Genomic DNA, 43,216 nt, shown 5'->3' with positions numbered 1-43,216 from the left:
GGGTAGGACTGAACTTGTGGTGGGATTATATAAGGGACAAACACAAGAAAAAGTAATATTCAATGAATATCCGCATATTCTGCCACCGCATTGAAACAAGGGCAGGGTTTCTGCGGATTTAAATCATGGTGTCCCACGACCAAAACTGTGGGAAACAGGAGTTTCAGTTCGCGGATAAGCGCCAGCAGACTGCCTCGTTGCAGTAAGGTACGGGTATCTTTGGGATATCCGCAAGCATCAAGACCTCCTTCATAACAGATACCTACACTATGCGAGTTATGATTGCGGCAATGCGCCCCCGGTTTTTCCAACGGACGTCCTCTGTGGATGTCACCATCCCGGGTAATATAGAAATGATAACCTATATCTTGAAATCTACGGTGGTTGATATGGTCGCAACGGCATTGTTCAAAATCAAAGCTCTGCCCCTCACGGGTAGCAGAGCAATGAATAATGATAAGGGTAATGGTTCTCATCGGCTTATGCAAGAACTGATTCCGAACACTCCGGCCAGGGTAGTAGCCACGGCCACGATAACTTTGAGCACAATGCTCCATACTGATTTTTTTTCTGTTGACATAAATTGATTTTTTTAGATGAAAAAATATATTTTATCCCAGCGGATTTTCATTCTGGTCTTCACCGTTGCCCGATGAGCTGCCGCCACTGTTTCCGTCAGCCTCTATGGCATATTGGGAAGCCTCTTTCAGTGCAGCCTCCAGGTTGATTTGGGCGTTACTCAGTTCTCCGGTGGCACGGGCGCGCAGTTTCACGCCTTTTACATTATCCGTTACAGTGAATTCCTTGGCGGACGTAGCGCCTTTCTTGCTCACGATGCCTACGGAGAATATAGCGAGATCATCCAATTTCACGTTCTTGCCGTCCAATATCAACTCCTTGATACAGGAGATCATATCGGCAAGCACACCCTTGATAACGCCGGGCGAAAAAGGAGTGTTATGCTTCGACATGTGTTTCGACAACATTTCCGTGTCGAATGTCTCGTTAATCACCGGACGGGCATACCAAAGGCCGTTGCATTGGTTTTTCTCGCCTACAATCTGAACTTTTTTGTAAGTAATCATACATCTAAAGTTTTAAGTTAATAATTAGTTTTACTTTGGCCAGAGAGTTTATTCCTCTCTTGACCGAAACAAAGATACGATGCGTAAAAAAGAGAAAATAGGTAAAAGTGGATAAGGCTTGATTTCGGTAGGTTATAGTTGATTAAAGCCGATACTCTGTATGGATGTTTCGCTGATTTTCAGTAACTTTACATCCGATAAAGAAACAAGATAAGTGAAGTTATGGAGAATTTTGTCATTCGTGCTTATGGGCGTACGGAACTTGCCCAATGTTACTTTCCTGCACTTAATTCGCAGGTAGCTTACCGGAAATTACAGAGTTGGATTGATTATTGCCCCCATCTGCGCGATCGGCTCAATGCTTTGTGCTGCAATCCGCAGAGCCGCATGTTCCTGCCTGTCCAGGTAAGGATGATAGTAGAAGCGTTGGGAGAACCCTGAAATACCGACGGACGAAAGAGGATGATCAACGAGTGTCACCATGCTGTTTAGACAACTCGTTATCATCTTTAGACGGCTCATCATCATCTTTCGGTTGCCAATCTTCTTCTTTCCGCGGCCAGCCGTTATGTTCCGGCTACCGGCGGTTTTGCCGTAAACCGTGCCGTGGCACACTGGTTGCGATAGATTTCATCACCTTTCAACTCTACGACCCGATATCCCCGCTGATTGGCGGTTCTCACCAGCTCGAACCCCGCCTGCTTCATGGCGATTCCGATTTTGGTAGGACTAAGCAACTGCTTGATGCCTCCGCTGATTTGATTCAGGATATAAGCCGTGGTAACAAAGATACATTCTTCGCCCGGCATGGGGCGGCGGAAACGTGTAAGAACAAGTTCACGCTCCAGGTTAGGGACTTCAAAGTTCACATTGTGGGCATTGACAGCGTTTACCTCCCCGGTATCGAACCAATAGTGAAAACCCTCTTTCCAAAGGGTATAAGCCTGCGCGTAGACCCCGTCATAATTTACGGGGTACGTATAGGGGTCGTCGATACTCTCCACCTCGAAAGGCAACCAGCGACGATTACCGGTGGGATCTGAGAGAAAATGGATATTATTACTGGTACCGCAGAAACTCGCAATATGGGGACGGTGCTCTTTATAGTGCCCATAAGCCTCCCGTTCGTTCACGTTTTTCATGGTTACCATGGCTTTGAGTTGGTTCAACTCTGCCGGACGCATCTCGTCTATCTCCTCCAGGCAGATGAGGGCGAACTCGGTGAGGGTAAACATATCATCTTTGGTGATACGGTTATTATTCGATTTCACATAAAAATATTGTTGCAACTCTTTAGGCAGCAGGTTATTGAACCAAGTGGTTTTATAACTTCCCTGCGGCCCGATGAGAACCAGAATTTCATGATTTACCACTTGCGTGTCAAACAAGGATGCGGTGATACCTACAAACCATTTCTTGAAGTATTCCGCAAACACGGACGGGTCACCCTTGACGTGCACGGTAGATGCCAGCTGCCCGATATAGTCGATGTCGCGGTTCCAAGGCTTCAACTTACTGAAATGTTCGACGAAAGGATTGAAAAGCTTCACATACTCGGAACTCAGCACGTTGCGGATATCACCGATGCGTGCCGCCTTCGCATCCTTGCTCATCCGGCACCACAGGGAGTTGACGAAACGGTCGTCTATTTCCACATACCTGCCGTCGTCTTTGCCGGCATCGGATTTCATAGCTTCACATTTTCCGGTGATAGTATTATGTCTGAATTTCGCTTGGGTATCAAGAAACGTCTCTATTTCCTCTACGGTGGCAAACTTATCGTTTCCGGTAGTGTCCTTACCCTTCCGGCAAGACAGTTTCCGGGTGCCGTGTTCATCTGTATTGAGATAACACGAACGGAAAATGGAAACAATATCCCCGTCGTAATCAGTAAACCGGCCGATGGCCCATTCCGTCGCTTCATCTTGAGATACCCCAAACGCGTTGAGCAGATAGCCCATTCGCATGATATATTCGTTACGGGAATGTTCGGTATAAACAATGTTTTCCCGGTTCAGTTCTTCGGCGGCTTTTTCTACAGCTCTTTGCAACCGCTTATGCGGGGTTCTTTTTGGGGAAGTCCCACACGATACGGTTGTCCGGGATTGTATCCGGAAAGGAAGCGCCTCAGGATTGAAAAACACATCAGGATCATGGGCAAGTCCGCACAAACGGGTAACATTCTTGCATTTCAGGTCGCATTCGTAATCCAGCAGGCGGGAATAGTAGAGATTGGTTTCTTCAAAAACACGGGCATAAAGTTTCAAGTTTCCTTTGGAATGGTCGCCGATACAATCCGTAAGGAAAATCACCCGGACACCGTTACCGCTAATGGTACGGTAGGAGAGAAGAGTATGAGGATCCTCACGAATACTTTGCAACATCGTTTCCATCCGGTCGGTGGGCACATGATCCAAGTCGGCCATGGAAAGTCCGGTCCATCCGGAGATATTCTCCCGTCGTTTTCCACCCTCGAAACGTACGGCTATGGCGAAACAGGGGCACGCAGCCTTTTCACGGTTAGCAGCATCAGTGAGTCCTTGTTTTGCATAATGACGATGTTTTTCGGTATGTTCACTTATCAACGCATCGTTCTTGATGAGGTCGACCACTTGACGAATAGTAGTCTTTGCGGGATGCATGTCTGAATAGCCTTTAAAAAGGCTGATTAAAATTTCTTTCATTGAATGTTTTTATTGTTGTAAAAAAAATGATGCCGCGAAGTTGAGGAATAGATGGCGTACCGCCAAAAAGAGATAACTGACATGTGAGTTACGCATGGATGATTTATTAACATTATTCACGTATGTTAACGTTTTACATGCCTATTTTTTAGTATCAACTTAAATTTATTCAAAAAAAACGATGAGTAAAAAGAAGAGAATCATCCTCTACTTTGAGCTGGGTGATTTCCTGGAATCGCTACGGTGTAGCATTCCGGTAGATGGTAAATACCTTCCCATTCAGGAAGTATGCCATCGCACGTCTATGAGCGTCTCCACTTATGAATGCATAAAAAGGGGACTTGGTCTGATTTGAATCAGTGCTATGCTGTTTTCCACCTCTATGCGGGTGTGTACGCGCTACACTCCGAAGAGTACAACAGCTTGGTTCACAGGTTTGTGCAGTGTATGGAAAAAGATTGGGAAACGCATTGACGCTGTAGCCGATGACACCTTTGGCACGCGTTTTTCCAACTTTCTATAGTATATATGTATTTAATGAATCAATACTTAATAGTACGTTTTACGTATACGTATAAAAAGTTATAAAAGAGGGTGACAAAGGTGTCACTACTATCCTTATATTGTAAATAATATTTTAAATAAAAAAACAACTGACAGAGGACTGTATATTTTTTATAAATATTGTAGTCATCCATGATATATTATAACATTATGCAAGCAATTATATTAGCAGCCGGCATGGGAAAACGTTTAGGCGAATTGACCAAAGGTAATACCAAGTGCATGGTAAAAGTGAACGGGATCCCTCTTATAGATCGAACCCTTACGCAATTGTCAATATTACCATTATCCAAAGTGATAATTGTGATAGGCTATCAAGGGGAAAAGCTAAAAAAACACATCGGACATGAATACAAAGGTTTGAAAATAGAATATATAAATAATCCTATATTTGACAAAACCAACAATATATATTCCCTTTCCTTAGCAAAAGAAGAATTACAAAAAGATGATACATTACTTATAGAGTCTGATCTAATATTTGATGATACCCTTTTTTCAATGATTGTAAATAATTCACATCCTAATTTGGCTTTAGTGGCAAAATATGAAACCTGGATGGATGGTACCATGGTCCGTATAGATGATGATAACAATATTGTAAATTTCGTACCTAAAAAAGCTTTTAAATATAGTGATGTGGATTTCTATTATAAAACAGTAAATATCTATAAGTTCAGTAGAGAATTCTCTCAGACTCACTATATTCCTTTCTTGGAAGCCTATACTAAAGCATTGGGCAATAATGAATACTATGAACAGGTTCTTCGTGTAATTACTTTACTGGATAATTGTGAATTAAAAGCATTGCCATTGACCGGACAGAAATGGTACGAGATAGATGATGTACAAGATTTGGATATTGCGGAGACAATATTTGCTTCGGAAGAAAACCAGCTTTCATTATACCAGAAACGATATGGAGGGTATTGGCGTTTTCCTAATTTATTAGATTTTTGTTATTTGGTGAATCCCTATTTCCCTCCTCAAAAATTAAAAGATGAGTTGAAAGCTAATTTTGATATTCTATTGAATGAATATCCATCAGGTATGCGTATCAATTCATTACTTATTTCAAAATACTTCCATATCAATAGAGATTATGCAGTAGTCGGTAATGGAGCTGCCGAATTGATTAAATCTTTGATGGGATATTTAAATGGAAAAACAGGAGTGGTTTATCCCACATTTGAAGAATATCCAAATCGATATGAAAAGGACAATTTGATAATTTATATTCCTGGTAATGTTGATTTTTCATATACGGCAGATGACCTGATGGCTTATTATGCCAATAAGAATATACAATCATTATTACTTATCAATCCTGATAATCCTTCAGGAAACTTCATTTCTCGTGAAGATATATTCCGATTGGCTGAGTGGAGCGGACAACATTCCGTCCGTTTAATTGTGGATGAGTCTTTTGTGGACTTTGCAGAAGACGGGCTAAACAATTCATTACTGTCAAATGATATCCTTGAGAAATACCCTCATTTGGTTGTAATGAAAAGTATCTCAAAATCTTACGGTGTTCCCGGTTTACGTTTGGGTATATTGGCAAGCAGTGACAAGAGACTGATTGAGAAGATTAAAAAAGATGTTTCCATTTGGAATATAAATTCTTTTGCAGAGTTCTATATGCAGATATTCGGTAAATATGAAAACGATTATAAAAAGGCATGTAGAAAGTTTATCCAGGAACGAGAACGTTTTTATGATGCTTTATTACAAATAGAATATTTGCGTATAATTCCTTCTCAAGCAAATTATTTTTTGTGTGAGGTACTTCCTCCCTATACATCTTCAGAGTTGAGTAAAGTCCTTCTAAAGAAAAATATATTGATAAAGGATTGTAGTACGAAAGATGCGTTTGCAGGAAGGAATTATATTCGTCTTGCAGTAAGAGATAAAATGGATAATGACAGGTTAATAAATGGGCTGAAAGAAATAAATGTGTGTTTATGATAGAACGGAGAAGTTTACGAGAACAATATAATCCTGATGGCTCCATTTTGAGATTACAGCAACTCAGAATGTTAGATATATTGAAAATAATTGCGGATATTTGTGATAAGTATGAAATACCATATTGGTTATCTTCCGGTACACTTTTAGGCGCAGTCAGACATAAAGGATTTATACCATGGGATGATGACTTGGACATTGAAATATTGGAGAAAGACCGTAAGAAGTTAATGCGTATTTTACGCAGAGAACTACCGCCTTTTTTGAAGATACAGACCAATCGGACAGACTGGAACTATCCGGGCGCATATATGAAAATTCGAGATACTTATAGTACCATTTACGAAAATAACTTCATAGATAACCAATATAAGTATAGAGGTATTTATATTGATATTTTCACAGTGGCTCCAATTAGTGGGTTTTCTCACATAATTTCAGCATCGTTACATCGCTATCTTCTTTATGGTTGGAGGGCTTTAACTAAAAAAGGACATTCTTTTTTTTATAAGGGGTTTATAATGCGTTTACTGATGTTGTTTGTGAAATGTATATATAAGCTATTATGGTTGGTGGATTGTTTCATTCCTAATAAGAGATATTATTATGAATATGGCGTTACAAATCCGGAAAATCATTCCCCTGCTATTTTTTTCCCTTTGAAAGAGGTGGAATTTGAAGGAGTCTATTTCAAAGCTCCACATGATACACATCAGTATCTTGTGGATTTATATGGAAATGATTATATGTCTTTACCATCTGAAGATAGTAGAAGGGTACATACTCAAAGAGTAGTCATAGATAAATTCGATTACTATAATCATCATGGCTGATATATCATCAAATAATAAACGTATTGTTAAAAACACGGCATTCCTCTATGTGCGCATGATATTTATAATGGCTGTGTCGCTTTATACTTCCCGAATAATACTTGAAGCATTAGGGGTAGAAGATTATGGCATATATAATATAGTTGGAGGAATTGTTTCAATGTTCGGTTTTATCAATGCCTCATTGAGCGGTGCTTCTTCACGTTTTATAATTTACTCTTTGGGGGAAGGAGATAAAATAAAGAGCCAAGAAATATTTAATAGCATAATGACAACTCATTATATTATAGCAGCTGTTGTGGTGATATTAGCTGAAACGGCTGGTTTATGGTTTGTAATGAATAAATTAGTCATTCCGGACGAACGTTTAACTGCTGCTTTTTGGGTATATCAAAGTACTGTTCTTTCCTCAATCATCATGTTGGTTAGTTCTCCTTTCAATGCCCTTATCATAGCTCACGAAAAGATGAATGCCTTTGCTCTTATATCTGTAATCGAAGCTGTTTTAAAGTTATTCAGTGTGTTCGTACTGTTTGTATTGCCAATTGACAGATTGGTTATATATGCGATATTGACTGTAACCGTCCAGGTTTTTATTCGCATACTTTATACCATTTATTGCAAGAAGCATTTTAGCGAAAGTCATTACCACTTAAGATTTAAAGTAGACGGTATGAAGTCGATTTTAATGTATTCAGCTTGGACAATGAATGGTAATTTGGCGATTGTCGGCTCTACACAAGGTATAAATATTCTTTTTAATCTGTTTTTCGGACCGATAGTTAATGCGGCTTATGGCATAGCTTTGCAGGTGCAGAGCGCTTGTAATCAATTTTGCTCTAATTTTTTAATGGCGGTAAGACCGCAAATCATCAAGTCTTATGCACAGGATGATTTAAGCCATATGCATCAACTGATATTATTTTCAACTCGATATTCATTCTATTTGACGCTTCTTATCGCAGTGCCTATAATTTCACAAGCTGATTATATTTTAAAAATTTGGTTGGTAGATGTACCTCCGTATACAGTGGAATTTGTGCAGTTTATGCTTGTAGTTGCATTGAATACATCATTGAATGGTTCCGTATTAATAGGTATTCACGCAACGGGTGATTTGAAAAAATTCCAAATGATAGAGGGCACTATTTTATTGTCTGTAGTACCGGTATCATATGTTCTATTAAAATATTTCAATGTCGGTGCCATCGCTGTCTTTTTCACTTATCTGATTATAGAAGTTATCACTCAACTGATACGTATATGGATTGTTTTTCCTAAAATAAGATTGGCTATACGATATTATTATACCCAAATCATGTGGCCGATTTTTAAAGTTAGTGCAGTGGTATGGATAATTCCTTATTTTTTGAAAAGAAATTTATCCGAAGGAACTTTCAGCTCGTTCATTGTCATAGTATCAGCCGCCGCTTTTTCTGTTCTTTTGAGTGTAGTACTTTTAGGTATTTCAAAAAATGAGCTGTCGTTTGTTGTGGAAAAATTAAAATATGTATTAAGAAAAAAGTAATGAAATGAATACTCCGGTTATATCTATCATAATTCCTGTCTATAAGGTGGAAAAGTATATTTGCCGCTGTGTGGATAGTCTCCTTGTACAGACATTCGAGGATTTTGAAATCATACTTATTGATGATGGCAGCCCGGATGGTAGTGCCCGGATTTGTGATGAATATGCTTCAAAAGATTTGCGTGTGAAAGTAATTCATCAACCCAATGGAGGTGTCAGCTCAGCACGAAATGCAGGATTGGACTTAGCAAAAGGAAAGTGGGTTTGCTTTGTTGATCCGGATGATAGCGTAGAAAAGGATTATTTAGCTTCTTTCTTTAGCTTAGGTAATCCGGATTCTTCTTGTCTTGTGATGCAAGGTTTGAACTATGTGAACAGTACGGGTGAGAAATTGATTAGGCGAGTGGAATTTCCACTGATAAAGATGGATATGATTAGCTTGTCACAATATGACAATTTTCATAATTTCGCTTTCTTGCATGAAGGAGGCCCATGTAATAAACTTTATTGTAAGGAAATAATACAAAATGAAGGGATCAGATTCGATACGGGAATGTCATATCATGAGGATCATATTTTTTATTTCACATATTTGTTGCAGATAAACAACATTTGGTCAATATCAGGAGCACGATATAATTATTACAGTAATCCAGGGAGTTTAGTACATAGAATACATCCTTATGATAAGTTACAGAATGCCTATTTTCAATTGCGCAGTTTGCTGGAAAAAGTATTGCTACATTTCTCTATACACGATAATTCTTATCTTGCATCTATTCGAACATTCATCTGTTATATTCATTTCAAGGCTGTATGTACCACTTATTTGATGCATATTTCAAAGAATGACAGGATATCCGTCTTAAAAGGAAGTAATCTTGATGAATATTTTAAAAGAAATTTTCAACCGAAGTCTCTTAAGGATAAACTAATAAAATGCATATTTTGCCTGCCTTTAAGTTTACAGGACACACTGTTGTATTTATTAAGCAGTAACAAGCGCAAATGATTATGCATTTAATGAAAAAGGTATACTAATTAGTTATAAATCAAACGAATTTTGAAACTACTAATTACAATACCTGATTTCTTAAAAGTAACATCTATATAAAAATGGGTAAAGTTTTGTTTCTACGTAAAAAGATGCAGGGAGAAAACAGCATAGAAGAGATTGCCTTTAATCTTGTTGCCGCAATTCCGGATTTAAAATTGCTGGAACTTCCAGAATATGGAACTTCTTTGAAAGGAATTTTAAAAAACATCTTGTTTGTCAGAAGAAATTCATCTGACATTAATCACTTTTTTTCTTCTTCAGATACATATCTGATACCATTTTGTACAGGTAAGAAAATTGTGACCTGGCATGATGTAGGTACTGATTTTTATACGAGGTCAAAGACGAAAAGATGGATTAAAAAGTATCTGTTGAGATATCTGCCTATGCTTTTCTGCGATGTTATAACTTGTATATCAAGTAGCACATATAATGAAGTATTATCTGAATTTCCAAAAGTCAAAAAAAAGCTGACGATAATTCCTAATCCATATAATCCTGTTTTTAAAAGAACGGAACAAAGCATCACTGAAATACCGCTGATATTACATATCGGCACAGGAAGCCACAAGAATTTGGAACGGGTAATTGAAGCATTGAGTGACATTAAGTGCCAACTGTTCATAGTCGGAAGATTGTCATCTGTACAGTTGACTTTATTACGTAAATACAAAATTGACTATTACAACGAGTTTGACGTTCCTTTCAGTAGAATTGTTGAATTATATAAACAATGTACTATTGTAAGTTTCCCTTCTCTTTATGAGGGATTCGGTATGCCTGTCATAGAAGCTAATGCTGTAGGAAGGCCTATTCTGACAAGTAAAGTTGGAGCTATTCCCGAAGTTGCACAAGAGGCTGCTTATTATGTAGATCCTCATAGTGTCGTGGAGATTAAAGCGGCTTTCAATTTTTTGTTAAGTCATAAAGAAGTATGTGATGACTTAATACAAAAAGGTCTCTGTAATGCGGAAAAATATTCAATAGAAAAAATAGCTTGGCAATATCAAAAAATATATACTCAATTGTTATAGTTTATGAATTTTATTTTTGAACAATATGGTGAAGCGTGCCATTTGCGACAAGATAGAGATACTTATTTAATTAAGTATTTACAAGTTTTCTATGTAATTACTTTTATCATTGTATTTCTTGTAACTTTCTTTTCGAACGGTACTTATGATTGGGGAGTAATATTCTGGCAGCTTTTTTCTATCGTATTTTGGAGTATCTCGCTCAAAATAGGGCTGATGCTGAAGAAAAATCAAATGTTACTGTGGGTTTTCCTTTTTCAGCTTATATTATCGTTTTCCCTTCATTTTTTCTTTCTTTATTATACAAATGATTTATTGGGGTACAATGCAGTTGACAGCGTTTTATATTCGGATTTAGCCAATAAAACTAAAAATCTTGATTTTGAAGGGGCATTAGTGGAAATAGGAAATACATTTTCTGATTTATCCGATTATGGTTGGCCTGTATTCTTAAAATATATTTATTGGATAGGCGGAGATACGCTGACTTCCATGCGGATTTTGATTTTAGTAAATTGCATAATCCAGTGGTTTACTACTTTGTTGGTATACAATTTGTCGGTAAATATAGTGAACGATACTTATAAAGCACATTTAATTTCATTGTTATGGGGATTAAATCTTTGTTCGACATATTTAAATGTTTCAGGCCTGAAAGAAACACTTTTTACACTTTTGTGCACATTGTCATTGTTTTATATATATAAATGTAAGCGTAAGCCATATAATCACATTTTGTTTTGGGTATCAATTGCTTCGACTTATTTTTTCAGACCATATATGACATTCTTTTTTGTCATAATATACTTAGGATATTGTATTTTCCCATACATATATAACCGTCTATTTGCGTGGATGTGTGTGGCTGCAATAGTCCTATGCCTTTTCTTTACGAGTTTGTTGGTTTATCAGTTCCCCGAAATATATTATGCCATATTAAATACCTCAGAGAATGCACCGTCAGGATTGGGAATGTATATTTATTGGCTGCTTGCATTTTTAGGTCCTTTACCCAAATTTTTTAATATGGAAACGCCCCAAGTATTGATTATGATAACATATACAATCCTAAAGTTTTCGTTGTCTATATTTGGGCTGTTGAGTTGTATTTGTTTTATCAAAAATAAGCAGACGAAATATTATCCTTTGATTAGTATCTATTTGTTTACGGTACTTTTATTAATTGTTTCCGGACATTATGTGAATTACAGATATAGCTATATCATTATGCCAGCATTCTTTATATTAATGGTGGAAGGTATACAGTTTCGTAAAAAATGGATTGTGGAAGTATACTGTATTTGTACTTCAATGATAATGTTGATTTTTAACCTGAAGCTTTATTAGAGGGGTTAAGGACTTTGAAATTAATTAACTATGATTCAAGAAAAAATCTCAAATAAAATTTTAACTATTGGTCCTGATTATCGTTATCCGAGCGGAGGAATTGCCAAATTATTAAATACTTATTCTCAGTTTTTTAATCCGTTCAATTTTATTTCAACAGTACGTATCCCGTTGAATGGAAAGGAGTCTGTGCTACGTAAAATCGGAATATTGATAACGGGGCTTTTTCGTATGATTAGATTTTGTTGTTTATCAGGGATACATATAGTTCATGTACATACAGCCTCCGGTTTTACATTTTATCGTGAAAGTCTTTTTGTAATGCTGGCATATCTGTTTCATAAAAAGATAGTTTTACATATACACTCCGGGAGTTTGGCGGAGTTCTATCGAGCCAATCCACGTATGCTTTCTTTTATTTTTCATCGGGTAGATCGTGTTATAACGATAGCTAAAGTGTGGGAATCGTTCCTGAGGGAAGAAGGTTTTACTAATGTAACTACAATTGGGAACCCAATAGACCTTCCGATAAGCTATACTCCTCGTAAGAAGTCTAACCTGAATTTGTTGTTTTTTGGGAAACTGTGCGATAATAAAGGTATTTATGACATTTTAGAAATGCTATATGAGTATAAAGCATCACTTCCAGATAATCTACAATTAATTGTGGGAGGGAATGGGGAAGTGGATAAATTCCTGTTAATGGTAAACGATTTAGGTCTTGGAAGCAAGGTCGACTTCTGTGGATGGATTGTTGGAGAAGAAAAAGAACGCTTGTTGTTAGATACTGATATCTATTTGCAACCTTCTTATACTGAGGCATTGGGTATTGCCATTTTGGAAGCCATGTCTTATAGAATTCCTGTAATAGCATCACATGTAGGAGGTATTCCTGAAATAGTACATAATGGTAGAAACGGGATATTGATTGCCCCAGGAAACAAGAAACAACTTTATCAGGCAATAATGCAACTGGCAGACAATCCCGAAGAACGAATGAGGCTTGGTAATAACGGATACGAAGTAAGCAAATCGTATTATCCAGATTATATAGAAAAACAAATAGAGAAACTTTATATTTCTCTTCTTTCATAAATATTATAGTTTATAATAATGGAAATCCAATTTTGTAATTTGAAATTCAAAGGCTTAGTACGTCAACAGATATTTGAAATGTCTAAAAAACAGATGATACAAATAATAACTGTTGGTGCGGAATTCATTATAGAAGCCCAAAAGAATGAGCGCTTACATCGAATAATTGATGATAATATTGCGACTTTTGACGGGCAACTACCATATCTGATAGCTTGCAGGCAAAACAAAAAAAAATCATTTGAGAAGATTTCCGGAGCTGATTTTATTTATGATGTATGTGCCTATGCCAAAGAGCATAATAAACGTATATTTTTATTAGGTGGCTATCCAGATTCAAATGCAGGTTCTGTTAAGAAAATGCAGGATATGGGAATTGAGGCTGCTGGTTTTGTCACGGGATTTATACCATATCCTTTTCCGAAAGAACGAAACAAGCAAATATTGATGTATATATCGAATTTCAAGCCTCATTATTTATTCGTTGGTTTAGGGATGCCGAAACAAGAATATTGGATTGACGAAAATCGCAAAGATTTGGAACGATTGGGGATTGAAATTGCAGTGGGATGTGGCGGTACAATGGAAGTCTTCTCTAACAAAATTCAACGGGCACCTAAATGGATACAAAAAATGTGTCTTGAAGGATTTTACAGATTCTTAAAAGAACCGAGCATAGCCCGTTTGAAACGTTTCGCCAACACTTTTAGATTTCTGAAATATATATAAAAACATCTTTAATGTTTGCTTGTCTGAATAAATTTATTAGGGGGGGGGTATTTGCTCTTCTATTACCTGATCGCCTATCATCTTCCGTCATCAAGTTTACCTGTTGTTGGGAAATTTTCCAAGTGGATCAGGGAAATTTCATGTAAATTTCTTTTGCGTAAAATGGGGCATTGTTGCAACATTCAGCGACATGTCTATTTGGGAACAGGCAGTGATATATCCATGGGAAACTATTCTGCATTAGGTGAAAACCTAAAAATACACAACACATACTTGTGCATAGGAGATTACGTAATGATGGGACCGGATGTAATGATCATGGGTGGTGGACATGTATTTGAAAAAACAGACATTCCGATGGCAAAACAAGGGAATATTGGTAAATCTGAATTAATAATATGTGATGATGTTTGGATTGGTACAAGAGTTACAATTTTGGGGAATGTCAAGACAATAGGTAAAGGGGCTATTATAGCAGCTGGAGCTGTTGTCACAAAGTCTGTACCCGATTATGCGATTGTAGGTGGAAATCCAGCTAAAGTAATTAAATATAGAAGAATATGAAAAAAATAATGCTCGTTTTCGGTACTCGTCCGGAAGCTATCAAAATGGCTCCTTTGGTAAAAGAGTTCCAAAAATATCCGGAAGAGTTCAAGACCATTGTATGCGTCACGGGACAGCATCGCGAGATGCTCGACCAAGTATTACAGATATTCGACATCACACCGGACTATGACTTGAACATCATGAAACAGGGACAGGATCTCTATGACGTCACTGCCCGTGTATTGACAGGCATGCGCGACGTATTAAAAAAGGTACAGCCCGATGTCGTGCTAGTGCATGGTGATACTACAACTTCCACAGCATCCGCCTTGGCTGCTTTCTATCAACAAATCCCCGTGGGACATGTGGAGGCAGGTTTACGTACACACAATATATATAGTCCGTGGCCCGAAGAAATGAACCGTCTCATAACGGGACGCATTGCCACGTATCATTTTTCACCTACACCACTCAGCCGCCAAAATCTTCAAAACGAGGGAGTAGTGGAGAAGTTTCTTTTCGTAACCGGTAATACGGTTATTGATACTCTTTATATGGTGGTAGATAAAATCAAAAATGATAAATCGCTAGATATAAAATTAGAACAAATACTAAAAAAATCAGGATATGATATAAATCGTTCGATTAAAGGAAAAAAAATAGTTCTTATTACTGGACATAGACGAGAAAACTTTGGTAATGGTTTTATCTCTATATGCCATGCTATTAAAAGATTGGCTAAGAAATATCCTGAAGTAGATTTTGTATATCCGATGCATTTGAATCCGAATGTACGTCGTCCTATTCATGAAGTATTCGGAGAAAATTTGTCAGGACTTGATAATATGTTTTTCATTGAACCATTAGAATATTTATCTTTTGTGTATTTAATGGAAAAGGCTACAATTGTTTTAACAGATAGTGGTGGTATACAGGAGGAAGCACCTGGTCTTGGTAAACCCGTTCTTGTAATGCGTGATACCACAGAACGTCCGGAGGCACTTGAAGCCGGCACAGTAAAATTAGTTGGAACAAACTATGAGAAAATAGTAAGTGAGGTTTCTGCTTTGTTGGATAATCAAGATTATTATGACAAGATGAGCAAAGCTGTAAATCCTTATGGGGATGGACTGGCATGTAAACGTATCGTGGAAATATTAAAATAGTATGGAAATCAATTATAAACTTTTAGATACTCAAAAGATTATCAGCTATATCCAGTCTTTTCCTAATAGGATAAATGTAGAGGATATCATTCAAAATTCCGGTGCCGACAAGCTACGGGTATATCCTGCACTTTTCGAATTGGAACAGGAGGGGATCATTGATGTATTAGAACGAGAAGAATTGGGGGCACCAGCAGTGGTATGTAAGAGAAGAGACTCCTCTACAAATTTAGAGTGACATTTTTATAATAAACGACAGGTAACAGCGGTTATTTTGCTTTAGGCGGCAGCCGGGATTGCTCAGTTTGAGTAATTCCGGCTGCTTTATTATTTATAAATTAAAGTGTAAGTACAAATTATTTATATGTATCCACACAAAAATAGTGATTATATAATAAACACTTTTAGCACAGAAATTTGTACTTTTGCACTTCGTTTAATGAACCCGAATAGAAAACTTTAAAATACGAAATAGAATGGCAGTAGAATTGAAAGACCTTACCAAACGTAGTGAGAACTATTCTCAGTGGTATAACGAATTGGTGGTGAAGGCCGATTTGGCAGAGCAGTCGGCTGTGCGTGGTTGTATGGTTATCAAGCCTTACGGATACGCTATATGGGAGAAAATGCAACGTCAGTTGGACGATATGTTCAAGGAAACAGGACATGTGAATGCTTATTTCCCGTTACTTATTCCAAAATCATTTCTGAGCCGTGAGGCGGAACATGTAGAAGGTTTTGCCAAAGAGTGTGCTGTAGTGACGCATTATCGTTTGAAAAATGATCCGAATGGGGGGGGAGTTGTGGTGGATCCTGCCGCAAAACTGGAAGAGGAACTGATTATACGGCCGACCTCGGAGACTATTATTTGGAATACTTATAAGAACTGGATCAATTCTTACCGTGACCTGCCTATCTTGTGCAACCAGTGGGCTAACGTGTTCCGTTGGGAAATGCGTACCCGTTTGTTCTTACGTACGGCTGAGTTTTTGTGGCAGGAAGGACATACCGCCCATGCTACCCGTGAGGAAGCTGAAGAGGAAGCTGTAAGAATGTTGAATGTATACAGCGATTTCGCTGAGAAGTATATGGCGGTGCCCGTTATCAGAGGTGTAAAATCCGCCAACGAACGTTTTGCCGGTGCACTCAACACTTATACCATTGAAGCTATGATGCAGGATGGTAAGGCTCTGCAGAGTGGTACTTCCCACTTCTTGGGACAGAACTTTGCCAAGGCATTCGATGTGCAGTTTGTAAACAAGGAGAATAAGATGGAATATGTATGGGCTACTTCGTGGGGAGTATCTACCCGCTTGATGGGAGCGCTTATCATGACGCATTCTGATGACAATGGTCTGGTATTGCCGCCGCATCTGGCTCCGATACAGGTGGTTATCGTACCTATCTATAAGAATGCGGAAATGCTGGCTAAGATTGACGAAAAGGTAGCGGGTATTGTTGCCAAGTTGAAATCGCTGGGTATCTCCGTGAAGTATGACAATGCCGATAATAAGCGTCCGGGATTCAAGTTTGCCGATTATGAAGTGAAGGGGGTACCTGTACGCCTTGTAATGGGTGGCCGTGACTTGGAAAACAATACGATGGAAGTGATGCGTCGCGATACGTTGGAGAAGGAAACACGTTCTTGCGAAGGTATCGAGGAATACGTAAAAGATTTGCTTGAAGAGATCCAGGCAAATATCTACAAGAAGGCGCTTACTTATCGTAATAACCGTATTACATCAGTGGACAGTTATGACGAGTTCAAGGAAAAGATCGAAGAAGGTGGTTTTATTCTGGCTCACTGGGATGGAACAACGGAAACTGAAGAAAAGATCAAGGAGGAAACAAAAGCTACCATTCGCTGTATTCCTTTTGACTCCTTCGTGCCGGGTGACAAAGAACCGGGTAAATGTATGGTTACAGGTAAACCGTCGGCTTGCCGTGTGATATTTGCACGCTCTTATTAATAAAGACAGACATATATATTTTATAATATCAGGGGGATATGGTTGAAAAAGACTGTATCTCCCTTTTTTACTTAAATCTATTCCTGGGGGATGCTATCAGTGGAGGCCGCTTCCTTTTTTTCCTGAATTTTCTTCAATCTCTTCAGTTTCCATTTGTTCCAGAAGAGCAACTCGTTCCATTTATTGAAGTCTTTCTTGAAAACAATACCGATGCCTTGGGTGGTAAGATTAGTCTTGGTATAATAACGGTCATTCGTTTCGTTATAAGCTTTCAGGCGGATATCTCCAGAACGGTTTACCAACCATTCGGCCTGAAAGTCTCCCACGAAATTAGTATTGGCAATCGGGTTGTCTCGATAACCGAAGTTGCCGTTGATGAGCAGACGATTGTTCAGTAACTGCCCAGAGAGCATGGTTTCAAATTCTACATCTGTCCAGCCTTTTTCTCCCGTACTGAAGTTGGTGCCTATGTTCCAATTGTTGCTGTCGATGATATGCGAAAGGGCATTATTCAATTGTCCTGAAAGGGTGGAAGACAGCACGCTCGACATCATATTGGAGTTGCCTGTGACATCTACATTCTCGGGAGTGTAGAATTTGCCGATACCCAGCAAATAGAGTATCTGCATATTCATCTGTTCTTCTGTAGGAATATAGTTACGTATCAATGCTTGCACTTCATCGCGTTCATTGGGCAACTCGATACTCAGTTTTACGGCCGGAGAAGTGAGTTGTCCCGTCAAATCCATGATGCAATTCACCTTGATATTGGTTTGGTCGACATAATTGCCGGCATTGGGTACCAAATCGTTCAGCGAAGCGGAACTGACAAGATAACTTGCCCGTATATCAAGCGTGGCATCAAGAGGAGGACCATTGAAATTGATATAACTTCCATCTTTGATGGTAAAGTCCTTACGAATGACTTCCTGAAGGCTGAACTTATAAATTCCTTGACTGATGCGGTAATTACCGAACATCTTGACATCTCCCTTATTATAAAATTCAGTACGGATATTTCCGGAGCCTTTTCCGCTGATATAATCGCCTGCGATGGGATCCATAATGATTTTCATCGTAGCATCGGGGGTAGCATCGATAAGGAGGTTCAGACGAATATCCGTATCACTTTCTTTCTCTACCATCTCTTTTTGGGCTTGTTCAAAATCGGAAATGAGAAGGATAGAATCTTGTATGGCACGGCGCGGAGTTTTATCTACAAACCGGATGAACTGGTTGCTGACGGCAGACGCAACACCTTCTTTCATGTATACGAAGTTGGTATTACGATTGGTAGTCATTGCCACATCGATATTGACACCGTCGGCTGCATTTCCGGCAATTGTTGCATTGCCTGTACCGTATACGGTACCGTAGAAAGGATAGTCAAGAGATTCTTTGGTATTCATTACCAACATATTGTTAACATCGAACTGGAAACGGTATTCCAGATTTTTGAAATGCTGGTAATGCAGATAACCGTTCATCTTACCTTGATATCCACGTGTGTCGAAAATGCGATTGTTGCGGAATGTCAGTCCGTCCGGCTGAATAAGGATACTATCTTTCAAAGAAAATGTAGTGTTGAGTACATCTACTTTTAACGATGCATCACCCAATACACGCCCTTCCATGGTGAGTGCCTTAAACTTACCATAGAAATGTACATGCCCGGTGGCACGCCCGCTGAATTCGGGAGTGATACTACGCATATAATGATGTATGAACTTCAGGTTCGTATTGTCCGCTTCTATTTGTAAATCAAGCGCACTGGTGGGTTTTATGGGGTAGACATATCCGTACACATGACTCTTGGCGATGTCTTTCTCGCGGATATGGGCATCCAGATAAATACCTTTCACGTCGTGATGCCATTCTCCATGAATATTGGCATCGCCAAGCAGACCATCATTCAACCCGAGATTACGAATGAACAGGTCCGTACTCATCACCGGCTTTTTCAAGACACCACTGGCATAAGCCGGACCGGTGGCTTCGCCCTTAAAGTTTACACCAAGGTTGGCTATGTCAAATACATAACCGATATTAATATCCTGTAAGTTTAGACGTACTGTATCCTGAGGCTGATCGGATACAATCCCATTGATGCGAAGATGGCGCTCCTTATGGCTGAAATAGAAGTTATTGATATGTATTTTTCCCGAATCTACTACTATTTGTGAAGGATGTATCTGCCAGAGTGTATCATTAAGAATAATATGGGTAGGCTGGACATCGACTATCGTTTTTAAAGAGGATTTCTCTTTTTGTTTTTTATGAGAGGAACGTTTGTTACCGTCGGCTATATTCTCCTTAACACGGATGAACTGTGTAACGGTTGCTAATTTTCCGCTATAGGTTACAGAACTGCTGTTACCCCAGTTCAACACAGTCTGGATATGGTCGTCCTTGGCTTGTGCTTCTAATGCCACGTTTACAGCTCCATTCACTTTGCGATTAGTGAAACGAACCCGTGCCTGGAACTGTTCGCCGGGATTCTCGCATAGAAGCATGCCCGATTCAATAAATTTCTCTCCATAACTCAGGTGAGGGAAATAGCCTTCAACCCGTAATCGCTGAGCTTTGTCATTGAAGTAACCTTTTAAAATAGAGTGGGTATACACTTTCACAGGTATTTGGAAGACTGTAGACAGTAGTTCCGTATCGAAAATATGCAGGTCGAAATGGAAGTTGTTTTCTGTTTCCTGAGGCTTTTTGCCCGGCAATATCAAAGCTGGAACATAACGGCGCATGATATTGAGTACGCTACCGGGAAGTGTTTGATAGGAATAATCTCCTTCAATACTACCTTTCAGAAATCCGGAATTGACTGTCAGCAACTTATGTTGTTTGTCTTTCTGAATGGCCGCTATTTGAAGATTATCCATGAAATAGTTCTTATCCGGTGAAATGAACTGTAAACTGTCTATATTGATTTCACCATTCATGTCGTCAATAGAACCTCCGGTGAAATCGGCGGTTACTTGAACTGATATTTCCGTATCCTCATATTTAGGTGATAAATGGAGGTTATGCGGACGGAAATGCTCCAGGTTGGCACGGAAATTAAAAGTAGGTACCTGAGTGGCAGTATTGATAGTGCCATTCATTTCCAACGAAACGTTTTCATCATCCAATGCTATTTTCCCATTAAATCCACCTTGTTTGTATTCTCCATCCAAAGTAATGTTCTCGTAAGTATAATCACTATAATCTATGGATGCGACCAATCCTTTCATAAGGATGGACGGGTATTTCTTTTCATAATGATTGCCCTTGACATCCATATTAAAGGTAACTTTTCCTAATTTATCATTACCCAACAGTTCGCCTAACGAAAATTCGGTAGTTTTTATAGCACCAGAGTAGGAAAAATAACCTTTCTCCTTGTCGGAACTTAGCTTTATGTCGGTTTTTAAAGAACCGATATCGGTACGCACTTCACCGTAGGTGACAAGATCGGTGAAATATCCGGATATCTCACCACGAAAAGCAACAGTACCCAAATGCTGTAAGACCGGGGGAACTCCTTTATAATCGTTACTCAAATTACGTACAAAAAACGCAATGCCTTCCTGATCGGCATAAAGGTTAGATAAATTGCCATAAATAAAGGCATCTTGCGGATGAGAAAGATCCTGCAAGGATACATCTCCCTTCAGCAGGAAGTGTTTTCCGGCAGATATCAACAACTGCGGACAATTCAGTCGGTTAATGGTTCCGTTTGTCTCCACTTCCAGTTTTATTTTCTCTTTAAACGGCTTAAAAGCAGGAACAAAGGCTGATAAATCTCGCAAAACGACCTCGGAAGGAAGTATATGAAACGAAAAACGAACATCCCTGGCAAAATTACCGAAAGCTCCCAGACTGTCGTATTCCATGCGGATAGTGTCTGCCTCCAAAGAGGTGTTAGGAAGATCGATTGCAAAATTTTCAATCCGCATTTTCCGGTCATTGGCAACTACTTTGAGACTTAGTTTTTTCAATTCAAAACCGGAATGTTCCTCTTCGATACTCATGCGCTTGATAGCGGCATTGATGGAATCGCTTTGCAGGGCTTTCAAAGAAATATTAGCGAGAATATTGGATAAACGGATATGTTTAGGATTGAACTTTCCCGGGGTTTCCTGTTCGGACCGTATATCATATGACACCCTCCCACGACGTATCAACAAAGAATTAACACGCAAATCCAGATTACTCTTTTTCTTAACGGAATCTTTGGAAGCAAAAGCATCGAGTACAAACTGAAAATTGGATTTAGCGTCTGGAGTTTCTTTCTCCAGATTGGCATTAAAACTGAACAACTGCACATTACTGATAGATATTTTTCCGTTGAACAGGGGAATAATGTCGAATTTGGCAGACAAGCGGGATACCTTCAACAACTCTTTGCCGGATTGGTCGTCTAATAATAAATCATCAATGATGATGCGGTTCAACAAGCCTATATTTATTCTTCCGATACTGAGTTTACTACCTAATATAGAACTCAATTCTTTGGCGACAAGTGCAGACATTTGCTGTTGGACATATGGAATGTTCAACAATAAAATAGTCCCGATATATAGTCCCAATACTATACCGAGTACCCAACGTACTGTCTTTTTCAGCGTTCTGATAGGCGATTAATTTTATTTAGCCAACAAAAATATGAAATAATACGTTATCGATACTACTTTTATCACTACTTTTGCAGCGTTTAAACGTAAATAAACACTATGAGTACAATAATCTTAGGAATAGAATCCTCCTGTGATGACACTTCAGCAGCGGTCATCAAAGATGGTTATCTGCTTTCGAATGTAGTGGCCAGCCAGGCTGTTCATGAAGCATATGGTGGGGTAGTACCTGAACTGGCTTCCCGTGCACATCAACAAAATATTGTTCCGGTAGTACACGAAGCATTGAAACGTGCCGGAGTGACAAAAGAAGAATTAAGTGCAATAGCCTTTACACGTGGTCCCGGATTGATGGGGTCTCTATTGGTAGGAGTATCGTTCGCTAAGGGATTTGCACGTTCTTTGGGTATTCCAATGATAGACGTTAATCACTTGACAGGTCATGTGTTAGCTCATTTTATTAAAGCAAAAGACGAAGAGAATAGACAGCCCGATTTTCCATTCCTTTGTTTGCTGGTTTCCGGTGGAAATTCGCAGATTATTCTGGTTAAGGCTTATAATGATATGGAGATTTTAGGGCAAACGATTGATGATGCCGCAGGCGAAGCCATTGATAAATGCTCCAAAGTAATGGGACTGGGATATCCAGGGGGACCAATCATAGATAAGCTGGCACGTCAGGGAAATCCGAAAGCTTTTACATTCAGTAAACCTCATATTCCGGGGTTGGATTACAGCTTCAGCGGATTGAAGACTTCCTTTCTCTATTCTCTACGTGATTGGATGAAGGATGATCCTGATTTCATCGAGCATCATAAGGTGGATTTAGCCGCTTCATTGGAGGCTACAATTGTAGATATTTTAATGGATAAGTTACGCAAAGCTGCCAAGCAATATAAAATCAATGAAATAGCGGTTGCCGGTGGTGTTTCTGCCAATAATGGTTTGCGTAATGCATTCCGAGAACATGCCGAAAAATATGGTTGGAATATCTTTATTCCTAAATTCAGCTATACAACCGACAATGCTGCAATGATTGCTATTACAGGATATTTCAAGTATTTGGATAAAGAATTCTGTCCAATGGAGGCACCTGCTTATTCGCGCGTTAGTTTATAAAAATAAGGCCATATAATATAATAAGGTATGAAACCGGAAGAGGAAATAGGAATATTGTTGAAAACAAAGAATTTCTCCCTTTCCACCGCAGAAAGTTGTACAGGTGGCGGGATCGCTACTTTGATAACGTCCGTTCCGGGTAGTTCGGAATACTTTAATGGTGGTATCGTAGCATATTCCAACGAAGTAAAGATGTCTCTGCTTCATGTCTCTGCCGATACCTTGGAAAAATATGGAGCCGTGAGCCGTGAAACCGTAACTGAGATGGTGAAAGGTGCGATGAAAACGCTGAAAACAGATTGCGCGGTAGCGACATCGGGAATTGCGGGTCCCGGAGGAGGAACTCCCGAGAAGCCGGTAGGAACTGTCTGGATAGCTGCTGCCTATAAAAATGAAATTGTCACTATGAAACAGGAAGGAGACTGCGGAAGAGCGGGAAATGTTCAAAAAGCTATCCAAAATGCTCTTTTATTACTTCTTGACATACTAAAATGAGGAAAAATTGCTATCCTACAGTGAATTATTTTAGGAAAAACTTGTTTGGTAACGATAAAAGTACTTACTTTGCGCTCTGTTTGAAAGAAGTATAGATAAAAACTATAAAATAAAGATAGAAATGTCGAAGATTTGTCAAATTACCGGAAAGAAAGCCATGATTGGCAACAATGTTTCACACTCAAAGAGAAGAACTAAGAGAACCTTTGATTTGAACTTGTTTAACAAGAAGTTCTACTATGTAGAGCAAGATTGCTGGATCAGCCTGAGCCTGTGTGCTGCTGGTTTACGTATTATTAATAAAAAAGGACTGGACGCTGCTTTGAATGATGCAGTAGCTAAAGGTTATTGTGATTGGAAAACCATTAAAGTAATTGGTTAAACGTAGAGGAGATACTGAATTATGGCAAAGAAAGCAAAAGGTAACAGAGTACAGGTGATTCTGGAATGCATAGAACACAAAGATAGCGGTATGCCGGGAACTTCTCGTTATATTACGACGAAGAACAGAAAGAACACTACCGAAAGATTGGAGTTGAAGAAATACAACCCGATCTTGAAGAGAGTAACAGTACATAAGGAAATTAAATAATAAGAGTATAACCCCATGGCAAAGAAAACAGTAGCAAGTTTGCACGAAGGTTCTAAAGAAGGTCGTGCTTATACCAAGGTTATCAAGATGGTTAAGTCTCCGAAGACAGGTGCTTACATCTTCGATGAACAAATGGTTCCTAACGAAAAAGTACAAGACTTTTTCAAGAAATAAGATTAACATAGCGACCGTAAGGCGCTGATAATTTATAAAAAAATCCCCTTATCGGTAGTCCGGTAAGGGGATTTGTTATATCTTTGCAGAAAAGCGAGAATAGGTCGTACTATTTATACGTAAAAAGCATTGTACAAACAATAAGAATATGGGATTTTTTAGTTTTTTCTCCAAGGAAAAGAAGGAAACGTTAGATAAAGGATTATCTAAGACCAAAGAAAGTGTATTCGGTAAGATAGCCCGTGCCGTGGCTGGAAAATCGAAGGTAGACGATGAAGTGTTGGATAATCTCGAAGAAGTACTGATAACTTCTGATGTAGGTGTAGAAACAACATTGAAAATAATTGAACGCATTGAAAAGCGTGCCGCTTCAGAGAAATACATGAATGTGCAGGAGTTGAACACAATTTTGCGCGATGAAATCGCTGCTTTACTCACGGAAAACAATTCGGATGATGTGGATGACTTTGAAGCTCCCATTATGAAGAAACCTTACGTTATCATGGTAGTTGGTGTGAACGGGGTAGGTAAGACTACTACAATTGGCAAATTGGCATATCAATTCAAAAAAGCTGGTAAATCCGTTTATTTAGGGGCGGCGGATACCTTCCGTGCCGCTGCTGTGGAACAATTGATGATTTGGGGCGAGCGGGTAGGTGTGCCTGTAGTAAAACAAAAAATGGGAGCCGATCCTGCTTCTGTAGCTTTTGATACACTAAGCTCTGCCGTAGCCAATAATGCCGATGTGGTAATTATAGATACCGCCGGACGTCTTCATAATAAAGTAGGCTTGATGAACGAGCTCACAAAAATAAAGAACGTAATGAAGAAAATCGTACCGGATGCACCGAACGAAGTATTACTTGTTTTGGACGGTTCTACTGGGCAAAATGCTTTTGAGCAGGCTAAGCAATTCACATTAGCTACCGAAGTCACGGCAATGGCGGTAACCAAACTCGATGGTACAGCGAAAGGCGGTGTTGTCATCGGCATTTCCGATCAATTCAAAATTCCAGTAAAATATATTGGTTTGGGTGAGGGTATGGAAGATTTGCAAGTATTCCGTAAAAAGGAATTTGTCGATTCACTGTTTGGAGAAAATACATGAGAAAGAAAACAATAGATATCATTACTTTAGGATGTTCTAAAAATTTAGTGGATTCTGAGCATCTGATACGTCAGTTGGAAGAAGCCGGTTATCACGTTACTCATGATGCCGAACGTCCCAAAGGACAAATTGCCGTTATCAATACTTGCGGTTTCATTGGCGATGCAAAGGAAGAATCCATCAATATGATTTTAGAATTTGCACAGGCCAAAGAGGAGGGAACACTAGAAAAACTCTATGTGATGGGATGCCTTTCGGAACGTTATCTAAAGGAGTTGGCTATCGAAATTCCGCAGGTTGACAGATTTTACGGTAAATTCAATTGGAAAGAATTGCTTCAGGATTTAGGTAAAGCCTATCATGAAGAACTCCATATAGAGCGTACTTTGACTACTCCCAAACACTATGCTTATCTGAAAATATCAGAAGGATGTGACCGTAAATGTTCTTATTGTGCCATTCCTATTATTACCGGAAAACATGTATCACGCCCAATGGAAGAAATTCTGGATGAGGTGAGGTATTTGGTTGCCCGTGGTGTGAAAGAATTCCAGGTTATTGCACAGGAGCTGACTTATTATGGAGTAGATTTGTATAAAAAACAAAGGTTACCCGAACTCATCGAACGTATTTCTGAAATACCGGGTGTAGAGTGGATACGTCTGCATTATGCTTATCCGGCACATTTTCCGATAGATTTATTTCGTGTGATGCGTGAGCGTTCCAATGTATGTAAATACATGGATATTGCATTGCAACATATTAGTGATAATATGTTGGAAAAGATGCACCGCCATGTGACAAAAGCTGAAACCTACCGTCTAATCGAGAAATTCCGGGAAGAAGTTCCGGGAATTCATTTGCGCACTACATTGATGGTAGGACATCCCGGTGAAACGGAAAAAGACTTTGAGGAGTTAAAAGAATTTGTCCGTAAGGTCCGTTTTGATAGAATGGGGGCTTTTGCTTATTCCGAAGAAGAAGGTACATACGCGGCAGCGAATTATGAGGATACTATTCCACAGGAAGTGAAACAAATACGTTTAGATGAATTGATGGCGATTCAACAAGGTATTTCTGCAGAATTGAGCGCAGCAAAAGTAGGACAAAAAATGAAAGTAATTATTGATCGCCTAGAAGGAGATTATTACGTGGGACGTACGGAATTTGACTCTCCTGAAGTTGACCCTGAGGTCTTGATCGAATGTAAAGATAATACATTACTTATAGGTAACTTTTACCAAGTAGAGATAATAAACTCCGATGATTTCGACCTTTTTGGACGAATTATTTAAATATTTTTCCCGAACTTCTTGTGTATGTGAGGAAGATTTGCTAATATAGCAACATATTTCTAAATTAATTACTTGGACTTTGAATAACAAAGAATTTACTTCTGAATTGTCACGGAGACTGGGGTATACCGTGAAAGATACTTCGGATTTAGTTACATCTTTACTGTCGGACATGATCCGGCAGTTGGAAGAAGGGAATGTTATTTCCGTACAGGGATTTGGTACATTCGAAGTTAAGAAAAAATCCGAACGTATTTCCGTTAATCCGACAACAAAACAACGGTTATTGGTACCTCCTAAATTAGTACTGACATATAAACCTAGTACACTGTTGAAAGATAAGTTTAAGTAATTTTCCTTTTAATTGTCCTCGCATTATGAATGAAAAGTTAAACATACAGAACTTGATTGATTTGCTAGCTGAAAAGCATGGCATGAGCAGAAAGAATGCAGACAGTTTTGTGAAAGAATTCTTTCTGTTGATTGAAGAATCTCTAGAAAAGGATAAATATGTGAAGATAAAAGGGTTGGGCACTTTCAAGCTGATTGCTGTAGAGAGTCGCGAAAGTGTCAATGTCAATACGGGAGAACGTTTTGAAATACAGGGACATACCAAAGTTTCTTTTACTCCGGAACCCACTTTGAAGGACATTATCAATAAGCCGTTTGCACACTTTGAAACGGTTGCTTTGAATGATAATACAGTGCTTGAAGATACCCCATTGGATACTGATAATGAGGACGATGAGGAAGTTGAACAAAAAGGAGTTCCTTCCAACATTGATACGAAAATTCAGGAAGCTGAGATTAAGAAAGAAATTCCGATTATTGCGGAAGTAAAAGAGGTGCAATTTGTCAAACCTAAAAACGATAAGGAAGGGACTATTGAATTTATAGAAAAAACAGCTGTAATTTCCTCAGAAGTTGTTTCTGCTTCTAAGGAAACTAAAAATATTCCTGAAGAACTCGAAAATGAGAAGCAACAAGTTGCTGAAATAATTCCAGAAACTTTTACTGATGTTGTCAAACAGAAACTAAAATCGAAAATTGAGTCGGAGATAACTTCTGAAACGATACTAGACCAGCCAAATACAAAACAATCGGAACCGATCGTGAGGGAAGGTGAGGAGTCTTCTACGATGAAATATTTTATAGGTATCGTCGTTTTCGTGGTACTATTATGTTCTGGCGCCGTGATATTTATGTATTATCCTGATTTGTTCGATAGTTCATCTTCAAAGTCTGTTAGAGAAACAATGATGAAAGAAAAAGTAGAAAAACCTATTGATCAAAGAACATTAACCGATAGTCTTTCTCCAAAAGATGTTGTTCAACCGGCTCAAAAAGATACTGTAGCTGAAATTTTAACTTCAACTTCTCAGCAAAAAAATACTCCTAAAGAGAATGTAGCAGTATCTGTTCCTCGAAAAGAACAAAAGAAATCTGCGGTGATACCTTTCAAGCCTGATTCTGTAGGATATACCATCGTTGGAACAGAGACTACCTATACTATTAAAGAAGGCGAGACGTTAACGAGAATAGCACTTCGATTTTATGGAACAAAGGCTTTATGGCCATATATAGTAAAACATAATCCTGGTGTTATCAAAAATCCGGATAATGTACCTTTTGGTACCACAATTAAGATACCGAAACTTGTAAAGAAGCAGTAAAAAAATACTGCTTCTTTTTTTGTTAAGTACTAAACTCTATGAAAGTAGTTTAATCTAAAGGTTTCACATTGTTTTTTAATAAAAATTAGTTGGTATGGTTAATTTATTCCCGTACTTTTGGGAGCGAAAAAATAATTACCGGCTATGAAACCGGATAAACGAGGAAATTAAACATTAAAAATAGATTGATTTATGGCTGAAACAATTGATATCCGCGAACTGAACGAGCGGATTGAAAGACAAAGTGCTTTCGTTACCAATCTCATCACAGGCATGGACCAGGTTATTGTAGGACAAAAACACCTGGTAGAATCATTGTTAATTGGTTTGCTGTCTGACGGACATGTATTATTGGAAGGTGTACCCGGTTTGGCAAAAACTTTAGCTATCAAGACATTGGCTTCATTGATCGACGCGCAATATAGCCGTATCCAATTTACTCCGGACTTGCTGCCTGCCGATGTTATTGGTACAATGGTTTATAGCCAGAAAGATGAAACTTTCCTGGTAAAGAAAGGTCCTGTTTTTGCCAACTTTGTTTTGGCGGATGAAATTAATCGTGCTCCGGCCAAGGTACAGAGTGCCTTACTAGAAGCTATGCAAGAACGCCAAGTTACTATCGGCAGAGAAACGTTTAAATTGCCTGAACCTTTTCTGGTACTTGCTACTCAAAACCCAATTGAACAAGAAGGTACTTACCCATTGCCTGAAGCGCAGGTAGATCGTTTTATGTTGAAAGTCGTTATTGACTATCCAAAGCAGGAGGAAGAAAAACTAATTATCCGTCAGAATATCAATGGCGACAAGTTTAATGTAAAGCCTATTTTAAAAGCTGACGAAATTTTAGAAGCCCGTAAAGTTGTTCGTCAGGTCTATCTGGATGAGAAAATTGAGAAATATATTGTAGATATCGTATTTGCTACTCGTTATCCCGAGAAATATGATTTGAAGGAATTAAAGGATATGATCGGTTTTGGCGGATCACCCCGCGCATCTATCAATCTGGCATTGGCTGCACGTAGTTATGCTTTCATTAAACGTCGTGGTTATGTTATCCCTGAGGATGTTCGCGCCGTAGCACATGATGTTCTGCGCCATCGTATTGGTCTGACATACGAAGCAGAAGCAAGTAATATGACTTCTGATGAGATTGTAAGTAAAATATTGAATAAGATTGAAGTGCCTTGATGTAAATAAATATCGTAATATCAGGACGAAAATCCAAGAATGATTTACCTATTTTACTAAAAAAGTAAAGAAAGATTTACTAAATTTAGCCGATGTTTTAGTAAAAAAGGAAGGGAAATTAGTAAATGGTTTTTGTTACGTGATATATACCTGTTTATTAAATTATGTATTACTGAATGGAAACTACTGATTTGTTAAAAAAAGTCCGTCAAATTGAGATTAAAACCCGCGGATTATCCAACAATATCTTTGCTGGCCAGTATCACTCGGCTTTCAAGGGTAGAGGTATGGCATTTTCCGAAGTACGAGAGTATCAGTTTGGCGATGATATACGTGACATTGACTGGAATGTGACTGCACGCTTCAATAAACCTTTTGTTAAGGTGTTTGAAGAAGAACGCGAACTGACCGTAATGTTATTGATAGATGTTTCCGGCAGTTTGGAATTCGGTACAATAAAGCAGATGAAGAAAGATATGGTCACGGAGATTGCTGCAACATTGGCTTTCTCCGCTATCCAGAATAATGATAAAATAGGTGTCATCTTCTTTTCAGACCGGATTGAGAAATTTATTCCACCTAAAAAAGGACGTAAGCACATACTTTATATCATTCGTGAGTTGATCGATTTCCATGCAGAAAGTCGCCGAACAAATATTCGTTTGGGATTAGAGTATCTGACGAATGTAATGAAACGTCGTTGTACAGCTTTTATTCTATCTGACTTTATAGACCAGGAAAATTTCAAGAATGCCATGACTATCGCCAATCGTAAACATGACCTTGTTGCTATACAAGTATACGATCGTCGCGTAGAGGAATTACCTGCTATAGGCTTAATAAAAATTAAGGATGCTGAAACTGGTCATGAACAGTGGATTGACACTTCTTCGCATGCCGTGCGCCGTGCACATCATGATTGGTGGGTGAATAAACAAGTGGAATTAAACGAAACATTTACCAAGAGTAATGTTAACAATGTGTCGGTACGTACCGATCAGGACTATGTCAAAGCATTAATGAATTTGTTTGCAAAACGAAATTAATCGGAAGATGAAAAGATATTTATTTCTGATAACACTGTTGGTTGCATGGTCGGGCAGAGCAGGAGCTCAGTCAGTAACGGTAGATGCGACAATAGATTCTTTGCAAATTCTAATCGGAGAACAGGCAAAGATTAAATTGCAAGTTTCGCTAGATACTGACAAACGGGCTATTTTTCCTGTCTATACCGATACGTTGGTAAAAGGAGTGGAAATTATTGATATAGCCAAACCTGATACGCAGATGTTGAATGATGGTAGGCGTTCATTGATAACTCAAGAATACACAGTTACTTCATTTGACTCAGCACTTTATTATCTGCCTCCTATGGAGGTGCTTGTGGATAATAAAGGCTACCGTTCCAAGGCATTGGCCCTGAAAGTATATTCAATGCCAGTAGATACGTTGCATCCCGATCAGTTCTTTGGACCTAAGACTGTGATGCAGGCTCCTTTTGCTTGGGAAGATTGGTATGTAAGTATCTCTTGCGGAATATTGTTTATTCCTCTACTTCTATTATTGATCTATCTGATAAAGCGTATACGTGATAATAAGCCAATTATACGAAAGGTAAAAGTAGAACCTAAATTACCGCCACATCAATTGGCAATGAAAGAAATCGAGCGTATTAAAGATGAAAAAGCATGGCAAAAAGGACTATCGAAGGAATATTATACAGAACTGACAGATACCATTCGTACATATATTAAGAACCGTTTTGGTTTTAATGCTCTGGAAATGACGTCTTCTGAAATCATTGATAAATTATTGGAAATAAAGGATAAAGAAGCGATAACTGATTTACGCTCATTATTTCAAACTGCTGATTTGGTGAAATTTGCCAAACATAACCCAATGATGAACGAGAATGATGCTAATTTGATTAATGCAATTGACTTCATCAATGAAACTAAAGAGAAAGAAGATGAGAATGCTAAACCACAACCAACAGAAATTACTATCATTGAGAAACGTTCTTTACGTACCAAAATATTGCTCGGTGCAGGTATTGTGCTATTGGCCATCGCTCTTATAGGTTCGCTTATATATATAGGTTTAGAACTGTATAACTATTTTGCTTAATTATACTTCAATCGGAATCATATACATTAATAAAGAAATGAATGAGTTTTTGAGTGAAGCTAAATTTTAAATCGTTAAATCATAAATATCATGGTTTTTGCCAATATTGAATATTTATTTTTACTACTGTTGCTTATACCTTATATAGTATGGTATATCATGAAGCGGAAGAATAGTGAAGCCACTCTTCAGATTTCGGATGCTCGTGTGTATGCGCATACCCCTAAAAGTTATAAGAATTATTTGCTACATGTACCGTTTGCGCTTCGGATCATTGCTTTGATATTGATTATCCTTGTTATGGCACGCCCGCAAACCACTAATAGCTGGCAAAATAGTGAAGTTGAAGGTATTGATATTATGCTGGCTATAGACGTTTCTACCAGTATGTTAGCCGAGGACTTGAAACCGAACCGTTTAGAAGCGGCTAAAGAAGTGGCAGCAGAATTTATAAATGGACGTCCGAACGACAATATAGGTATTACTTTGTTTGCTGCGGAAAGTTTTACTCAATGCCCACTAACGGTAGACCATGCCGTACTTTTAAACCTGATTAAGGATGTGAAATGTGGACTTATAGAAGATGGAACGGCAGTAGGTATGGGTATAGCTAATGCTGTGACTCGTTTAAAAGATAGTAAGGCAAAGTCTAAAGTCATTATTCTTTTAACGGATGGAACTAATAATAAAGGGGATATCTCTCCGTTAACAGCTGCCGAAATTGCAAAGAGTTTTGGTATTCGTGTTTATACTATCGGTGTGGGCACTAATGGTATGGCTCCATATCCTTACCCAGTAGGTGGAACTGTGCAATATATAAATATGCCAGTTGAGATAGATGAAAAAACATTGACTCAAATTGCCGGTACTACAGATGGTAATTATTTCCGTGCCACCAGTAACTCTAAATTAAAAGAAGTTTACGAAGAAATAGATAAGTTGGAGAAAACAAAACTAAATGTAAAAGAATATAGTAAACGTCAAGAAGAATATCAGTGGTTCGCACTGGCAGCTTTTTTATGTGTATTATTGGAAGTTTTGTTACGTAACTCTGTTTTAAAAAAGATACCATAAAATTATTATTTGCGCATCTTCTTTATGTTATATCATTATATAACCGGATTATAAATTGTAAATTACTAAATTGTAAATAGAAAGATGTTTCGATTTGAAGAACCTGCATATTTGTACTTGTTACTATTGTTGCCATTTTTGGCAGCTTTCTACTTGTACTCCAATTATCTGAGACGAAAAGCGATCCGTAAGTTCGGCGATCCTATACTAATGGCACAATTAATGCCTAATGTTTCTAAATATCGTCCGGATGTAAAATTTTGGATGGTATTTGCTGCTATTGGATTATTTTCCGTATTGTTAGCACGTCCACAGTTTGGTTCAAAACTTGAGACTGTGAAACGCCAAGGAGTAGAGGTGATGATTGCATTGGATATATCTAATTCTATGCTGGCACAAGATGTACAGCCTAGTCGCTTGGAAAAAGCCAAAAGACTAGTGGCACAATTGGTTGACAAAATGGAAAATGATAAAGTAGGTATGATTGTTTTCGCCGGTGATGCATTTACACAATTGCCTATCACAAATGATTATATTTCAGCTAAAATGTTTCTAGAAAGTATTGATCCCTCTTTAATATCTAAGCAAGGTACGGCTATCGGTGCTGCCATTAATTTGGCATCCCGTAGTTTTACACCTCAAGAAGGGGTAGGACGAGCTATTATTGTTATTACAGATGGTGAAAATCATGAAGGTGGAGCAATCGAGGCTGCCAAGGCTGCTACAGAAAAAGGTATTCAAGTCAATGTTTTGGGAGTTGGTATGCCTGATGGTGCACCTATCCCAGTAGAAGGTACGAATGATTATCGTCGTGACCGGGAAGGCAATGTTATTGTTACCAAACTAAACGAACAGATGTGTCAGGAAATAGCAAAAGCTGGTAATGGTATATATGTACGTGTAGATAATACGAATAGTGCACAAAAAGCAATTAGCCAAGAAATTAATAAAATGGCTAAAGCTGATGTAGAAACACAAGTTTATACGGAATTTAATGAACAATTCCAAGCAATAGCATGGATTATTCTGCTATTGCTGCTTGCCGAAATGCTGATAATGGAACGTAAAAATCCACTGTTCCGCAATATTCATTTGTTCTCTAATAAGAAATGATACGTATGTTACAGAAAAAATATATTGGAATGGTTTTGCTGTTATTAACAGCAGTATCTGTATCGGTTTCTGCACAGAAAGCGGAACGTGATTTTATCCGTAAGGGAAACCGTTTGTTTAAAGATAGTGTGTATGTGAATGCAGAAGTAAACTATCGGAAAGCTTTAGACGTAAACCCAAAGTCAACCGTTTCTATGTATAATCTAGGAAATACTTTGACTGAGCAAAATAAATTGGAAGAAGCCATGGAACAATACGTAGGGGCGACAAAAGTTGAAAAAAATAAAGATAATTTGGCACAAATTTATCATAATATGGGAGTTATATTCCAGTCGCAGAAAGATTATGCAAAAGCTGTAGAAGCTTACAAAGAATCTTTGCGTAACAATCCCAAAGATAATGAAACTCGATATAATTTAGTATTGGCTCAGAAATTGTTAAAAGATCAGCAACAAAACCAGAACCAAAACCAAGATCAAAATAAACAGGATCAACAACAGGATAAAAAAGACCAAAATAAGCAAGATCAACAGCAAAAACAAGATCAACAACCCCAACAATCTGAAAAGAAAAACAATGAAATGTCTAAAGAAAATGCGGAACAGTTGTTGAATTCTGTCATGCAAGATGAAAAAGATGTACAGGATAAAGTAAAAAAGCAACAACAAGTTATCCAAGGACATCGTTTAGAAAAGGATTGGTAATAAATATAATAGGAAATAATATATGAGAAAAATAGTTTTCTTATGGATAGTATTGATAACGGTCAGTGTGCATACCTTTGCTGATGGAAAGGTGACATTTACCGCGTCTGCTCCTGATGCAGTAGCAGTGGGTGATCAGTTTAGGTTATCATATACAGTGAATACGGAGAAAGTAAGAGACTTTCGGGTTGCTTCTATTAAGGGATTTGATGTTTTAATGGGTCCAAGCCGTTCCTACAGTATGCAAAGTATTAATGGAGTGAAAACAGAAAATCTCACATTTACTTATATTTTAATGGCTACAGCCGAAGGTAATTTCACAATTCCCAGTGCAACTATAACGGTTGATGGTAATCAGATGGTATCCAATGCTGTACACATTAAAGTATTACCAGCTGATCAGGTTAATTCATCAGGAAACAGTAATAACAAAAGTGGCGGATCTGCCAGTCGTCCTTCTTCCGGTACAGCAATATCCAATAACGATTTATTCATTACGGCTACTGCCAATAAAACTACTGTTTATGAGCAAGAAGCTCTCTTGTTGACATATAAGATATACACATTGGTTGATCTTCGTATGTTTGACAATGTGAAGTTACCTGATTTTAAAGGTTTTCACTCACAAGAAGTGGAATTGCCCAACGACAGAAGATGGGGATTGGAGCATTATAAAGGTAGAAATTATCAAACCACAATTTATCGCCAGTTTGTACTATTTCCCCAACAATCAGGTAAACTTACTATTGATGCTGCTCGTTTTGATGCTTCTATCGCTAAAGCAACACAAGTATCCGATCCGTTTGAAGCTTTCTTCAATGGTGGTAGTAATTATGTAGAAGTCAAAAAGACTATAATGACTCCGCAACTGACAATTGACGTAAAACCATTACCTGTCGGTAAGCCTGCCGAGTTTTCAGGAGGGGTAGGTGAGTTTAATATTACTTCTTCTATTAACACAACAAACATCAAAACAAATGATGCTGTTACCGTAAAATTGGTTATTTCTGGTACAGGTAATTTGAAACTTCTTTCTACTCCGGAGATTAAATTTCCGGAAGACTTTGAAGTTTATGATCCGAAAGTAGATAATAAGTTCCGTCTGACCAACGCAGGATTGTCTGGAAGTAAAGTAATTGAATATCTGGCTATTCCACGGAATGCGGGCACATACAAAATTCCTGCCGTAAACTTCAGTTACTTCGATATTAATTCTAATTCATACAAAATATTGACTACGGAAGAATATGAATTGCATGTAGAAAAGGGTGCAGGGAATGCGGTACAGACTATTGCGAATTTTACGAATAAAGAGGATTTAAAGATATTAAACGAGGATATTCGATATATTAAACAGAATGAAGTAACTCTTTCTCAAAAAGGCGACTTCTTCTTTGGTTCATGGTTGTACTGGTTATTTTATTTGATACCGGGAGTAGCATTTATTACATTCTTTATTATATATCGTAAACAGATTACTGCCAATGCTAATGTAGCAAGAATGCGTACAAAGAAAGCAAACAAAGTAGCAGTAAAACGTATGAAACTAGCTGGTAAACTGCTGGAAGAGAATAAAAAGGATGCATTCTATGATGAAGTATTGAAGGCTCTTTGGGGATATATCAGTGATAAATTAAATATTCCTGTTTCTCGTTTATCAAAGGATAATATCGAAGAAGAACTTTGTAATTATGGAGTGGATGATACTCAAATTAAGGAATTCATTGATGCATTGAATAATTGCGAATTTGCCCGTTTTGCTCCTGGTGATGATAATCAGGCTATGGATAAGGTTTATTCTGCTTCTTTGGATATTATCAGTAAAATGGAAAACTCAATTAAACATTAACCAGGAGGGCATAATGATGAAAAAAATATTGTTTTTTACCCTTACTTTAGTAATGGCATTGGTTGCTTTTGGACAGAACTTGACAGATACACTACAACTGACTGACAGTACTGTTGGCACACGTGTTGCCGAATTTTCTGCTGCAAGACAAGAAAGAAACGTGACAAAAGCTGAAGGAGATAGTGCCTATATACATAATGACTTTGCTTCAGCGATTCAAATTTATGAGAATTTGTTAAAGAAAGGTGAAGCTGCAGAAGTATATTATAATCTTGGGAATAGTTACTATAAAGCTGATGATATTGCAAAAGCAATATTAAATTATGAACGTGCTTTACTATTGCAACCGGGTAATGCAGACATTCGTGCAAACTTAGAAATAGCACGTTCTAAAACGATTGACAAGGTAGTTTCAGTACCTGAAATATTCTTTGTAGCTTGGATAAAGTTCTTGATTAACAGTCTGAGTGTAGATACTTGGGCTAAATTAGGGATAATTTTTTTCATTCTGTTATTAGTCTCCTTTTCTCTTTTTTTCTTTTCCAAACAAATTGTATGGAAAAAGACAGGTTTTATAACAGGAAGTATTTTTCTAGTTTTTGTGGTAGTAAGTAATGTCTTTGCATCAGAACAAAAGAATGAATTGATGAATCGTAATCAGGCTATAATCTTATCACCTAGTGTAACAGTACGTAGTACTCCTAGTGAAAGTGGTACTAGTTTGTTCATTTTACATGAAGGACATAAAGTTGAAATTAAAGACAATTCAATGCGTGAATGGAAAGAAATCCGTTTAGAGGATGGTAAAGTAGGATGGGTACCTACTTCCACAATAGAAATAATTTAAAACAACCAATTATAAGAAAACACGACACTTATGAAGTACAAAAAGAACTAATTTTTTGTACTTCATAAGTGTCGTGTTTTCATTTTAAGTAATGTAAATATCGAATTTGAAAAATACATGTAAATAATTTGTTTTATCCTTTTTTTTTCTTAAGTTTATAGCGTGATAATAAAAATACAGGGTATTAACCATTAAATTTATGAATATGAGAACAATAACATTTAATGAACTTCGTAAAATTAAAGACGCATTACCTAGCGGTAGTATGCATAGAATAGCCGATGAACTTGGACTTAATGTAGATACAGTGAGAAACTTTTTCGGTGGACATAATTTTAAAGAAGGTAAAAGTGTAGGGATTCATTTAGAGCCTGGTCCTGATGGTGGTTTAGTAATGATTGATGATACTACTGTCCTTGATCGAGCATTAATGATTTTAGATGAGATAGCTAATAAAACAATAGAACCTGTTCAAGCTTAAGAAAAAATAAAAAGATCCCAATTGGTTTAATAAACAATTGGGATTTCTTGTTTGTTTAAAAATACAATAAAATAAATAGGCTTATGGAAGATAAATTAGTTACATTAGCAATTCTAACGTATGCAAAAGCACAGATATTGAAGAATGTCCTCGAAAATGAAGGTATTGAAACTTACATTCATAATGTAAATCAAATACAACCAGTGGTATCTTCTGGTGTCCGAGTCCGTATCAAAGAAAGTGATCTGCCCCATGCCTTGAAAATTACTGAGAGCTCTGTCTGGTTATCTGAAGAGGTAGTAGGAGGGAAGCCTCCTAAAGTAGAAAATATAAGTAATAAGGTCATAATTCCAGTTGATTTCTCTACTTATTCAATGAAAGCATGTGAATTCGGTTTTAATTTTGCACAAAATATTGGTGCAGAGGTTATCTTATTACATGTTTATTTTACACCTATTTATGCAACATCTTTACCTTATGGCGATGTTTTTAATTATCAGTTAGGTGATGAAGAAAATGTAAAAAGTATTTTACAAAAGGTACATTATGACTTAAATATCTTATCTAATAAAGTAAAAGAAAAAGTTACTTCCGGTGAGTTACCTAATGTTAAGTATACGTGTGTGTTACGTGAGGGTATTCCTGAAGAAGAAATTCTTAGATATGTTAAGGAATACCATCCAAGAATTATTATTATGGGTACACGTGGCAAAAACCAAAAAGATATTGATTTAATTGGAAGTGTAACAGCCGAAGTTATCGAACGTAGTCGTGTGCCAGTTCTTGCAATTCCAGAAAATACACCATTTAAACAATTTGCTGAAGTAAAACGCATTGCTTTTATAACAAATTTTGATCAACGAGACTTAATAGCATTTGATTCATTAATAAATAGTTTGAAACCATTTCATTTTTCCGTATCTTTAATTCATCTTGCTGATATAAAAGATACTTGGAATGAAATAAAGTTAGGTGGTATTAAAGAATACTTTCAGAAACAATATTCACAATTAGAAATTCATTATGATATTGTGAAGAATGATGATTTCCTTAATAGTTTAGATAAATATATCAAAGCTAATAACATTGATATTATAACTATAACATCTTATAAACGGAATATATTCTCACGCTTATTTAATCCCGGTATTGCCAGAAAAATGATTTTTCATTCTGATACACCTTTATTGGTTATTTATGGTCGACCAAGCTGAAAAATTAAGCCTTTACAATTAAACGAATATCATGATTATGTTTAATATATTTAGGAGATAATTTTTTGTCTCCTATTTTTCTTTTATACTACTAAAAAAACCTAATCAAATAAACTTTGATTAGGTTTTTAAGATATTTATCAAGAAAACATTATTGCATCATCTTCTCAATTTCATCAAATTCCGGTCCCATTTGCAAATTGTAATATACTCTGTACAAACCATTCAACCACAAATCTTTTTGGTCTGGTTTCAATTGTCTTGCTTTCTCATAATAAGGTTTTGCATTTTCATAGAAAGTCTTTAATGTATTCTGATCTTCTTTATATTTAGGATCGTTTACATCAGTAGTAGCTTTTTCTGAAAAGTCTTGAGCTTTCAGACAATAAATTAAACCCAAGTTAGAATATGCTTCAGCATAAGTTGGATCTACTTCAATAGTCTTTTTGTAGAATTCGATAGCTTTATCATACTCCTTCATATTGTGATAAAGATATCCTTTTACATACAAATAAAATGTATTATTAGGATCCTTTGCTAACATATCATCAGCAAATTGCATTGCTTCATCATATTTATTGTTGTTGCTATAATAATCAATCAAATGACCGAAAAAGAATGAATGCTCAGGATACTTTTGGATACCTTCTTTCAAAGATGCAACCCATTTAACAGTATCTCCTTGAGCTTTCAAAGCAGTAGAAATAAATTCCATAGCATATTTTCCTACTTCTTTGTCATTTTGAGCATAAGGAGCATATTTCAACACACTAGGATAATCTCCCATTTTAGCAGCTGCTAAACTTGCATAATATGCAATTTGAGGTAATACAGTATCAGTCTGTTGCAAGTTTTCTTTCTCAAACATCGGATGTGCAGCAATATCAACATAGGTAGCAAAGAATTCAAGAGCTTCTTTGTTCTTGTCCAAGTTAAAGAACTGAATACCACCATTAATCAAATTCGGACGTGCAGCCAAGATAGCAGCAGAATTAGGCTTTCTATATTTGTTCTTAATTTTACCTTTCTCATTAGGTTTTTGTGCCAATTCGTCACATTTAAAATAGTACTTACACATATTTAATGCACTATTATACACTTTAAGGGTATCATAAGGCTTTCTTAAATATGCACTTTCCATTTCTTTTTCATTGATTCTCTTCTGAATAAAGCCTGCTACATCCCATGTATCAGCATTGTCCTTTGTTTCAGAATTAGTCAAGGCTCCGTTGATAAGTTGCTCTGCTTTTGCAAAGTCCGGTTTTACTTCATTAGCAATACTTTTGGCTTCTTTCACAGTCTTCTCTTGTGCGAAAGTAAATCCTACCGCAAGCAGTAAAACCATTGAAAATAGTACTCTTTTCATGATTGTAGAAAAATTTAAATTAATATTATGTCTATTCTTCATTTTCGTTATTTATTTCTTTATTTTCCGGCTGCTGCATGATACTTTCTTCTATAAGTTCTTCCTCGCTTTCTGAGGTTACCTTACATACAGAACCGATTTCATCATTACGCTTTTCGAGGTTAATTAAACGTACTCCCTGAGTAGCACGCCCCATAATACGCACATCTGCAACTTTCAGGCGAATAGTAATTCCCGATTTATTGATAATCATTAAATCATTTTCATCTGTTACAGATTTAATTGCTACCAATTTACCGGTTTTATCTGTGATGTTCATAGTCTTTACACCTTTACCACCACGATTTGTCTTACGATAATCCTCAATATCAGAACGTTTTCCATAACCTTGTTCAGATACTACCATGATAGTCTCTGTTTCAGGATCTTTAATACAAATCATTCCGATAACTTCATCTTGTCCATCTTCATCAAGTGTCATACCACGCACACCTGTAGCAGTACGTCCCATAACCCGCACAGCACTTTCATGGAAACGAATAGCACGACCATTACGATTAGCTATGATAATTTCATTATCTCCATTAGTCATGCGAACTTCAATCACACGATCATCTTCACGTATGGTAATAGCGTTCACACCATTTTGACGAGGACGTGAATATTGTTCAAGTAATGTCTTCTTAATAATGCCATTCTTGGTACAGAATAATACATAGTGACTATTAATGAAATCTTGATCATTCAAATTCTTGACACGCAAATATGCATTTACAGCATCATCAGAATCAATATTTAATAGGTTCTGAATGGCACGTCCCTTAGAATTCTTAGTACCTTCAGGAATTTCATATACTTTTAACCAATAACATTTACCTTTCTGCGTAAAGAACATCATTGTGTTGTGCATTGTTGCAGGATAGATATGTTCTACAAAATCCTCATCACGAGTTTCAGTACCCTTAGAGCCTACCCCACCACGGTTTTGTGCACGGAATTCACTCAATGGAGTACGTTTGATATATCCCATATGCGAAATGGTAATAATCATTTCATCGTCTGCATAGAAATCTTCTGGATTAAATTCCTCCGATGAATAAACAATTTCAGAACGACGTTCATCTCCATATTTCTCTTTTATTTCGATTAACTCATCCTTAATAACTTTACGACACAACTCATCGTTTACAAGAATTTCCTCTAAGTATGCTATCTGTTTCTGAATTTCTTCATACTCAGCGTGAAGTTGATCCTGCATCAGTCCAGTCAATTGACGCAAACGCATTTCAACAATAGCACGAGATTGAATTTCGCTTAATTGGAAACGTTCCATCAAACCTGTTATGGCATCATTCGGAGTTTTAGCAGCACGAATAATCTTAATTACTTCATCAATATTATCTGATGCAATAATCAATCCTTCCAGAATGTGAGCACGCTCTTTAGCTTTACGCAATTCATATTGTGTACGACGAATAACTACATCATGGCGATGCTCTACGAAGTATTTTATTAAGTCTTTCAGATTTAACAGACGAGGACGTCCATGCACAAGTGCCACATTGTTTACACCGAACGAAGTCTGCAATTGAGTCATCTTATAAAGCTTGTTCAATACTACGCTGGCATTGGCATCACGTTTCACGTCTATAACAATACGCATCCCTTCACGGTCAGACTCATCATTGGCATTGGTAATACCTTCAATTCTCTTTTCGTTGGCTAAATCAGCAATATATTTAATTAACTCTGCTTTATTGACACCGTAAGGAATTTCCGTTACTACAATCTTGTCATGTGTCGAACCGGTTTCAATTTCAGCTTTAGCACGCATGATAACACGCCCACGTCCCGTAAGATAAGCCTCACGCACACCACTCATACCATAAATATAACCTCCGGTCGGAAAATCAGGAGCTTTCACATAAGTCATCAGTTCTTCAACATCAATATCATTATTATCAATGTATGCAATACAAGCATTGATAACTTCAGTCAAATTATGTGTCGGCATATTAGTTGCCATACCTACGGCGATACCTGATGCTCCATTTACCAAAAGATTTGGAATACGAGTCGGCATAACAGTTGGCTCCAACAAAGAATCGTCGAAATTACTTTGCATATCAACTGTTTCTTTATCAAGATCCTGCATCATTTCTTCACCGATTTTTTGTAAACGGCACTCGGTATAACGCATAGCAGCTGCACTATCACCATCTACTGAACCGTAGTTACCCTGTCCGTCTACAACCATATATCGCATAGCCCATGGCTGTGCCATACGAACCAGCGCGCCATATACGGAAGAATCGCCATGAGGGTGATATTTTCCTAATACTTCACCTACAACTCTAGCTGATTTTTTATAAGGTTTATCCGACGTATTTCCCAATCCCATCATTCCGAAAAGGATTCTTCTGTGAACGGGTTTAAAACCATCTCTAACATCCGGAAGGGCACGCGAAACAATGACCGACATAGAGTAGTCAATGTACGATGACTTCATTTCCTCCTCGATGTTAATCTTTATAATTCTGTCTTGTTCAAGCATTTAAAAAGATTATTA

The 43,216-nt window shown here is 37.5% G+C and carries 38 protein-coding genes and 1 pseudogene; 32 read left to right on the top strand and 7 right to left on the bottom strand.

The window, feature by feature from the left end:
* Positions 1-59: 59 nt before the first annotated feature.
* From DXC10_RS11305 to DXC10_RS11300, 3 genes are read right to left on the bottom strand one after another with little or no spacing between them, the layout of a single operon-like run.
* On the bottom strand, positions 60-476 hold the full coding sequence (locus DXC10_RS11305) for an N-acetylmuramoyl-L-alanine amidase (protein ID WP_101542753.1): 417 nt from the start codon (positions 474-476) through the stop codon (positions 60-62).
* The gene (locus DXC10_RS16340) at positions 473-580 is read right to left on the bottom strand and encodes a smalltalk protein (RefSeq protein ID WP_158557848.1); all 108 of its coding nucleotides are present in this window, start codon (positions 578-580) and stop codon (positions 473-475) included. The genes DXC10_RS11305 and DXC10_RS16340 overlap by 4 nt, the downstream gene beginning before the upstream one ends.
* A gap of 31 nt (positions 581-611) precedes the next feature.
* Positions 612-1,085, bottom strand: coding sequence for a DNA-binding protein (locus tag DXC10_RS11300; protein ID WP_101542754.1), 474 nt, complete (start codon positions 1,083-1,085; stop codon positions 612-614).
* 222 nt (positions 1,086-1,307) lie between these two features.
* On the opposite strand from DXC10_RS11300, the gene DXC10_RS11295 reads away from it, so the two are divergent.
* Entirely contained in the window at positions 1,308-1,526 is a 219-nt protein-coding gene (locus DXC10_RS11295; protein WP_101542755.1) for a DUF4248 domain-containing protein, read from the top strand.
* Positions 1,527-1,651: 125 nt separating this feature from the next.
* Here the strand turns inward: DXC10_RS11295 and DXC10_RS11290 are convergent, their stop codons facing one another.
* Entirely contained in the window at positions 1,652-3,769 is a 2,118-nt protein-coding gene (locus DXC10_RS11290; RefSeq protein WP_117737901.1) for a BT4734/BF3469 family protein, read from the bottom strand.
* 714 nt (positions 3,770-4,483) lie between these two features.
* Here DXC10_RS11290 and DXC10_RS11285 point away from each other — a divergent pair.
* The 12 genes and pseudogenes from DXC10_RS11285 (at position 4,484) to proS (ending at position 17,606) form a co-directional block, all read left to right on the top strand.
* On the top strand, positions 4,484-6,301 hold the full coding sequence (locus DXC10_RS11285; RefSeq protein WP_117737909.1) for an aminotransferase class I/II-fold pyridoxal phosphate-dependent enzyme: 1,818 nt from the start codon (positions 4,484-4,486) through the stop codon (positions 6,299-6,301).
* Positions 6,298-7,134, top strand: a complete 837-nt coding sequence (locus DXC10_RS11280) for a phosphorylcholine transferase LicD (RefSeq protein WP_117737900.1) — start codon at positions 6,298-6,300, stop codon at positions 7,132-7,134. The genes DXC10_RS11285 and DXC10_RS11280 overlap by 4 nt, the downstream gene beginning before the upstream one ends.
* Positions 7,127-8,662, top strand: a complete 1,536-nt coding sequence (locus DXC10_RS11275) for a lipopolysaccharide biosynthesis protein (protein ID WP_117737899.1) — start codon at positions 7,127-7,129, stop codon at positions 8,660-8,662. Before DXC10_RS11280 ends, DXC10_RS11275 begins: the two co-directional genes overlap by 8 nt.
* Positions 8,663-8,666: 4 nt before the next feature.
* Positions 8,667-9,674, top strand: coding sequence for a glycosyltransferase family 2 protein (locus tag DXC10_RS11270; protein ID WP_117737898.1), 1,008 nt, complete (start codon positions 8,667-8,669; stop codon positions 9,672-9,674).
* A gap of 104 nt (positions 9,675-9,778) precedes the next feature.
* Complete coding sequence (locus DXC10_RS11265) at positions 9,779-10,753, top strand: glycosyltransferase family 1 protein (RefSeq protein ID WP_117737897.1); 975 nt, start codon at positions 9,779-9,781, stop codon at positions 10,751-10,753.
* A gap of 3 nt (positions 10,754-10,756) precedes the next feature.
* Positions 10,757-12,100, top strand: a complete 1,344-nt coding sequence (locus tag DXC10_RS11260) for a hypothetical protein (RefSeq protein WP_117737896.1) — start codon at positions 10,757-10,759, stop codon at positions 12,098-12,100.
* 30 nt (positions 12,101-12,130) lie between these two features.
* Positions 12,131-13,195, top strand: coding sequence for a glycosyltransferase family 4 protein (locus tag DXC10_RS11255; protein ID WP_117737895.1), 1,065 nt, complete (start codon positions 12,131-12,133; stop codon positions 13,193-13,195).
* A gap of 18 nt (positions 13,196-13,213) precedes the next feature.
* Positions 13,214-13,924: a WecB/TagA/CpsF family glycosyltransferase gene (locus DXC10_RS11250; protein WP_117737894.1), complete on the top strand. Its 711-nt coding sequence runs from the start codon at positions 13,214-13,216 to the stop codon at positions 13,922-13,924.
* Positions 13,925-14,320: 396 nt separating this feature from the next.
* Positions 14,321-14,488 (top strand): annotated as a pseudogene (locus tag DXC10_RS16745) (acyltransferase); the annotation flags it as partial.
* Positions 14,485-15,636: a non-hydrolyzing UDP-N-acetylglucosamine 2-epimerase gene (gene wecB / locus DXC10_RS11240; protein ID WP_117737892.1), complete on the top strand. Its 1,152-nt coding sequence runs from the start codon at positions 14,485-14,487 to the stop codon at positions 15,634-15,636. The pseudogene DXC10_RS16745 and the gene wecB, both read left to right, overlap by 4 nt.
* 1 nt (position 15,637) lies before the next feature.
* Positions 15,638-15,874: a hypothetical protein gene (locus DXC10_RS11235; RefSeq protein ID WP_117737891.1), complete on the top strand. Its 237-nt coding sequence runs from the start codon at positions 15,638-15,640 to the stop codon at positions 15,872-15,874.
* Between the two features lie 238 nt (positions 15,875-16,112).
* Complete coding sequence (proS, locus tag DXC10_RS11230; RefSeq protein WP_101542781.1) at positions 16,113-17,606, top strand: proline--tRNA ligase; 1,494 nt, start codon at positions 16,113-16,115, stop codon at positions 17,604-17,606.
* A gap of 77 nt (positions 17,607-17,683) precedes the next feature.
* Here proS and DXC10_RS11225 read toward each other — a convergent pair whose 3' ends face one another.
* Positions 17,684-22,126, bottom strand: a complete 4,443-nt coding sequence (locus DXC10_RS11225; RefSeq protein ID WP_187120680.1) for a translocation/assembly module TamB domain-containing protein — start codon at positions 22,124-22,126, stop codon at positions 17,684-17,686.
* Between the two features lie 201 nt (positions 22,127-22,327).
* Between DXC10_RS11225 and tsaD the strand changes: the two genes are divergently transcribed.
* The 19 genes from tsaD to DXC10_RS11130 all read left to right on the top strand — a co-directional run bounded on the left by tsaD (position 22,328) and on the right by DXC10_RS11130 (position 39,281).
* Positions 22,328-23,347, top strand: a complete 1,020-nt coding sequence (gene tsaD, locus DXC10_RS11220; RefSeq protein ID WP_117737889.1) for a tRNA (adenosine(37)-N6)-threonylcarbamoyltransferase complex transferase subunit TsaD — start codon at positions 22,328-22,330, stop codon at positions 23,345-23,347.
* Between the two features lie 27 nt (positions 23,348-23,374).
* On the top strand, positions 23,375-23,842 hold the full coding sequence (locus DXC10_RS11215) for a CinA family protein (RefSeq protein WP_117737888.1): 468 nt from the start codon (positions 23,375-23,377) through the stop codon (positions 23,840-23,842).
* Positions 23,843-23,963: 121 nt separating this feature from the next.
* Positions 23,964-24,224 (top strand): 50S ribosomal protein L28, encoded by a 261-nt coding sequence (gene rpmB, locus DXC10_RS11210; protein WP_002560154.1) that lies wholly within the window; start codon positions 23,964-23,966, stop codon positions 24,222-24,224.
* Positions 24,225-24,245: 21 nt separating this feature from the next.
* On the top strand, positions 24,246-24,434 hold the full coding sequence (gene rpmG / locus DXC10_RS11205; RefSeq protein WP_117737887.1) for a 50S ribosomal protein L33: 189 nt from the start codon (positions 24,246-24,248) through the stop codon (positions 24,432-24,434).
* 15 nt (positions 24,435-24,449) lie between these two features.
* Positions 24,450-24,608: a DUF4295 domain-containing protein gene (locus DXC10_RS11200; protein WP_005777897.1), complete on the top strand. Its 159-nt coding sequence runs from the start codon at positions 24,450-24,452 to the stop codon at positions 24,606-24,608.
* Positions 24,609-24,756: 148 nt separating this feature from the next.
* Positions 24,757-25,716 carry a signal recognition particle-docking protein FtsY gene (ftsY, locus tag DXC10_RS11195; RefSeq protein WP_117737886.1) on the top strand — a complete coding sequence of 320 codons (960 nt, stop codon included), beginning with the start codon at positions 24,757-24,759 and terminating at the stop codon, positions 25,714-25,716.
* Complete coding sequence (rimO, locus tag DXC10_RS11190; RefSeq protein ID WP_117737885.1) at positions 25,713-27,011, top strand: 30S ribosomal protein S12 methylthiotransferase RimO; 1,299 nt, start codon at positions 25,713-25,715, stop codon at positions 27,009-27,011. Before ftsY ends, rimO begins: the two co-directional genes overlap by 4 nt.
* 79 nt (positions 27,012-27,090) lie before the next feature.
* A complete protein-coding gene (locus DXC10_RS11185) occupies positions 27,091-27,363 on the top strand; it encodes an HU family DNA-binding protein (RefSeq protein WP_101542787.1) in 273 nt (90 codons plus the stop codon).
* Between the two features lie 25 nt (positions 27,364-27,388).
* Positions 27,389-28,684 (top strand): HU family DNA-binding protein, encoded by a 1,296-nt coding sequence (locus DXC10_RS11180; RefSeq protein WP_101542788.1) that lies wholly within the window; start codon positions 27,389-27,391, stop codon positions 28,682-28,684.
* A gap of 192 nt (positions 28,685-28,876) precedes the next feature.
* The gene (locus DXC10_RS11175) at positions 28,877-29,872 is read left to right on the top strand and encodes a MoxR family ATPase (RefSeq protein ID WP_101542789.1); all 996 of its coding nucleotides are present in this window, start codon (positions 28,877-28,879) and stop codon (positions 29,870-29,872) included.
* Between the two features lie 176 nt (positions 29,873-30,048).
* Entirely contained in the window at positions 30,049-30,918 is an 870-nt protein-coding gene (locus DXC10_RS11170; protein ID WP_101542790.1) for a DUF58 domain-containing protein, read from the top strand.
* 7 nt (positions 30,919-30,925) lie between these two features.
* Complete coding sequence (locus DXC10_RS11165; protein ID WP_101542791.1) at positions 30,926-31,999, top strand: hypothetical protein; 1,074 nt, start codon at positions 30,926-30,928, stop codon at positions 31,997-31,999.
* 90 nt (positions 32,000-32,089) lie between these two features.
* A complete protein-coding gene (locus DXC10_RS11160; protein ID WP_117737884.1) occupies positions 32,090-33,073 on the top strand; it encodes a VWA domain-containing protein in 984 nt (327 codons plus the stop codon).
* 84 nt (positions 33,074-33,157) lie between these two features.
* A complete protein-coding gene (locus DXC10_RS11155) occupies positions 33,158-34,186 on the top strand; it encodes a VWA domain-containing protein (RefSeq protein ID WP_101542793.1) in 1,029 nt (342 codons plus the stop codon).
* Positions 34,183-34,890, top strand: coding sequence for a tetratricopeptide repeat protein (locus DXC10_RS11150; RefSeq protein WP_117737883.1), 708 nt, complete (start codon positions 34,183-34,185; stop codon positions 34,888-34,890). The genes DXC10_RS11155 and DXC10_RS11150 overlap by 4 nt, the downstream gene beginning before the upstream one ends.
* A gap of 22 nt (positions 34,891-34,912) precedes the next feature.
* The gene (locus DXC10_RS11145) at positions 34,913-36,739 is read left to right on the top strand and encodes a BatD family protein (RefSeq protein ID WP_101542795.1); all 1,827 of its coding nucleotides are present in this window, start codon (positions 34,913-34,915) and stop codon (positions 36,737-36,739) included.
* 16 nt (positions 36,740-36,755) lie between these two features.
* Positions 36,756-37,586: a tetratricopeptide repeat protein gene (locus DXC10_RS11140; RefSeq protein ID WP_180949191.1), complete on the top strand. Its 831-nt coding sequence runs from the start codon at positions 36,756-36,758 to the stop codon at positions 37,584-37,586.
* Between the two features lie 199 nt (positions 37,587-37,785).
* Positions 37,786-38,067: a DNA-binding protein gene (locus tag DXC10_RS11135; protein WP_180949185.1), complete on the top strand. Its 282-nt coding sequence runs from the start codon at positions 37,786-37,788 to the stop codon at positions 38,065-38,067.
* An 83-nt stretch (positions 38,068-38,150) separates the two neighbouring features.
* The gene (locus DXC10_RS11130) at positions 38,151-39,281 is read left to right on the top strand and encodes a universal stress protein (protein WP_101542798.1); all 1,131 of its coding nucleotides are present in this window, start codon (positions 38,151-38,153) and stop codon (positions 39,279-39,281) included.
* A gap of 151 nt (positions 39,282-39,432) precedes the next feature.
* Here DXC10_RS11130 and DXC10_RS11125 read toward each other — a convergent pair whose 3' ends face one another.
* Complete coding sequence (locus tag DXC10_RS11125) at positions 39,433-40,647, bottom strand: tetratricopeptide repeat protein (RefSeq protein WP_101542799.1); 1,215 nt, start codon at positions 40,645-40,647, stop codon at positions 39,433-39,435.
* A gap of 31 nt (positions 40,648-40,678) precedes the next feature.
* Complete coding sequence (gyrA, locus tag DXC10_RS11120) at positions 40,679-43,201, bottom strand: DNA gyrase subunit A (protein ID WP_101542800.1); 2,523 nt, start codon at positions 43,199-43,201, stop codon at positions 40,679-40,681.
* Positions 43,202-43,216: the final 15 nt, after the last annotated feature.

This window comes from Bacteroides sp. OM08-11 (genome assembly GCF_003438665.1).
GTDB classification, from domain to species: domain Bacteria; phylum Bacteroidota; class Bacteroidia; order Bacteroidales; family Bacteroidaceae; genus Bacteroides; species Bacteroides cutis.
Note: the sequence above shows the minus strand (reverse complement) of the source record. Positions and strands in the feature narration are given on the sequence as shown.

Coding starts and splice junctions, on each gene's coding strand:
- DXC10_RS11295 (WP_101542755.1), top strand. CDS start 1,308: ATGGAGAATTTTGTCATTCGTGCTTATGGGCGTACGGAACTTGCCCAA.
- DXC10_RS11235 (WP_117737891.1), top strand. CDS start 15,638: ATGGAAATCAATTATAAACTTTTAGATACTCAAAAGATTATCAGCTAT.
- DXC10_RS11225 (WP_187120680.1), bottom strand. CDS start 22,126: ATGTCTGCACTTGTCGCCAAAGAATTGAGTTCTATATTAGGTAGTAAA.
- DXC10_RS11275 (WP_117737899.1), top strand. CDS start 7,127: ATGGCTGATATATCATCAAATAATAAACGTATTGTTAAAAACACGGCA.
- DXC10_RS11180 (WP_101542788.1), top strand. CDS start 27,389: ATGAATGAAAAGTTAAACATACAGAACTTGATTGATTTGCTAGCTGAA.
- proS (WP_101542781.1), top strand. CDS start 16,113: ATGGCAGTAGAATTGAAAGACCTTACCAAACGTAGTGAGAACTATTCT.
- DXC10_RS11285 (WP_117737909.1), top strand. CDS start 4,484: ATGCAAGCAATTATATTAGCAGCCGGCATGGGAAAACGTTTAGGCGAA.
- DXC10_RS11270 (WP_117737898.1), top strand. CDS start 8,667: ATGAATACTCCGGTTATATCTATCATAATTCCTGTCTATAAGGTGGAA.
- DXC10_RS11170 (WP_101542790.1), top strand. CDS start 30,049: ATGGAAACTACTGATTTGTTAAAAAAAGTCCGTCAAATTGAGATTAAA.
- DXC10_RS11145 (WP_101542795.1), top strand. CDS start 34,913: ATGAGAAAAATAGTTTTCTTATGGATAGTATTGATAACGGTCAGTGTG.
- DXC10_RS11130 (WP_101542798.1), top strand. CDS start 38,151: ATGGAAGATAAATTAGTTACATTAGCAATTCTAACGTATGCAAAAGCA.
- DXC10_RS11305 (WP_101542753.1), bottom strand. CDS start 476: ATGAGAACCATTACCCTTATCATTATTCATTGCTCTGCTACCCGTGAG.
- tsaD (WP_117737889.1), top strand. CDS start 22,328: ATGAGTACAATAATCTTAGGAATAGAATCCTCCTGTGATGACACTTCA.
- DXC10_RS11140 (WP_180949191.1), top strand. CDS start 36,756: ATGAAAAAAATATTGTTTTTTACCCTTACTTTAGTAATGGCATTGGTT.
- DXC10_RS11135 (WP_180949185.1), top strand. CDS start 37,786: ATGAATATGAGAACAATAACATTTAATGAACTTCGTAAAATTAAAGAC.
- DXC10_RS11215 (WP_117737888.1), top strand. CDS start 23,375: ATGAAACCGGAAGAGGAAATAGGAATATTGTTGAAAACAAAGAATTTC.
- DXC10_RS11265 (WP_117737897.1), top strand. CDS start 9,779: ATGGGTAAAGTTTTGTTTCTACGTAAAAAGATGCAGGGAGAAAACAGC.
- DXC10_RS11150 (WP_117737883.1), top strand. CDS start 34,183: ATGATACGTATGTTACAGAAAAAATATATTGGAATGGTTTTGCTGTTA.
- DXC10_RS11165 (WP_101542791.1), top strand. CDS start 30,926: ATGAAAAGATATTTATTTCTGATAACACTGTTGGTTGCATGGTCGGGC.
- DXC10_RS11125 (WP_101542799.1), bottom strand. CDS start 40,647: ATGAAAAGAGTACTATTTTCAATGGTTTTACTGCTTGCGGTAGGATTT.
- DXC10_RS11250 (WP_117737894.1), top strand. CDS start 13,214: ATGGAAATCCAATTTTGTAATTTGAAATTCAAAGGCTTAGTACGTCAA.
- DXC10_RS11175 (WP_101542789.1), top strand. CDS start 28,877: ATGGCTGAAACAATTGATATCCGCGAACTGAACGAGCGGATTGAAAGA.
- rimO (WP_117737885.1), top strand. CDS start 25,713: ATGAGAAAGAAAACAATAGATATCATTACTTTAGGATGTTCTAAAAAT.
- rpmB (WP_002560154.1), top strand. CDS start 23,964: ATGTCGAAGATTTGTCAAATTACCGGAAAGAAAGCCATGATTGGCAAC.
- DXC10_RS16340 (WP_158557848.1), bottom strand. CDS start 580: ATGTCAACAGAAAAAAAATCAGTATGGAGCATTGTGCTCAAAGTTATC.
- DXC10_RS11255 (WP_117737895.1), top strand. CDS start 12,131: ATGATTCAAGAAAAAATCTCAAATAAAATTTTAACTATTGGTCCTGAT.
- gyrA (WP_101542800.1), bottom strand. CDS start 43,201: ATGCTTGAACAAGACAGAATTATAAAGATTAACATCGAGGAGGAAATG.
- DXC10_RS11160 (WP_117737884.1), top strand. CDS start 32,090: ATGGTTTTTGCCAATATTGAATATTTATTTTTACTACTGTTGCTTATA.
- DXC10_RS11300 (WP_101542754.1), bottom strand. CDS start 1,085: ATGATTACTTACAAAAAAGTTCAGATTGTAGGCGAGAAAAACCAATGC.
- wecB (WP_117737892.1), top strand. CDS start 14,485: ATGAAAAAAATAATGCTCGTTTTCGGTACTCGTCCGGAAGCTATCAAA.
- ftsY (WP_117737886.1), top strand. CDS start 24,757: ATGGGATTTTTTAGTTTTTTCTCCAAGGAAAAGAAGGAAACGTTAGAT.
- DXC10_RS11200 (WP_005777897.1), top strand. CDS start 24,450: ATGGCAAAGAAAACAGTAGCAAGTTTGCACGAAGGTTCTAAAGAAGGT.
- DXC10_RS11290 (WP_117737901.1), bottom strand. CDS start 3,769: ATGAAAGAAATTTTAATCAGCCTTTTTAAAGGCTATTCAGACATGCAT.
- DXC10_RS11280 (WP_117737900.1), top strand. CDS start 6,298: ATGATAGAACGGAGAAGTTTACGAGAACAATATAATCCTGATGGCTCC.
- rpmG (WP_117737887.1), top strand. CDS start 24,246: ATGGCAAAGAAAGCAAAAGGTAACAGAGTACAGGTGATTCTGGAATGC.
- DXC10_RS11260 (WP_117737896.1), top strand. CDS start 10,757: ATGAATTTTATTTTTGAACAATATGGTGAAGCGTGCCATTTGCGACAA.
- DXC10_RS11155 (WP_101542793.1), top strand. CDS start 33,158: ATGTTTCGATTTGAAGAACCTGCATATTTGTACTTGTTACTATTGTTG.